Source organism: Janthinobacterium sp. 1L-D-8-B-C4, assembly GCF_057291295.1.
In genome coordinates, this window is sequence record NZ_JBXAVX010000009.1 from 1 (window position 1) to 57,671 (window position 57,671).

41 protein-coding genes (1 of these 41 running past the window's edge) are annotated in these 57,671 nt (G+C 65.0%); 35 read left to right on the forward strand and 6 right to left on the reverse strand.

The genetic code is table 11. From position 1 onward, the window contains the following. Positions 1-9 precede the first annotated feature (9 nt). Positions 10-14,643 (forward strand): beta strand repeat-containing protein, encoded by a 14,634-nt coding sequence (locus AC0Z42_RS16420; RefSeq protein ID WP_485469268.1) that lies wholly within the window; start codon positions 10-12, stop codon positions 14,641-14,643. Between the two features lie 124 nt (positions 14,644-14,767). Here AC0Z42_RS16420 and AC0Z42_RS16425 read toward each other — a convergent pair whose 3' ends face one another. Together AC0Z42_RS16425 and AC0Z42_RS16430 are read right to left on the reverse strand one after the other, a co-directional pair. Further along, on the reverse strand, positions 14,768-15,406 hold the full coding sequence (locus tag AC0Z42_RS16425; RefSeq protein ID WP_485469269.1) for an NAD(P)H-dependent oxidoreductase: 639 nt from the start codon (positions 15,404-15,406) through the stop codon (positions 14,768-14,770). 106 nt (positions 15,407-15,512) lie between these two features. Next, positions 15,513-16,514 carry an aldo/keto reductase gene (locus AC0Z42_RS16430; RefSeq protein WP_485469270.1) on the reverse strand — a complete coding sequence of 334 codons (1,002 nt, stop codon included), beginning with the start codon at positions 16,512-16,514 and terminating at the stop codon, positions 15,513-15,515. Positions 16,515-16,615: 101 nt separating this feature from the next. On the opposite strand from AC0Z42_RS16430, the gene AC0Z42_RS16435 reads away from it, so the two are divergent. Next, positions 16,616-17,506 carry a LysR family transcriptional regulator gene (locus AC0Z42_RS16435; protein ID WP_485469271.1) on the forward strand — a complete coding sequence of 297 codons (891 nt, stop codon included), beginning with the start codon at positions 16,616-16,618 and terminating at the stop codon, positions 17,504-17,506. On the opposite strand, the gene AC0Z42_RS16440 is transcribed toward AC0Z42_RS16435, so the two are convergent. Next, positions 17,507-18,592 carry an ATP-binding protein gene (locus AC0Z42_RS16440; protein ID WP_485469272.1) on the reverse strand — a complete coding sequence of 362 codons (1,086 nt, stop codon included), beginning with the start codon at positions 18,590-18,592 and terminating at the stop codon, positions 17,507-17,509. Next, positions 18,592-19,311, reverse strand: a complete 720-nt coding sequence (locus AC0Z42_RS16445) for a response regulator (RefSeq protein WP_485469273.1) — start codon at positions 19,309-19,311, stop codon at positions 18,592-18,594. The genes AC0Z42_RS16440 and AC0Z42_RS16445 overlap by 1 nt, the downstream gene beginning before the upstream one ends. A gap of 133 nt (positions 19,312-19,444) precedes the next feature. Here AC0Z42_RS16445 and AC0Z42_RS16450 point away from each other — a divergent pair, with 133 nt between their 5' ends. The 32 genes from AC0Z42_RS16450 (at position 19,445) to AC0Z42_RS16605 (ending at position 56,373) form a co-directional block, all read left to right on the forward strand. Beyond that, positions 19,445-20,605: an efflux RND transporter periplasmic adaptor subunit gene (locus tag AC0Z42_RS16450; RefSeq protein WP_485469274.1), complete on the forward strand. Its 1,161-nt coding sequence runs from the start codon at positions 19,445-19,447 to the stop codon at positions 20,603-20,605. A 25-nt stretch (positions 20,606-20,630) separates the two neighbouring features. Next, positions 20,631-23,762 carry a multidrug efflux RND transporter permease subunit gene (locus AC0Z42_RS16455; protein ID WP_485469275.1) on the forward strand — a complete coding sequence of 1,044 codons (3,132 nt, stop codon included), beginning with the start codon at positions 20,631-20,633 and terminating at the stop codon, positions 23,760-23,762. Then, positions 23,759-25,135 carry an efflux transporter outer membrane subunit gene (locus AC0Z42_RS16460; protein ID WP_485469276.1) on the forward strand — a complete coding sequence of 459 codons (1,377 nt, stop codon included), beginning with the start codon at positions 23,759-23,761 and terminating at the stop codon, positions 25,133-25,135. Before AC0Z42_RS16455 ends, AC0Z42_RS16460 begins: the two co-directional genes overlap by 4 nt. Positions 25,136-25,162: 27 nt before the next feature. Then, complete coding sequence (locus AC0Z42_RS16465; protein WP_485469277.1) at positions 25,163-25,936, forward strand: transporter substrate-binding domain-containing protein; 774 nt, start codon at positions 25,163-25,165, stop codon at positions 25,934-25,936. A gap of 98 nt (positions 25,937-26,034) precedes the next feature. Then, entirely contained in the window at positions 26,035-27,609 is a 1,575-nt protein-coding gene (locus AC0Z42_RS16470) for a flavin monoamine oxidase family protein (RefSeq protein ID WP_485469278.1), read from the forward strand. A 9-nt stretch (positions 27,610-27,618) separates the two neighbouring features. Next, positions 27,619-28,128, forward strand: coding sequence for a RidA family protein (locus AC0Z42_RS16475; protein WP_485469279.1), 510 nt, complete (start codon positions 27,619-27,621; stop codon positions 28,126-28,128). Between the two features lie 17 nt (positions 28,129-28,145). Further along, entirely contained in the window at positions 28,146-30,527 is a 2,382-nt protein-coding gene (locus AC0Z42_RS16480; RefSeq protein ID WP_485469280.1) for a TonB-dependent receptor plug domain-containing protein, read from the forward strand. Positions 30,528-30,587: 60 nt separating this feature from the next. Further along, positions 30,588-31,505 carry a LysR family transcriptional regulator gene (locus AC0Z42_RS16485; protein WP_485469281.1) on the forward strand — a complete coding sequence of 306 codons (918 nt, stop codon included), beginning with the start codon at positions 30,588-30,590 and terminating at the stop codon, positions 31,503-31,505. Between the two features lie 248 nt (positions 31,506-31,753). Next, complete coding sequence (locus AC0Z42_RS16490; protein WP_485469282.1) at positions 31,754-32,584, forward strand: ABC transporter permease; 831 nt, start codon at positions 31,754-31,756, stop codon at positions 32,582-32,584. Positions 32,585-32,586: 2 nt separating this feature from the next. Beyond that, positions 32,587-33,435, forward strand: coding sequence for an ABC transporter ATP-binding protein (locus tag AC0Z42_RS16495; RefSeq protein ID WP_485469283.1), 849 nt, complete (start codon positions 32,587-32,589; stop codon positions 33,433-33,435). A gap of 2 nt (positions 33,436-33,437) precedes the next feature. Then, positions 33,438-34,655 (forward strand): acyl-CoA dehydrogenase family protein, encoded by a 1,218-nt coding sequence (locus AC0Z42_RS16500; RefSeq protein ID WP_485469284.1) that lies wholly within the window; start codon positions 33,438-33,440, stop codon positions 34,653-34,655. Further along, complete coding sequence (locus AC0Z42_RS16505) at positions 34,652-35,758, forward strand: LLM class flavin-dependent oxidoreductase (RefSeq protein WP_485469285.1); 1,107 nt, start codon at positions 34,652-34,654, stop codon at positions 35,756-35,758. The genes AC0Z42_RS16500 and AC0Z42_RS16505 overlap by 4 nt, the downstream gene beginning before the upstream one ends. 13 nt (positions 35,759-35,771) lie before the next feature. Beyond that, positions 35,772-36,716, forward strand: coding sequence for a D-isomer specific 2-hydroxyacid dehydrogenase family protein (locus tag AC0Z42_RS16510; RefSeq protein ID WP_485469286.1), 945 nt, complete (start codon positions 35,772-35,774; stop codon positions 36,714-36,716). Positions 36,717-36,785: 69 nt separating this feature from the next. Next, positions 36,786-37,607 carry a class II aldolase/adducin family protein gene (locus AC0Z42_RS16515; RefSeq protein WP_485469479.1) on the forward strand — a complete coding sequence of 274 codons (822 nt, stop codon included), beginning with the start codon at positions 36,786-36,788 and terminating at the stop codon, positions 37,605-37,607. 14 nt (positions 37,608-37,621) lie between these two features. Beyond that, positions 37,622-38,419, forward strand: coding sequence for an energy transducer TonB (locus AC0Z42_RS16520; protein WP_485469287.1), 798 nt, complete (start codon positions 37,622-37,624; stop codon positions 38,417-38,419). A gap of 21 nt (positions 38,420-38,440) precedes the next feature. After that, a complete protein-coding gene (gene tolQ / locus AC0Z42_RS16525; RefSeq protein WP_485469288.1) occupies positions 38,441-39,223 on the forward strand; it encodes a protein TolQ in 783 nt (260 codons plus the stop codon). A 1-nt stretch (position 39,224) separates the two neighbouring features. Continuing rightward, on the forward strand, positions 39,225-39,650 hold the full coding sequence (gene tolR, locus AC0Z42_RS16530) for a protein TolR (protein WP_485469289.1): 426 nt from the start codon (positions 39,225-39,227) through the stop codon (positions 39,648-39,650). Positions 39,651-39,659: 9 nt separating this feature from the next. Further along, the gene (locus tag AC0Z42_RS16535) at positions 39,660-40,643 is read left to right on the forward strand and encodes an ABC transporter substrate-binding protein (RefSeq protein WP_485469290.1); all 984 of its coding nucleotides are present in this window, start codon (positions 39,660-39,662) and stop codon (positions 40,641-40,643) included. An 87-nt stretch (positions 40,644-40,730) separates the two neighbouring features. After that, positions 40,731-43,232, forward strand: coding sequence for a TonB-dependent receptor plug domain-containing protein (locus AC0Z42_RS16540; RefSeq protein WP_485469291.1), 2,502 nt, complete (start codon positions 40,731-40,733; stop codon positions 43,230-43,232). Next, positions 43,222-44,202, forward strand: a complete 981-nt coding sequence (locus tag AC0Z42_RS16545; protein WP_485469292.1) for an ABC transporter substrate-binding protein — start codon at positions 43,222-43,224, stop codon at positions 44,200-44,202. The genes AC0Z42_RS16540 and AC0Z42_RS16545 overlap by 11 nt, the downstream gene beginning before the upstream one ends. 20 nt (positions 44,203-44,222) lie before the next feature. Next, positions 44,223-45,551 carry an LLM class flavin-dependent oxidoreductase gene (locus AC0Z42_RS16550; RefSeq protein ID WP_485469293.1) on the forward strand — a complete coding sequence of 443 codons (1,329 nt, stop codon included), beginning with the start codon at positions 44,223-44,225 and terminating at the stop codon, positions 45,549-45,551. A 28-nt stretch (positions 45,552-45,579) separates the two neighbouring features. After that, complete coding sequence (locus AC0Z42_RS16555) at positions 45,580-46,143, forward strand: cysteine dioxygenase family protein (RefSeq protein WP_485469294.1); 564 nt, start codon at positions 45,580-45,582, stop codon at positions 46,141-46,143. Between the two features lie 20 nt (positions 46,144-46,163). Then, on the forward strand, positions 46,164-47,780 hold the full coding sequence (locus AC0Z42_RS16560) for a rhodanese-related sulfurtransferase (RefSeq protein ID WP_485469295.1): 1,617 nt from the start codon (positions 46,164-46,166) through the stop codon (positions 47,778-47,780). Positions 47,781-47,864: 84 nt separating this feature from the next. After that, positions 47,865-48,263 carry a hypothetical protein gene (locus tag AC0Z42_RS16565; protein WP_485469296.1) on the forward strand — a complete coding sequence of 133 codons (399 nt, stop codon included), beginning with the start codon at positions 47,865-47,867 and terminating at the stop codon, positions 48,261-48,263. Positions 48,264-48,385: 122 nt separating this feature from the next. Next, the gene (locus AC0Z42_RS16570; protein ID WP_485469297.1) at positions 48,386-50,023 is read left to right on the forward strand and encodes a DUF4394 domain-containing protein; all 1,638 of its coding nucleotides are present in this window, start codon (positions 48,386-48,388) and stop codon (positions 50,021-50,023) included. A 116-nt stretch (positions 50,024-50,139) separates the two neighbouring features. Then, positions 50,140-50,433, forward strand: a complete 294-nt coding sequence (locus AC0Z42_RS16575) for an ArsR/SmtB family transcription factor (protein WP_485469298.1) — start codon at positions 50,140-50,142, stop codon at positions 50,431-50,433. Then, complete coding sequence (locus AC0Z42_RS16580) at positions 50,427-51,707, forward strand: arsenic transporter (protein ID WP_485469299.1); 1,281 nt, start codon at positions 50,427-50,429, stop codon at positions 51,705-51,707. Before AC0Z42_RS16575 ends, AC0Z42_RS16580 begins: the two co-directional genes overlap by 7 nt. A 10-nt stretch (positions 51,708-51,717) precedes the next feature. Continuing rightward, positions 51,718-52,125, forward strand: a complete 408-nt coding sequence (gene arsC / locus AC0Z42_RS16585) for an arsenate reductase (glutaredoxin) (protein WP_485469300.1) — start codon at positions 51,718-51,720, stop codon at positions 52,123-52,125. Continuing rightward, entirely contained in the window at positions 52,118-52,813 is a 696-nt protein-coding gene (gene arsH / locus AC0Z42_RS16590; RefSeq protein ID WP_485469301.1) for an arsenical resistance protein ArsH, read from the forward strand. The genes arsC and arsH overlap by 8 nt, the downstream gene beginning before the upstream one ends. A 52-nt stretch (positions 52,814-52,865) precedes the next feature. Continuing rightward, positions 52,866-53,495 (forward strand): NAD(P)H-binding protein, encoded by a 630-nt coding sequence (locus AC0Z42_RS16595; RefSeq protein ID WP_485469302.1) that lies wholly within the window; start codon positions 52,866-52,868, stop codon positions 53,493-53,495. Positions 53,496-53,508: 13 nt separating this feature from the next. Continuing rightward, positions 53,509-54,078, forward strand: coding sequence for a flavin reductase family protein (locus AC0Z42_RS16600; RefSeq protein WP_485469303.1), 570 nt, complete (start codon positions 53,509-53,511; stop codon positions 54,076-54,078). 87 nt (positions 54,079-54,165) lie between these two features. Next, a complete protein-coding gene (locus AC0Z42_RS16605) occupies positions 54,166-56,373 on the forward strand; it encodes an OsmC domain/YcaO domain-containing protein (protein WP_485469304.1) in 2,208 nt (735 codons plus the stop codon). 30 nt (positions 56,374-56,403) lie between these two features. Here AC0Z42_RS16605 and AC0Z42_RS16610 read toward each other — a convergent pair whose 3' ends face one another. Together AC0Z42_RS16610 and AC0Z42_RS16615 are read right to left on the reverse strand one after the other, a co-directional pair. After that, positions 56,404-56,730, reverse strand: a complete 327-nt coding sequence (locus tag AC0Z42_RS16610; RefSeq protein ID WP_485469305.1) for a DUF3885 domain-containing protein — start codon at positions 56,728-56,730, stop codon at positions 56,404-56,406. A 97-nt stretch (positions 56,731-56,827) separates the two neighbouring features. Beyond that, a complete protein-coding gene (locus tag AC0Z42_RS16615) occupies positions 56,828-57,202 on the reverse strand; it encodes a hypothetical protein (RefSeq protein WP_485469306.1) in 375 nt (124 codons plus the stop codon). A 150-nt stretch (positions 57,203-57,352) separates the two neighbouring features. On the opposite strand from AC0Z42_RS16615, the gene AC0Z42_RS16620 reads away from it, so the two are divergent. Next, a protein-coding gene (locus AC0Z42_RS16620) for a hypothetical protein (RefSeq protein WP_485469307.1) crosses the window boundary here: on the forward strand, positions 57,353-57,671 show its 5' portion. 335 nt of this gene lie beyond the right edge of the window; 319 of the gene's 654 nt are visible here — the first part of the coding sequence; its start codon is at positions 57,353-57,355; its stop codon lies off the right edge, out of view.

The window sequence follows — 57,671 nt, forward strand, 5'->3', positions numbered from 1 at the left end:
GCGGCGCTGATGCTGGGCTACGGCAGTCTTGCGCTGGCCGGGCCCACCGGCGGCACGGTGGTGGCGGGGCAGGCCAATATCGGTGGCGCGCCGGGTGCGACGGTGATCAACCAGGGCAGCCAGAATGCGGTGATCAACTGGGCCCAGTTTAATATCAACAAGGGTGAATCGGTACAGTTCGTGCAACCCAACAGCAATGCGGTGGCGCTGAACCGGGTGCTGGGCAATGACGGCACGACGATTTTGGGCAACCTGTCAGCCAACGGCAAAGTCTTTATCGTCAACCCGAACGGCATCCTGTTCGGCCAGGGCGCTTCGGTCAACACGGCCGGTCTGGTGGCCTCCACGCTCGATATCAACAACGCCGACTTCATGTCGGGCAACTATAAATTTGCCGGCAACGGCACGGGCAGGGTGCTGAACCAGGGTGCGCTCAGCGCGCCGGGCGGCTATGTGGCCTTGCTGGGCGCCAATGTATCGAACGAGGGCACGATCAATGCACGCCTGGGTTCGGTGGCCCTGGCGGCCGGCCAGGCGATTACCCTGGACGTGGCCGGCGACGGCTTGCTGAATGTGGCTGTGGACCGTGGCGTGGTGGGCGCGCTGGTGCAAAATGGCGGCCTGATCCAGGCCGATGGCGGCCATGTGGTGTTGACGGCGCAGGCCGCCGGCAACCTCCTGAAAACCGTGGTCAACAATACCGGCGTGATCGAGGCGCATACGATCGACACGCGCGGCGGCACCATCAAATTGCTGGGCGACATGCAAAGCGGCACCGTCAACGCGGCCGGCACGCTGGATGCCAGCGCACCAAGCGGCGGCAACGGCGGCTTTGTCGAGACCTCGGCCGCGCATGTGAAACTCGATGACGCGCTGAAGGTCACGACCGCATCGAGCATCGGCCTGACCGGCACCTGGCTGATCGACCCGACCGACTACACCATCGCGGCGACCGGCGGCGACCAGACCGGCGCGTATTTTACCGATGCGCTCAAGAGCAACAGTGTCCATATTCAGAGCGTCTCGGGCGGCAGCGGCACGCTGGGCAATATCAACGTCAACGACACGATTTCATGGTCGGCCAACCAGCTGAAGATGACGGCGCAAAACAATATCAACGTCAACAAGCCGCTGCGCGGCTCCGGCACGGCCAGCCTGGCGCTGGAATACGGCCAGCAGGCGGTCGCGTCGGGCAACAACGCCACTTACAATGTCAAGGCCGAGATCGACCTGCCATCGGGGCTGAACTTCAGCACCAAGCTGGGCAGCGACGGCACGGCGACGGCCTACACGGTCATCAACAGCCTGGGCGCGGCCACCAGCACCAGCGGCACCGATTTGCAAGGCCTGAAAAATGCGCTGAGCGGCAACTTTGTGCTGGGCGCGAATATCGACGCCAGCGTCACGGCGAACACGGCGGTCTGGGGCGCCAACGGCTTCACGCCGATCGGCACCACCGGCACGGCATTCTCCGGCCAGTTCGACGGCCTCGGCCATGTCATTAATGGCTTGAGCATCGGCAGCACCACCGGCGGCACCGGGGTGGGCTTGTTCGGCGTGATCAATTCCACAGCCCAGGTGCGCAATATCGGCATCGTCGCGCCGACGATCACGTTCAGTGCAGCGAGCTATGGTAACGTGGGGGCGCTGGTCGGCTACAATAACGCTGGCACCATCAATAACGCCTATGTCAGCGGCGGTACGCTGACCAGCCCGGGCAGCGTGCGGATGGGCGGCCTGGTCGGGCTGAACGACGGCACCATCAGCAACAGCTACAACAGCGCCGCACTGCTGGTGACGACCAATAGCGGCAGTTTTCTAGGCGGCCTGGTCGGTCAAACAACCAGCAACAGCAAGATTAGCAACAGCTATAACAGCGGCACGGTGGCCGCGAATAAATTCACCGCCGGCGGCCTCGTCGGCAACAATCTTGGCAGCATCACCGACAGTTTCAACACCGGCGCCGTGACCGCCGGCTTGGGCGCAGGCGGCATCACCGCCACCAATGGTAGCGCCACCGACGCCGGCTTGATCACCAACAGCTACAATACCGGCGCCATCGTCGGCATCGGGCAAGTCGGCGGCGTAGTCGGCTACAACCTCTTGATGGGACAAGTCAACAATAGTTACTCGACCGGATCGGTGACGGCTGGAGCGACGGGCGGCAGCAATCCCAGATACGGTGGCCTGGTCGGCGATAGCCGGGGCATCATCGCCAACAGTTATGCCACCGGCGCGGTCACCGGCACGGGCGCGACAGGCGGCGTGGTGGGTAGGACTCCCGAAGGCGGCACGATCACCAATGTTTATTCTTCCGGCGTGGTGAGCTTGATCAGCGGCGGCACCGGTGCCACGGGTGGCGTGGTCGGCACTCTGGGTGGCACCAGCTCGATCAATGGTGGCTATTACAATGCGACGGTGAACCCGTCGATATCGGCCCTCGGCGTCAACAGCACCACTGGAACCCTCGCCGCGCTCAGCGCCCTGACAGCGACACAAATGCAAACCGCGTCGAACTTCGGCACGTTCAATTTCACGACCACGACTGGTCTGACCGGCAATAATTGGGTCATGGTCAATACTGACGGCACACTTAACGGCGCAGGCAACGCGACAGGCGCCACCGGGCCGATGCTGTCGTCCGAGTACAGCAGCACGGTCAAATCGTCGCATCAATTGCAATTGATGGCGATGAACCTGGCCGGCAATTACACGCTGGGCCGCGACATCAACGCGGCGACGACAGGCCTGTCGACCGACGCCTGGAATGGCGGCACCTTCGTGCCGGTCGGCGCCAGCGCCGGCGCCATGTTCACCGGCACCTTCGACGGCGCCGGCCATGTCGTGTCAGGCCTGGTCGTCAATCGTCCCGGCGCCAATAACGCCGGCCTGTTCGGCGTGACGTCGGACACCGCGATCGTGCGCAATGTCGGCCTCGAAGGCGGCAGCGTCACCGGCGCGAATAGCTCGGGCGCATTGGTCGGCCTCAACCTGGGCCTGGTCGACGGCAGTTACAGCACCGTCAGCGTGACCGGCGGCAGTCAGGTCGGCGGCCTGGTCGGCTTGAACGGCATCAACGGCGGCGTCCCCGGCATCGTCAGCAACAGCTACGCCAGCGGCGCCGTCAGCGGCACCGGCATCATCGGTGGCCTGGTCGGCTCGAATAGCGGCACGCTGACCAATAACTATGCCAGCGGCGCCGTCAGCGGCGGCACCACCCAGGGCGGCTTGGTCGGCAACGGTGGCGGCACCGCCACCGGCAATTTCTGGGACACTGCCACCAGCGGCCTGGCGACCAGCGCGGCCGGCACCGGCTTGACCACTGCGCAAATGAAGTTGCTGTCGACCTACAGCGGCGCAGCGTGGGATCTGGCCGGCGCGTGGATCGTCTACGACACCAACACTTACCCGTTGCTGCGCGCGTTCATGACGCCGCTCCAATTGACTTTCGCGGCGGGCGCGACCAAGACCTATGACGGCACCGCCAACTTTGCGGCGCCAAGCTTCACGTATTCGAACCCGAGCGCCTCGCTGTTCGGTTCGCTGAACTATGGCGCGGCGGGTAGCGCCGTCAACGCCGGCACCTACGCCATCACGGCCGGCGGCCTGTATTCCGGCCAGCACGGTTACGCGATCAACGCCAATGCCGTGAACCTGGTCATCAACAAGCTGGCCGCGACCCTGACCGGCGCGTCGGTCGCCAGCCGCGCCTATGACGGCACCACGGCCGCCACGCTGATCGGCGGCACGGTCAGCGGCTTGCTGGCGCAAGACGCCGGCAACGTCGCGTTCGTGACGGGCACGTTCGCCAGCAAGAATGCCGGCACCGGTATCGGCGTCACGCCGATCGGCAGCGGCAGCGCCGGAGGCAACTATACCGTCGCGGTGGGGGGGCTGACCGGCGATATCACGCCGAAAGCGCTGACCTTGTCCGGCCTGGCCGCCACTACCCGGCAATATGACGGCGGTATAGGCGCCACCCTGACCGGCGGCACCTTGAGTGGTCTGATCGGCAGCGAAACCTTGGGCCTGGGCACGTCGATCGGCGTATTCGCCGACAAGAACGCCGGCGCCGGCAAGGCGGTGACGGTGACGGCCGGTGCGCTCGCCGATGGCAGCGGCCTGGCCAGCAACTATACGGTCACCGCGCCGACCGGCGTCACCGGCACCATCACGGCCAAGACCTTGAGCTGGGTTAACCTGGCGTTGGATCCCAGCAAAGAGTACGATGGCAACACGACGGGCTCCATCAACAAGGGCAGCATCACCGGCCTGGTTAGCGGCGAAGCGTTGAAAACAGGCTCTACCGCCACGTATGCCGACAAGAACGCCGGCAATAGCAAGGTAGTCACCGTCCACACCACCCTGGGCAATGGCAGCGGCGGCCTGGCGTCCAACTACACGCTCGCCGATGCTTCCCTGACGTCCAGCATCACGCCAAAAGCGTTGACGGTGACCGGTGCCGTGGCTGGCAACAAGGTCTACGACGGCACGCTGGCGGCAAGCATTACCGGTGGCACCCTGAGCGGCATGATCGGCAGCGAAACGGTGGGCCTGGGCGCGCTGTCCGGCGCGTTCGGCGACAAGAACGCCGGCACCGGCAAGGCCGTGACGGTCGGCGGCGGCACCTTGTCGGACGGCACCAACGGCGGCCTGGCCAGCAACTACACGGTCGCCAGCGTGACGGGCCTGTCCGCCAACATCACCCAAAAAGCATTGACGGTCAGCGGCGTGGCTGTCGCCAGCAAGGCCTACGACGGCGACACTGCCGCGACCGTTTCCGGCGGCACCCTGAACGGCCTGGTCAGCGGCGAAACGCTGGTCTTGTCCGGCCAGACGGGCGTGTTCGCCGACAAGAACGCCGGCGCGGCCAAGGCCGTGACGGTGTCCGGCGCGACGCTGGCCGACGGCAGCGGCCTGGCCAGCAATTACACGGTCAGCAACACGACCGGCGCCACCGGCACCATCACGCAAAAAGCGCTGACGGTCAGCGGCGTGACGGCCAGCGACAAAGTCTACGATGGCGGCACGGCGGCCACCTTGAGCGGCGGCGCCCTGGCCGGCATGGTCGGCACGGAAACGCTGGGCTTGTCCGGCCTGAGCGGCGTGTTCGGCGACAAGAACGCCGGCGCCGCCAAGGCGGTGACGGTGACCGGCGGCGCGCTGTCGGACGGCAGCAACGGCGGCCTGGCCAGCAACTATACGGTCGGCGCGGTGACCGGCTTGACGGCCAGCATCACGCAAAAAGCGCTGACGCTGAGCGGCCTGGCCGCCAGCGCCAAGGCGTATGACGGCAATAACAATGCCACCTTGATCGGCGGCACCTTGAGCGGCATGGTCGGCGGCGAAACGGTCAGCGTGTCCGGCCAGACCGGCACGTTCAGCGACAAGAACGCCGCGACCGGCAAGGTCGTGACCGTCACCGGCACGACGCTGGTCGACGGCAGCGGCCTGGCCAGCAATTATTCGCTGGCCAATCCGACCGGCGTGACCGGCGATATCACCAAAAAAGCGCTGACGATCAGTGGCATCACGGCCACCAACCGGGCCTACACCGGCGGTACCGCGGTCGGCCTGGGCGGTACCGTGATTCTGGACGGACTGGTCGGTGCGGAAGGCGTCGGCGTCGGCGGCATGGTCGGTGTCTTTGCCGACAAGAACGTCGGCACCGGCAAGGCCGTCACCATCACCGGCGCGGTCATGACCGTCGGCAGCAACGGCGGCCAGGCCAGCAACTACACGATCAGCAACCCGACCGGCGTGACGGCCAATATCACCAAGGCGACCATTTCCGCGGTGACCAGTATCGTGGTCGACAGCAAGGCTTACGACGGCGGCCTGAACGCCACCGTCAACGCGGCCGGCGCCACCTTCGGCGGCATCAAGAGCGGCGACAGCCTGACGGTCAGCGCGACGACGGCCACCTACGCCGACAAGAACGTCGGCACCGGCAAGACGGTGACGATCAGCGGCATCGGGCTCGGCGGCACCGACGCCGGCAACTACAATCTGACGACGACCACCGGCAGCAGTACCGGCGCCATCACGCCGAAAGCGTTGACGATCGTTGGCATGTCAGCCGTCAGCAAGGTTTATGACGGCAACACCAAAGCCAGCGTGTCGGGCGGCTCGATCGATGGCCTGGTCGGTTCGGAAACGCTGGGCGTGACCGGTTTGACCGTCACTTTCGACGACAAGAACGCCGGCACGGCCAAGTCCGTCACGGCGACCGGCACGACCTTGGTCAATGGCGGCAACGGCGGCCTGGCCAGCAACTACACAATGGCCAACCCGACCGGTTTCACGGCTAACATCACGCCGAAAGCGCTGACGGTGACGGGCATGACGGCCGGCACCAAAGTCTATGACGGCACGACGGCGGCAAACCTGTCCGGCGGCAGCCTCAGCGGCGTAATCAGCGGCGAGACGCTGGTGTTGTCGGGCGGCAGCGGCGTCTTTGTCGACAAGAACGCCGGCGTCGCCAAGAGCGTCACGGTGTCCGGCGTCAGCCTGGCCGACGGCACCGGACTGGCCAGCAATTATTCGGTGAACAATCCGACCAGCGTGAAGGGCACGATCACGCAAAAAGCGCTGACGGTGTCGGGCACCCTGGCGGCGTCCGATAAAGTCTATGACGGTTTGACGACCGCCAGCCTGTCGGGCGGCACACTGAGCGGCTTCGTCGGCACGGAAACGGTCGACCTGGCGGGCCTGTCGGGCACGTTCAGCGACAAGAATGCCGGCAGCGGAAAAACCGTGACGGTCAGCGGCGGCACGCTGGCCAACGGCAGCAACGGTGGCCTGGCCGGCAATTATTCGGTCAGCGCCAGCGGCAGCGCGACAGCCAGTATCACGCAAAAAGCGTTGACGGTGACCGGCGCCACGGCGGCCGACCGGGTCTATGACGGCACGCTGAAGGCGAGCGTCAGCGGCGGCACCTTGAGCGGCATGGTAGGCACGGAAACGCTCGGCCTGTCCGGCTTGTCCGGCGCCTTTGTTGATAAAAACGTCGGCACTGCCAAGACCGTGACAGTCAGCGGCGCGGCATTGGCTGACGGCACGAATGGCGGCCTGGCCGGCAATTACAGCGTCGCCAACCCGAGTGGCTTGACGGCCGCCATCAGCCGCGCCACCATCAGCAGCATTTCCAACATCGTGGCCGACAGCAAGACTTATGACGGCAATACCAAGGCCACCGTCAGCGCCACCGGCGCGACGTTCAACGGCATGGTTGCCGGCGACAGCCTGGCGGTCAGCGCGACGAGCGCCACGTTCGCCGACAAGAATGCCGGTAATGGCAAGACGGTGGCGGCAACCGGCATCGCATTGGCCGGCACCGACGCGGCCAACTACAACCTGACGCTGACGACGGCCAGCGGCACCGGCAACATCACGCAAAAGGCGTTGACGATCGTCGGCATGTCGGCGGTCAACAAGGTTTATGACGGCAACACCAAGGCCAGCGTGTCGGGTGGCTCGATCAGCGGCCTGGTCGGCTCGGAAACGCTGGGCGTGACCGGTTTGACGGTCACTTTTGACGACAAGAACGCCGGCACGGCCAAGTCCGTGACGGCGACCGGCACGACGCTGGTCAACGGCGGCAATGGCGGCCTGGCCAGCAATTATTCGATGGCCAACCCGACCGGTTTCACAGCCAATATCACGCCGAAAGCGTTGACGGTGTCTGGCATGACGGCCGGCACCAAAGTCTATGACGGCACCACGGCCGCGACCCTGCTTGGGGGCAGCCTGAGCGGCGTAATCAGCGGCGAAACGCTGGTGTTGTCTGGCGGCAGCGGCGTGTTCGCCGACAAGAACGCCGGCAACGGCAAGGCCGTGACGGTCAGTGGCGTCAGCATTGCCGACGGTACTGGCCTGGCCAGCAATTACAGCGTGACCAATCCGGCCAATGTGACCGGTTCCATTACGCAAAAAGCGCTGACGGTATCGGGCACGCTGCTGGCGTCGGACAAAACCTATGACGGCAATACCACCGCCAGCATCTCGGGCGGAACACTGAGTGGCTTTGTCGGCACGGAAACGGTTGACCTGTCCGGCCTGTCCGGGACGTTCTCGGACAAGAACGCCGCTAGCGGCAAGACCGTCACGGTCAGCGGCGGCGCCCTGGCCAACGGCACCAATGGCGGCTTGGCCAGCAATTATTCGGTCAGCGTCGGCGGTAGCACGACCGCCAGCATCACTCAAAAAGCTTTGAGCGTGACGGGCGTGGCGGCCGCCAACAAAATCTATGACAGCACCACCAAGGCCACCGTCACCGGTGGCGCCTTGAGCGGCCTGGTCGGTGGCGAAACCCTGGGCCTGTCCGGCCTGTCGGGCGTGTTCGCCGACAAGAACGCCGGCACCGGCAAAAGCGTGACTGTCAGCGGCGCGACGCTGGCCGACGGCACTGGCCTGGCCAGCAACTATACGGTCAGCAACCCGACCACCGTGACGGCCAATATCAACCAGGCCACCATCAATACGGTCAGCAATATCGTGGCCGAAAGCAAAGTGTACGACGCCAACACCAAGGCGACCGTCACCAACGCCGGCGCCACCTTTGGCGGCCTGTTCAATGGCGACGCCTTGAGCGTCAGCGCCACCTCGGCAACGTTTGCCGACAAGAACGCCGGCAGCGGCAAGACCGTCACTGCCAGTGGCCTCACCCTGGGCGGCACGGACGCCGGCAACTACAACCTGACGGCGGTAAGCGGCACCGGCACCGGCACCATCACGCCGAAGGCGCTGACGATCGTCGGCATGTCTGCCGTCAACAAGGTGTATGACGGCAACACCAAGGCCAGCGTGACGGGTGGTTCGATCAGCGGCCTGGTCGGCTCGGAAACCCTGGGCGTGACGGGCTTGAGCGTCACCTTCGATGACAAGAACGCCGGTACCGGCAAGGCCGTGACGGCGACCGGCACCACCCTTGTCAACGGCGGCAATGGCGGCCTGGCCAGCAATTACTCGATGGCCAACCCGACCGGTTTCACGGCCAATATCACGCCGAAAGCGTTGACGGTGTCTGGCATGACGGCCGGCAACAAGGTGTATGACGGCAACACGAGCGCGACCCTGGCCGGCGGCGCCTTGAGTGGCCTGGTAACGGGTGAGACGCTGGTGGTCTCGGGCGGCACGGGCGTGTTTGCCGACAAGAATGCCGGCAATGGCAAGGCGGTGACGGTCAGTGGCGTCGGCCTGCTTGACGGCACCGGCCTGGCCAGCAATTACACGGTCAGCAATCCGACCGGTGTGACGGGTTCCATCACGCAAAAAGCGTTGAGCGTCATTGGAGCGGTGGCGCTTGATAAAACCTATGACGGCACGCAGGGCGCCACCATCACTGGCGGCACCTTGAGTGGCCTGGTGGGCACGGAAACGGTCAGTCTGGCAAGCCTGGCCGGTGCCTTTGCGGACAAGAATGCCGGCAGCGGCAAGGCCGTCAGCGTTACCGGCGGCACCTTGTCCAACGGCAGCAACGGCGGCCTGGCCAGCAATTACTCGGTTGGCCCGGTCATTGGCCTTGCGGCCAGCATCGCGCAAAAAGCATTGAGCGTCACCGGTGTGACGGCCGGCAACAAGGTCTATGACAGCACCACCAAGGCAACCGTCAGCAGTGGCGCCCTGGACGGCCTGGTCGCTGGGGAAACCCTGAGCCTGTCAGGCCTGTCGGGTGCCTTCGGCGACAAGAACGCCGGCACCGGCAAAGCCGTCATTGTCAGCGGTGCGCAGATCAGCGATGGCACCGGCCTGGCCAGCAACTACACGGTCAGCGATCCGATCGGTGTCAAAGCCGATATCGCCAAGGCGAACATCACGGGCGTGACCGGCCTTGCGGCTGGCACCAGAGTGTACGACGCCACCACCACGGCCACCGTCAGCAACGCCGGCGCCACATTTGCCGGCATGTTCAATGGCGACGCCTTGAATGTTAGCGCCACCTCGGCCAACTTCGTCGACAAGAACGCCGGCAGCGGCAAGGTTGTCAACGCCAGCGGCCTCACCCTGGGTGGCACGGATGCGGGCAACTACAACCTGACGGCCACCACGGGCACCGGCACGGGTACCATTACTCAGGCGCAGATCACCGGCGTGACGGGGATCATCGCTGGCAGCAAGACCTATGACGCCACCACCACTGCCACGGTCAACAATGTCGGCGCCACGTTTGCTGGCGTGTTCAATGGCGACAGCTTGAGCGTCAGCGCCACCTCGGCAACGTTTGCCGACAAGAATGCCGGCAGCGGCAAGACCGTCAATGCCAGCGGCCTCACCCTGGGCGGCACGGACGCGGGCAACTACAACCTGACGGCCACCACCGGCACCGGCACGGGTACCATTACCCAGGCGCTGATTGCCAGCGTCAGCGGCATCACGGCCGCCGGCAAGACCTATGACGGCACCGATACGGCCACCCTGAACGCAGGTGCCACCTTCAACGGCGTGCTGGGTAGTGACAGCCTGTCATTTACGGCTACCAAGGCCGCATTCAGCGACAAGAACGCCGGTACCGGTAAAACAGTCAACGTCAGCGGCATTGCGCTGGGCGGTGTGGATGCGGGCAATTACACCCTGGCCAGCAACACCGGCACCGGCACCGGCGATATCGCCAAGGCCAATATCACGGGCGTGACCGGCTTTGTGGCTGGCACCAAGGTCTACGACACGACCATCAAGGCCGCCGTCAACGGTGCTGGCGCGACGTTTGCCGGCATGGTCAATGGTGACGTGCTGAGCGTGAGCGCCACTGACGCGGCTTTCACTGACAAGAATGCCGGCAACGGCAAGACCGTCAACGCCAGCGGCCTCACCCTGGGTGGCACGGATGCGGGCAACTACAGCCTGACGGCCACCACCGGCACCGGCACGGGCGCCATCACCCAGGCACAGATCACCGGCGTCACCGGCATCGCCGCTGGCAGCAAGACGTATGACGCGACGACCGCTGCCACGGTCAACAATGCCGGCGCCACGTTAGCCGGCCTGTTCAATGGCGACAGCTTGAGCGTCAGCGCCACCTCGGCCTCCTTCAATGACAAGAATGCCGGCAGCGGCAAGACCGTCAATGCCAGCGGCCTCACCCTGGGCGGCACGGACGCAGGCAACTACAACCTGACGGCCACCACCGGCACTGGCACGGGTACCATTACCCAGGCGCAAATTGCCAGCGTCACTGCCATCACGGCCGCCGGCAAGACCTATGACGGTACCGATACGGCCACCCTGAACGCAGGTGCCACCTTCAACGGCGTGCTGGGTAGTGACAGCCTGTCATTTACGGCCACCAAGGCGGCGTTCAGCGACAAGAACGCCGGCACCGGCAAAGCGGTCAACGTCAGCGGCATTGCGCTGGGCGGTGCGGATGCGGGCAATTACACCCTGGCCAGCAACACCGGCACCGGCACCGGCGATATCGCCAAGGCCAATATCACGGGCGTGACCGGCTTTGTGGCTGGCACCAAGGTCTACGACACGACCACCAAGGCCGCCGTCAACGGTGCTGGCGCGACGTTTGCCGGCATGGTCAATGGTGACGTGCTGAGCGTGAGCGCCACTGACGCGGCTTTCACTGACAAGAATGCCGGCAGTGGCAAGACTGTCAATGCCAGCGGCCTCTCCCTGGGCGGCACGGACGCGGACAACTACAACCTGACGGCCACCACCGGCAGCGGCACGGGTACCATTACCCAGGCGCAAATTGCCAGCGTCACTGGCATCACGGCCGCAGGCAAGACCTATGACGGCACCGATACCGCCACCTTGAACGCCGGTGCCACCTTCAATGGCGTGCTGGGCAGTGACAGCCTGTCGTTTACGGCCAGCAAGGCGGCGTTCAGCGACAAGAACGCCGGCACTGGCAAGACGGTGAACGTGGAAGGCATCGCGCTGGGCGGCTTTGACGCGGGCAACTATGTGCTGGCCGATGCGAAGTCCAGCGGCACGGGCACCATCACGCCGAAAGCGCTGACGATCAGCGGCCAGGTTACAGGCAATAAAGTCTATGACGGCAATACCGCGGCGCAATTGTCCGCTGGCGTGCTCAATGGCCTGGTGGGATCGGAAAGCCTGGCCATCGGTGGCCAGGTCGCCAGCTTCAGTGGCAAGGATGCCGGCACGGCCAAAACCGTGACGGTGACCGGCACCACCCTGGTCGATACCAGCACCGGCCTGGCCAGCAACTATACGGTCAGCAACCCGACCGGCTTGAGCGCCAGCATCACGCCGAAAGCCCTGACGGTGGCCGGCCAGCTGGCTGGTAATAAAGTCTACGACGGCAATACAGCCGCCAGCCTGTCCGGTGGCGCCCTGAGCGGCCTGGTGGCCGGTGAAACCCTGGGCTTCGGCGGCCAGAGCGCCTTGTTCGGGGACAAGAACGCAGCCAATGGCAAGACTGTGACAGTGACCGGCACGACCCTGGTCGACACCGCCAGCGGCCTGGCCAGCAACTATACGGTCAGCGACCCGACCGGCCTGACGGCCAGCATTACGGCCAAGGCTTTGACGGTCACCGGCCAGCTGGCGGGCAATAAAGTCTATGACGGCAATACGCAAGCGAGCTTGTCCGGTGGCGCCCTGAGTGGCCTGGTGGCCGGTGAAACCCTGGGCTTAGCCGGCCAGACGGCAGTGTTCAGCGACAAGAACGCGGCCAATGGCAAAACCGTGACGGTCAGCGGCACAACCTTGCTCGATACCGCCAGCGGGCTGGCCAGCAACTATACGGTCAGCAATCCGACAGGCTTGACGGCCAGTATCACGGCCAAGGCTTTGACGGTTACGGGCCAGTTGGCCGGCAGTAAAGTTTATGACGGCAATACGCAAGCGAGCTTGTCCGGCGGCGCCCTGAGTGGCCTGGTGGCCGGTGAAACCTTGGGCTTAGCCGGCCAGACTGCAGTGTTCAGCGACAAGAACGCGGCCAATGGCAAGACCGTCACGGTAACTGGCACGACTTTGCTCGATACCGCCAGCGGCCTGGCCAGCAACTATACTGTCAGCAACCCGACCGGCCTGACGGCCAGCATTACGGCCAAAGCCTTGACGGTGACCGGCCAACTGGCCGGCAATAAAGTCTATGACGGCAATACGCAAGCGAGCCTGTCCGGCGGCGCCCTGAGCGGCCTGGTGGCCGGTGAAACCCTGGGCTTTGGCGGCCAGACGGCAGTGTTCAGCGACAAGAACGCGGCCAATGGTAAAACCTTGACAGTCAGCGGCACGACCTTGGTCGACACCAGCACCGGCCTGGCCAGCAACTATACGATCAGCAACCCGACCGGCCTGACGGCCAGCATTACGGCCAAGGCCCTGACGGTGACCGGTCAGTTGGCCGGTAATAAAGTCTATGACGGCAATACTGCGGCGCAGTTGTCCGGTGGCAGCTTGAGCGGCCTGGTCGCTGGTGAAACCCTCAGTATTGGCGGCCAGAGCGCGGCGTTTGCCGACAAGAACGCCGGCACTGCCAAGGCCGTCACCGTGACGGGCACGACCTTGGTCGATACCGCCAGCGGCCTGGCCCGCAACTACACTGTCAGCAACCCGACTGGCTTGACGGCCAGCATCACGCCGAAAGCCCTGACGGTGGCCGGCCAGCTGGCGGGCAATAAAGTTTACGACGGCAATACGGCGGCGCAGTTGTCCGGCGGCGTGCTGGCGGGCCTGGTGGCGGGCGAAAGCCTGGGCCTGGCTGGCCAGGTGGCGACATTTGCCGACAAGAACGCGGCCAGCGCCAAGGCGGTGACGGTCACCGGCACCACCCTGGTCGATACCAGCACCGGCCTGGCCCGCAACTATACGGTCAGCAATCCGACCGGCTTGACGGCCAGCATCACGCCAGCCAGCTTGCTGGTGCGCGCCACCGGTGCCGCGTCGCGCGTGTACGACACGACGACCAACGCCAGCGTGACCCTGAGCGATAACCGTATCGCAGGCGACGTGCTGACCATCAGCAACAGCGGCGCCCGCTTTGCCGACAAGAACGCTGGCGCCAACAAGACGGTAACGGTGAACGGCATTGCGCTTGGCGGTGCGGATGCGGGCAACTACACGGTCAACGCCACGGCGACCACCAGCGCAAGCATCACGCAGGCGGCGTTGGGCGTGAAGGTGGATAACGCCGAGAAAGACCAGGGCAATATCAACCCTGCCTTCACGGCCAGCTACACGGGCTTGCTGGGTGGCGATACGCTGACGAACGAGGTCAGCGGCAACCTGGCGTTCAGCACGCCGGCCACCACCGGTACGCCATCGGGCAGCTATCTGGTATCGGCGGCCGGCCAGACGTCGACCAACTATGCACTGACGTACACGTCGGGCGTGTTGACGGTCAAGCCGACTGAAGCGCTGCAAAGCGCGGTGGCCAGCGTGCTGGCTGCGGTCAATGTGGCGCCATCGCAGGGCAATATGGTGCAGGCCGAGGTGGTGTCGACGGGCGAGAAGGTGGACAGCAAGGTCGAAGCCGTTGCGGTGGCAAAGGGCGAGCCGGAGCAGGGCACCAGCAGCGGCAACGATACCAGCGTCGTCAACACGCCGGCAGTGCAGCTCGCGGGTACCGTTACCACCAACGTCTTGCCTGGCTTGCGCCTGAATGTGGTCGATAGTGGTTTGCGCTTGCCGTCCGAGGCTGGCAATACCAGCATCGAAAGCCAGTAAGCGAAGTTGTTGGCTGAACTGCCGCGTCGTGCAAAAGGGCGCGGCAGTTTGAAGAAACAGGCATGAAAAAAAGCGGAGGCTGCCTTGGGGCAACCTCCGCTTTTTGCATTATGCTACAAGAAACTTACGCCAGTTCGGTGACGAACTCTTCTTGCGGACGGCGAACTTTTTCCAGGTTCTGCAGCCAGTCGCCTTCGCCGGCGCGGTAGCCCAGCGGCAAGATCACTACCGAGCGCAGGCCGTGCGCGGTCAAGCCCAGGATTTCATCGACCTTGGCCGGATCAAAGCCTTCCATCGGCACCGAATCGACTTTTTCCTGCGCCGCGGCGATCAGGGCCGTGCCGACGCCGATATACGCCTGGCGCGCCGCGTGCTGATAGTTGGTTTCGGCATCGCGCTGCGGATAGGTGTTCAGGATCTGCTGGCGGTACGCTTCCCAGCCTTCGTTCTTGAAGCCGCGCACGGTGTTGACCAGGTCAAACATATGGTTGATGCGTTCCACCGTGTAATTGTCCCAGGCCGCAAATACCAGCAGGTGCGAGCAATCGGTCACTTGGCCCTGGTTCCAGGCGTGCGGCTTGATCTGCGCGCGCAGTTCAGGATTGGTCACGACAAACACTTCGTACGGCTGCAGGCCGCTGGAACTGGCCGTCAGGCGCACGGCTTCCACGATGCGGTCGACTTTTTCTTGCGGTACCGCTTTCGACGGATCCATCTTTTTGGTGGCGTAACGCCATTGCAAGTCTTGCAGCAAATCGGACATGGAAATCTTTCTTTTGTGAATAGTTAAGGACAGAAATGATAGCGGATTCAGCGATTTCAAGTGCGGCGCGCGCTGAAATCGCCAGTGCCGGCGCCGTGACTGCTGGTTACAGGCCTACCATGTCCAGTTCCTGCTGCGGATAGCGCGCGCCGTGCACCGCCGCCGGCGGTATCGCCGCCGTAATCGCCGCCAGCTCGGACGGCGCCAGCACGATGCTGGCGGCGGCAATGTTTTCTTCCAGGTGCGCCAGGCTGCGCGCGCCGGGAATCGGCACGATGGACTCGTCCTGCACCAGCAGCCATGCCAGCGCCAGCTGCGCCGCCGTGATCCCGCGCGCCGCCGCCAGTCCTTGCAATGTCGTCACCAGGTGCCGGTTGGCCGCCATTGCCGCTGGCTGGAAACGTGGCAGGCTGTGGCGGTAGTCTTCCGGCGCCAGCGCCGCGCTGGAGGTAAGTTTGCCGGTGAGAAAACCCCGTCCTAGCGGACTGTAGGGCACGAAGCCTATCCCCAGCGCGCGGCAGGTTGGCAGCACCTCGGCTTCCACCTCGCGGCTCCACAGCGAATATTCGGACTGGACCGCCGCGATCGGGTGGACGGCGTGGGCGCGGCGCAAGGTGGCGGCCGACACTTCAGACAGCCCCAGGTGGCGTACCTTGCCGGCCCGCACCAGCTCGGCCATGGCGCCAACCACGTCCTCGATCGGCACGGCAGGATCGACGCGGTGCTGGTACAGCAGGTCGATGCACTCGATGCCCAGCCGTGACAGCGACGCTTCGACCGCCTGGACGATATGTTCCGGACGGCTGTCGACACCGGCCATGCGCGCCACACCCTGGCCCTCGGGCAAGATCCTGAAGCCGAACTTGGTGGCAATTGCGACCTTGCCACGCAGCTCGCGCAGCGCGCGTCCCACCAGCGCCTCATTGATATAGGGGCCGTAGACCTCGGCCGTGTCGATCATGGTCACGCCCAGTTCGACCGCGCGGTGCAGCACGCGCAATGACGTGGCGTCGTCGGCGCCGCCGTAGGCAAAGCTCATGCCCATGCAGCCCAGGCCGATGGGGGCGACGCGCAAGTCGCTGCCGCCCAGTTGTCGATATTGTTCCATTGCAGTCCTCGGTGATGTATCGAGTGCCCAGTATGGCGTGACGTACTGCATTCGATAAGATAGGCTATCCTGCATGGATTACTGAATCACCGTCATCAATCATGACCGACCTGAATGTCCTGACCTCTTTTGCCGCCGTCGCCCGCCTGCGCAGCTTTCGCCAGGCGGCGCTCGAGCGCGGCGTATCGGCTTCCGCCCTGAGCCATGCGCTGCGTGCCCTGGAGGAACGCCTGGGTGTGCGCCTGCTGCACCGTACCACGCGCAGCGTGACGCCGACCCAGGCGGGCCAGCAACTATTGGCGCGCCTCGCGCCGGCCCTGCGCGACATCGACGATGCCTTGCTGGAACTGAGCAGCTTGCAGGATGTACCGACGGGCAAGCTGCGCCTGAACGTGCCGCGGCCTGCGGCGCGCCTGCTGCTGGGCCCGATGCTGGCGCACTTTGCCGCGCGCTATCCGCGGGTGCAGGTAGAACTGGTGACCGACGACGGCCTGATCGATATCGTGCGCGACGGTTTTGACGCCGGCATCCGCTTCGGCGAGACCGTGGCGGCCGACATGATCGCCGTGCCGGTGGGGGCGCCGCAGCCTTTCGTGGTGGTGGCCGCGCCAGCCTACCTGGCGGCGCATGGCGTGCCACAGGCGCCGCGCGAGCTGCTGGCGCACGCCTGCATAGGGCGGCGTTTTCCCAGCGGGCGCCAGTATGCGTGGGAGTTCGCGCAAGGTGTCAGCGTCGCAGTATCCGGCTCGCTGGTGTTCGACGACGATGAGCTGATGCTGGGCGCCGCGCGCGATGGGGCCGGGCTGGCCTATGTGTACGAAGCCGATGCGCGCGCCGATATCGCGGGCGGGCGCCTGGTGTGCGTGCTGGAAGGCTGGCATGCGCTCGCGCCGCGCTACTTCCTGTACTACTCGAGCCGCAAGCAGATGCCGGCCGCGCTGCGCAGTTTTATCGAGATGCTGCGCGCCGATGGCGGCGTGGCGCCGGCTTGATCAGGCCGCGGATGGCGGCGCGCCATGCTCGACCGGCCACTTGACGGTCAGGACGGCGCCGCCGGCCGCGCCGCGCCCGCAGGTGGCGCTGCCGCCGTGGGCGCGCGCGATGGCCTCGACCACGGCCAGGCCCAGGCCGCTGCCACCGTGCTGGTCGGACCTGGCAGCGTCGCCGCGGCGGAAGGCCTCGAACACGTGCGGCGCCAGTTCGTCGGGGATGCCCGGCCCCGCGTCTTCGAGCTGCAGCAGGTATAGACCGTCCTCCACGCGCGTACTCAGCAACAGCTGGCCCGCATGCGCATAGCGGCGCGCGTTCTCGAGCAGGGCCAGCACGACCTGGCGCATGCGTGCCGCATCGCAGCGCACCGGATGGCCAGACAAGTCCAGGCGCAAGGCAAAGCCGGCCGCCGCCAGCTGCGGGCCCAGCAGCCGGGCGACTTCCTCGATTTCCAGCACCAGGTCGGTCCACGTCAGGCGCAACTGCATGTGGCCACTGTCGGCCAGGCTCAGGGTACGCAAGTCTTCGATCAGCCGGCCCAGGCCCTCGACCTGCGACAGCAGGGCGGGAAACTCCACCTCTTCGGGCTTGAACACGCCGTCGACCACGCCCTGCAGGGTGCCGCGCAGGATGGTGACGGGCGTGCGCAATTCATGCGCGATGGCCGCGTTCCAGGTCTGGCTTTCGCGCGCGCCGCGTTCCAGCCGTTCAGCCATGCTGTTGAAGTCGTCGACCAGCAGCGCCGTCTCGCCCAGGCTGCGGTCGCCCGCCACGGCGCGCACGGCCAGGTCACCATGGGCCACGCGGCGCACGCTGTCCATCACAGAATTGATGGGCGTGAGGATGCGCGCGGCCAGCTTGACGGCGAAGAACAGCGCCAGCAGCAGGCCGAAAATGGTGATGGCCAGTATCCACAGCCATTCCGCCGTGGTCGGCGACAAATCGTCGGGCTCGGACAGCATGGCCGGATCGATCTTGAAGGCGATGGCGAAAAATATCCACGAGCCTATCCAGCTCAGCCCGATGCTGCACACCATCAGCACCGACATCGACAGCACGATCTGCCGGTTCAGTCCTGTCAGCCGCATCACGCTTCGCCTTCGAGCCGGTAGCCCACGCCGCGCAGGCTGACCGGCATATTGGCCATGCCCGCTTCTTCCAGCTTCTTGCGCAGCTTGCTGACATGGCTGTCCACCGTGCGCTCAAGGGTATTGCCCTCGGGCAGGCACGCTTCCAGCAGTTCGAGCCGGCTGCACACGCGGCGCGGCGTGCGCGCCAGGTGGGCCAGCAGGCGAAACTCGGTCAGCGTCAAATTGAGCGCAGTCACCACGCCGGCTTGCGCCACGCTGGCGGCATAGCTTTCGTGGTCGATCTCGATTGGACCACAGCGCAGCCGCGCCGGTACCGCCTCGGCCGGGCGCGCGCGCGAACGGCGCAGCACGGCCGCGACCCTTGCCACCACTTCGGCCGGGTTGAACGGTTTCACAATATAGTCGTCGGCGCCCACGCGCAGGGCCGCCAGCTTGTCGGCGTCCTGGTCGCGCGCGGTGAGCATGATGACGGGGGTGTCGCCGCGGCGGCGCACCTGCGCCAGCACCTCCCAGCCATCCTGCAGCGGCATCTGCACGTCGAGCAGCAGCAGGTCGGGCGCCAGCGCCAGATGCTGCGCCAGCGCCTGGCGGCCATCAAGCGCGAACGCCGTGCGGTAGCCGTCGCGCTCCAGGTAGCCGGCCAGGATGCGGGCGATCTGCGGCTCGTCTTCGGCGATCAATACAAGCGGGGAAAAGGTGTCTGGCAAACGGTTCATGCGCGCAGTCTAGCACCGTTCATGGTCTCCATCGAATCTCCACATTTCCTCGACGGTGGTTCCACACAGGCTCTTTATGCTGCTGATATCAGTCGACCGGACCGCCGGTCGGGATACGCCACAGAGAAAGACCATGCATCCGAACCGCCTCCTGAAAACCCATATCGCCACCATGGCCGCCTTGCTTGGCCTGGCCGCCTGTTCGCCACCCCAGCCAGCGCCACCGGCCGCGCCGCCGCCGCCGGTCACGGTGCTCAAGCTGCAGGCCGCGCCGCTGGTGCTCAGCGACGAATTGCCCGGCCGCGTGGCCGCCTTCCGCACCGCCGATATCCGTCCGCAGGTGGGCGGCATCGTGCTGCGCCGCCTGTTCGAGCAGGGCGCCGACGTGAAAGCGGGGCAGAAGCTGTTCCAGCTGAACGCGGCGCCGTTCCAGGCCGAAGCCGATGCCGCCGCCGCCGCGCTGCAAAGCGCGCAGGCCACCGCCAACCGCGCCGGCGTGCAGGCCGAGCGCCTGAAGCCCTTGATGGAGGCCGACGCCATCAGCCGGCAGGCCTATGACGATGCGGTGGCCCAGCGCGAGCAGGCGATTGCCAGCGTGGCGCAGGCGCGCGCGGCCCTGGCGCGGCGCCGCCTCGACCTGGCGTTCGCCAGCATCGACGCGCCGATCGCCGGGCGTATCGGTTCCGAACTGGTGACCGAAGGCGCGCTGGTGGGCATGGCCGACACGGCGCCGATGGCGCGCATCGAGCAGATCGACAAGGTGTATGTGGACGTGCGCCAGCCTGCGGCCAGGCTGGCGGCCCTGCAGGCCGCCGGCGCCAGTGGCGTTGACAAGCTGCCGGTCACCATTCTCGGTGCCGACGGCAAGGCCTACGCGCAGACGGGCCGCATTGTGTACTCGGGCACCAGCATCGACGCCGGCACCGGCGACGCCATTATCCGCGTGCTGGTCGACAATCCGCAGCGCGCGCTGTTGCCTGGCATGTTCGTGCGGGCCCGCCTCGCGCGCGCCCGGGAGGCCCGTGGCCTGCTGGTGCCGCAGCAGGCCGTGCTGCGCGCCGGCGACGGCCAGGCCCAGGCCTGGGTGCTGGACCAGGCCAACAAGGCCAGCCTGCGCCCGCTCGAAGTGGGCGACGTCATCGACCATCAGTATGTGGTCAGCAAAGGCCTGAAGGCCGGCGAAACGGTGGTGGTCGAAGGCCAGGAACGGCTGCAGGCAGGCAGCGCCGCCACGCCGAAGACCTGGCGGCCAGCTGCCGTGCAAGCGAGCGCCGATGCCGCGTCCACTCATTGAACCGCGCTACCTGAAAGTGTCAAACATGCCCCAATTTTTTATCGACCGCCCGGTGTTTGCCTGGGTGGTGGCGATCTTTATCGTCCTGTTCGGACTGATCGCCATCCCGCAATTGCCGATTGCGCGCTTTCCCTCGGTGGCGCCACCGAGCGTCAGCATTACCGCCAGCTACCCCGGCGCCACGCCGCAGACCATGAACGATTCGGTCGTCAGCCTGATCGAGCGCGAGCTGTCGGGCGTGAAAAACCTGCTGTACTTCGAGTCGTCGTCCGACACCTCGGGTTCGGCCTCGATCAGCGTTACCTTCAAGCCGGGCACCAATCCGGAACTGGCGCAGGTCGACGTGCAGAACCGGTTAAAGGCGATCGAGCCGCGCCTGCCGCAGGCGGTGCGCCAGAATGGCCTGGGCGTGGAGTCGGCCTCGTCGAGCTTCCTGATGATCGTCAGCCTGAATGCCCCGAAAGGTGGCTACGACGAAGTGGCGCTGGGCGACTACCTGGCGCGCAATGTGACCGAAGAGCTGCGCCGCATCCCCGGCGTGGGCAAGGTGCAGCTGTTCGGCACCGAGCGCGCCATGCGCATCTGGGTCGATCCGGCCAAGCTGGTTTCCTACAACCTGGCCATGGGCGACATCACGGCCGCCGTGACACAGCAGAACGCGCAGATCGCGCCGGGCCGTCTCGGCGACGCGCCGGCCGTCAAGGGCCAGCGCGTGACCATTCCTCTGACCGTGCAGGGCCAGTTGCAAACGCCGCAGGAGTTCGCCGCCATCGTGCTGCGCGCCAACCGCGATGGCGCCAAAGTGACCATTGGCGACGTGGCGCGGGTGGAACTGGGCGCGCAAAGCAGCAACTTCAGCATCCGTGAAAATGGCCATGGCGCCTCGGGCGCCGCCGTCAGCCTGTCGCCGGGCGCCAATGCCGTGCAGACGGCCAGCGCGATTCGCGCGCGCATGGCCGAGCTGGCGCCGGCCATGCCGGCCGGGATGCAGTACTCGGTGCCGTTCGACACCGCGCCGTTCGTGAAAATCTCGATCGAAAAAGTGGTCATGACGCTGATCGAGGCGATGGTGCTGGTGTTCCTGGTGATGTATCTGTTCCTGCAAAAGATACGTTACACCCTGATACCGGCCATCGTCGCGCCGATCGCCTTGCTCGGCACGTTTACCGTGATGCTGCTGGCCGGTTACTCCGTCAATGTGCTGACCATGTTCGGCATGGTGCTGGCGATCGGCATTATCGTCGACGACGCGATCGTGGTGGTCGAAGCGGTCGAGCGCCTGATGGCCACCGAAGGCCTGTCGCCGAAAGAGGCGACCTCGAAAGCCATGCGCGAGATAACCGGCGCGGTGGTCGGCATCACGCTGGTGCTGACGGCCGTGTTCATTCCGATGGCGCTGGCCAGCGGCTCGGTGGGCGCCATCTACCGCCAGTTCACGCTGGCGATGGCGGTGTCGATTTTGTTCTCGGCCTTCCTGGCGTTGAGCCTGACGCCCGCCCTGTGCGCCACCATGCTCAAACCCATCGGCCCCCACGACCATGAAAAGAAGGGCTTTTTCCGCTGGTTCGACCGCCAGTTCGAGCGCATGACGGCGCGCTATGAACAGGGCGTGGTGGTGATGGTGAAACGTGCGGGACGCTCCATGCTGGTCTACGGCGGCGTGGTCGCGGTACTGGCGTTTGCCTTCCTGCGCCTGCCGTCGGCTTTTCTGCCGGAAGAAGACCAGGGCTACTTCATCACGTCGATGCAGCTGCCGTCGGACGCCACCATGGAACGCACCCTCGATGTCGTAAAGCAGTTCGAGCGCCATGTGGCCGGCCGGCCCGGGATTGAAAACAACCAGTCGGTGCTGGGTTTCAGCTTTTCGGGCGCGGGGCCGAATGCGGCGCTGGCCTTTACCATGCTGAAAGACTGGAAAGAGCGCGACGGCGCCACGGCGCAGGAAGAAGTGCTGCAGGCGCAAATGGCCATGGCCAGCGCGCGCGAGGGCATGATCATGAGCCTGATGCCGCCCGCCATCGATGAACTGGGCAACTCCTCGGGCTTTTCCATGCGCCTGCAGGACCGCGCCAACCAGGGCACTGCCGCCTTGCAGGCGGCGCAGAACCAGTTGCTGGGACTGGCCGCGCAGAGTACCAAAGTGGCCGGCGTCTATCCGGACGGCCTGCCGCCGGGCGCCAGCGTGCGCCTGGAAATCGACCGCGCCAAGGCCGAAGCGTTGGGCGTGTCGTTTGGCGCCGTCAGCGACATGCTGACGGCGGCCATGGGCTCGAGTTACGTCAACGATTTTCCGAACGCGGGCCGCATGCAGCAGGTGATCGTGCAGGCCGACGCGCCGGCGCGCATGCAGCTGAACGACGTACTGGGCCTGCGCATCCGCAACAGCGCCGGCGGCATGGTGGCCCTGGGTCAATTGGTGCATCCGGTGTGGAGCGAAACGCAGCTGCAACTGGTGCGCTTCCAGGGCTACCCGGCGGTGCGCATCTCGGGCAGCGCCGCGCCTGGCGTATCGAGCGGCGACGCCATGCTGGAAATGGAGCGGCTGGTGAAGCAGCTGCCACCGGGCTTTGCGCTGGCCTGGACCGGACAGTCGCTGCAGGAGAAAGAGTCGGCCTCGCAGGCGCCGATGCTGATGGCGCTGTCGATGCTGGTGGTGTTCCTGGTGCTGTCGGCCCTGTATGAAAGCTGGGCCATCCCGCTGTCGGTGATGCTGGTGGTGCCGCTGGGCCTGCTGGGCGCGGTGCTGGCCGTGACGATCCGCGGCATGCCGAACGATGTGTTCTTCAAGGTCGGGATGATCACCATTATCGGCCTGTCGGCCAAGAACGCGATTCTGATCGTGGAATTTGCGCGCCAGTTGCAGGCGCAGGGCAAGGGCCTGGTGGAAGCCACCGTGGAAGCGGCGCGCCTGCGCCTGCGCCCGATTTTGATGACCTCGCTGGCGTTCGCCCTGGGCGTGGTACCCCTGATGCTGGCCAGCGGCGCCAGCGCCGAGACCCAGCATGCGATCGGGACGGGCGTATTTGGCGGCATGATCACCGCCACCGTGCTGGCCGTATTCTTCGTGCCGGTATTTTTTGTCGTCGTGCTGAGCGCGGTCGACAGGCTAGGGCAGCACTGGCGCAAAAACAAATCGCATGTGCAAGGAGAATCATGATGCGTAGCTGTTTCGTTTTACCGATGGCCGTGATGGCGGCCGCCTTGTCGGCCTGTTCCCTGACGCCGCCACTGGCCAGGCCGGCGCTGCCGGTACCGGCGGCATATGATGCCAATGCAGTCGCCGGCCAGGGTAATGCGGCCGATCTGGGCTGGCGCCAGATGCTGCTCGACCAGCGTTTGCAGCGGCTGGTGGAACTGGCGTTGCTGAACAACCGCGACCTGCGCGTGGCGGCGCTGAACGTGGACGCCGTGCGCGCCCAATACCAGATACAGGACGGCGCGCGCTATCCCGCCATCGGTGCCAATGCCGGCGGCGTGCGCCAGCGCGTGACAAACACGATGCAAACCCAGTTCACGGCGGGCATGGCCATGAGCGCTTTCGAGATCGACCTGTTTGGCCGCCTGCGCTCGTTGTCCGACGCCGCCTTTGCACGCTACCTGGCAACCGAGCAGGGCCGGCGCGCCGCGCAACTGGCCTTGACGGCGGCTGTTGCCGACGCCTATCTGGAAGAGCGGCTGGCGATCGAGCAGCTGGCACTGACGCAAGCGACCCTGCACGACTGGCGCCAGGCACTGAGCATTACTCAGCGCCTGCATGCGGCGCAGCAGGGCAGTGGTCTCGATGTGGCGCAAGCCGAAGGGCAGGCGGCGACGGCGGAAGCGGATTTGCAGGCGCGTGAGCGTGCACGCCAGCTGGCGCGCAACAATCTGGAACTGCTGCTGGGCGGCCCTGTGCCGGGCGATCTGCCAGCCGGGCGCGCGCTCGACGCCCAGCCGGTGCTGACACAGCTGCCGCCAGGCCTGCCGTCCGACCTGCTGGCGCGCCGGCCCGATATCCTGCAAGCGGAACAGGCGCTGGTGGCGGCGAATGCGGAAATCGGCGCCGCGCGCGCCGCCTTCTTTCCACGCCTGTCGCTGACGGCGCAGCTGGGCCTGGCCAGCCCTGAAGTGGGTGACCTGTTTCGCTCAAGCGCGCGCAGCTGGTCGTTCGCGCCGCAGATCACGCAGCCGCTGTTCCAGGGCGGCCAGCTGCGCGCCGAGCTGCGCCTGTCGCAGATCCGCACCGAGGTGGCGGTGGTGCAGTACGAGCAGGCGATACAGGGCGCGTTTCGCGAAGTGCGCGATGGCCTGGCCGGCAGCCAGACCTATGCGCAGCAGATCGCGGCGCAGCAGCGCGTGGCGGCCAGCGCCGAACAGCGGCGGCAACTGTCGCAACTGCGCTACGGTGCTGGCCAGGACAGCCGCCTGGAGCTGCTTGATGCGCAACGGCAATCATATGCTTCACAGCAAACTTTGCTAGACTTGCGGCGTGACCAGTTCAAATCCGCCGTCGCCCTGTACAAGGCGCTGGGAGGCGGGCTGGAAGAGTAATCGCTTGCCGCTGACCGGGGGGGGCCCATGGCTGCCAGGTTGTTTGTGCGTGTGATCTTGCTGAGCATGTGCCTGTGTTGTGCGCAGGCCTGGGCCCAGCCAGCGGATACCGCGCCGCTGCGCGTGGTGGGTTTTCCTTATCCTCCTTTCATGGCGCTTGACGAACGCGGCAAGCCGGCCGGCCCGATGGTCGAGCTGGTGAGCGAGGCGTTCCGGCGCATGGGCCAGAGCGCCAGCATCGAACTGCTGCCGCTGGCGCGCGCTTTGCTGCAAGTGGAAACGGGCGACGCGGCCGCCATGTTTACCGTCAAGAAAACCCCCGAGCGCGAAGCGAAATACCTGTTTTCCAGCGAGCCGGTGCTGTTCCAGGACTATGTGATTTTCGTTGCCAGCGACTCCACGCTGGCCTTTCGCGGCGACCTCAATGCGCTGTCCATGTCGTCCATCGGCGTGGTGGGCGGCACCTCCTACGGCGCCATTTTCGACGCCGCCGCCCGCCAGGGCACGTTCAAGAAGCTGGAACTCACCGGCAGCCACGAAGCGAACTTCAGGAAACTGCTGGCAGGCCGCATGGACGCGGTGGTGTGCAGCCGCGCCGTCGGCGTGGAAATCCTCAGGCAACTGCAGGCGACGCGGCGCGTGAAAATCAGCGGCCCGCCGATCGAGACCACGCACAGCCATGTCATGTTCAACAAGGGTGTCGCCACGCCGCAGCTGGTGGCGCGGTTTGACCAAGCCGTGCGCGCCATGCGGCGCGAAGGGCTGCTGGGCGCATATCCCAGGTTGAAAAATCATGATTAAATTTCATACTTAGTTATAGAAAACAATTAGTTTGAACATAATCATTGCCGCCATAAGATGGGTTGACCGAAGTTCAACCATCCTTGTGCGGAGTGATAATGAGTGTGACGCGTCGTCATTTTTTGATGCAACTGGCCGCCACCAGCGGCTATACGGCTGCCCATGCGGCCATGACTACCCTGGGCCTGGGGGCAGTGGGCCTGACGGCGGCAGCCGCCGCGCCCGTGCTGCCGGCGCCCGGTTCCGGCAAGGGCTTGCGCGTGCTGGTGCTGGGCGCCGGCATCGCCGGGCTGGTGTCGGCCTGGGAGCTGCGCAAGGCCGGCTACCAGGTGCAGATCGTCGAAGCGCGCGAGCGCGTGGGAGGCCGCAACTGGACTATCCGCGACGGCACGCGCATCGATTACACGGACGGCTCCAGCCAGACGGCCCGCTTCGACCGGGGCCAGTATTTCAACGCGGGGCCGGCGCGCCTGCCCAGCCACCATCAGACCATCCTTGGCTACTGCCGCGAGTTCGGCGTGGCGCTGGAAGCGGAAGTCAATACCAGCCGCAGCGCCTATTTTTTGCCTGACGCCGCGAAAAACAAGCCGGCGATTCAGTTGCGGCGCGCCGTCAACGATGCGCGCGGACGCATCTCCGAATTGCTGGCCAAGGCGGCCGATGCTGGTGCGCTGGACCGCGAACTGAGCGCGGCAGACCGCCAGCGCCTGCTGGAATTTTTGAAAGTCTATGGCGACCTGGCGCCGGACTTTGCCTTCAAGGGCAGCGAGCGTTCGGGCTATACCGTGTTTCCCGGCGCGGCCGAGCAGGTGGGCACGCGGCCCGACCCGTTGTCGCTCGACGAACTGCTGGACCCGGACCTGTGGACCTCGCTGATTTTCGATGAACTGCTGATCTTCCAACCGACCATGCTGCAGCCGGTGGGCGGCATGGACCGCATTCCGGCCGCTTTCCAGCAGCGCTTGCAGAAAGAACTGCGCCTCAATACCGAGGTCACGCGCATTCATAATCAGGACGATGGCGTGCAGGTCACTGTGCGCAACCGCGCCAGCGGCAAGGTCGAGACCCTGCGCGCCGACTATGCGATCACCACCTTTCCGCTGCCGGTACTGGCGAAGGTGCCGTCGAATTTTTCACCGAAGGTACAGCAGGCGATCGCCTCGGTCGAGTACGACACGGCCAGCAAGATCGCCTGGCAATCGCCGCGTTTCTGGGAGACCGACAGCCATATCTACGGCGGCATCTCGGTGGTCAAGCATGTGACGTCCTTGATCTGGTATCCGAGCGGCGGCTTCCACCAGCCAACCGGCACCCTGGTCGGCTGCTACAACATCGGCCAGGCGGCGCACGATTTCACGGCCCAGCCGCTGGCGGCGCAGTTCGCCTCCTCGCGCCAGGTGATCGACCGCGTCCATCCGGGGCGCGGCGCGTCGTTGCAGCGCCCCGTCAGCGTGGCCTGGCACAAGGTGCCGTACAGCCTGGGCTCCTGGGTGCACTGGGCCACGCCGGCCGAACCGGCCTATGTGCTGCTGAACCAGCCCGATGGCCGTGTGCATTTCGCCGGCGAATACCTGAGCCAGATCGGCGCCTGGCAAGAGGGCGCCGCCTTGTCCGCCCACCACGCCGTGGCGGCGATCGCCGTCCGCGTTGCCAATTCAACTTCTTCCCACTGAGAGACCAGCATGAAAAAAACCGCCACCACCTTGATCGCCGCCGTTTTGACACTTGCCGCAGGCGCCGCCAGCGCGCAGGACATCAAGCGCACGCCGATTCCCAATTCGAACTTTCCAATCTCGGTCGCCGTCACGGTGCCGGCCACTGCCAGCACCGTGTATTTCAGCGGCGTGCTGCCGGAGGTGGCCAATGCCGCCGCGCCGAAAGGCTCGTTCGAGTCGTTTGGCGACACGCAGACACAAACCCTGTCCGTCTTGCGCAAGCTGCAAGCGGCATTGGCCGCCGAAGGCCTGGGCTTTGCCGACGTGGTGCAGCTGCGCGTGTTCCTGGTGGGTGACCCGAAGCTCGACGGCAAGCTCGATTTCAATGGCTTGAACGCCGCCTATGGCCAGTTTTTCGGCACCGCGCAGCAGCCAGCCAAGCCGGCCCGCACGGCACTGCAGGTGGTTGCCTTGCCGCTGCCGGGCGCGCTGGTCGAAATCGACCTGGTGGCGGCCAAGGCCGCCCGTGCCAACTGAGCGAAAAGACGACAACCATGAACAACGCTCTCCATATATTCAAACCTCGTACCTTGCCGCTGGCCGTCTTCCTGGCGTTTGCCGCCAACACCGCATTTGCCTTTGATGCTTTGGACGCCAATGCTGCCCCCGCGCTAGTCGGTGCCGAAGGCGGCGTGGTAGTCGTCACCGGCACGCGCGACACGCGCCGCTCGGCCGACGAGAGCCTCAGTCCCATCGACGTCATCAGCGCCAAGGACTTGCAGCGCACCGGCCAGACCGACTTGCGCGATGCGCTGGTCAAGCTGCTGCCATCCGTAAACCGCCTGGCGCAAGCGGGTGATGCGGCCAATCTCACCAGCGCGCTGACCTTGCGCGGCCTGAGCCCCAACCATGTGCTGCTCTTGATCAACGGCAAGCGCCGCCACACCTCGGCCAATATCTCGGCGGACCCGGGCGCGCAGCAGGGCGCAACGCCGGTCGATCTGGACCTGATTCCGGTGAGCGCGGTCGACCATATCGAGGTGCTGCGCGACGGTGCGGCCGCGCAGTATGGCTCGGACGCGATTGCCGGCGTGATCAACGTGATCCTGAAATCGTCGGCGCAGGGCGGCAATGTGATTGTCAACAGCGGCCAGTATTACAAAGGCGACGGTTTTAACTTGGGCAGCTCGGCCGATATCGGCCTGCCGCTCGGGGAAGACGGTTTCGTGCACCTGAGCGCTGAAACCAAGCGCCATGACCACAGCGTGCGCAGCGCCCCGGACGAACGCACCGGCACCCTGGTCAACCGTACCCTGGGCGACCCGCAAAGCCGGCGCGAGGCGTTCGGCTTCAATGCCGGCCTGGCGCTCGGCACCACCACCGAACTGTATGCATTCGGCAGCGTGGCGCACCGGGACGGCGAAAGCGTGCAGAACTACCGGCTGCCCAGCCGCTTGCCGCAGCTGTATCCGAACGGTTTCAGCCCGGTCGAGACCAGCAATGAGCAGGATGGCTCGCTGACGGCCGGCGTGCGTGGCGAGCAGCTGGCCGGCTGGCGCTGGGACCTGAGCGGCACCTATGGCGTCGACAACGTCAAGATCGGCATGCGCGACTCGGCCAATACCGACCTGTATGCGGCTACCGGCGCCACCCCGACCAGCTTCCACCTGGCCAGCTACAAGAACACCCAGTGGGGCGTGAACCTCGATGTGGCGCGCCCTTTCGACGTTGGCCTGCCGGCACCCTTGTCGGTGGCGCTGGGTACCGAGTACCGGCGCGAGACCTATGACGTGGGCGCCGGCGACGCGGCGTCGTCGTATGGCAGCGGCGCGCAAGCCCTGCCTGGCCTGTCGGCCATCAGCGCGGGCAAGCACGATCGCAACATCTCCGCTGCCTATGCCGACCTGTCGACCAAGCTCGGTCCTCAGTGGGAAGCCGAGCTGGCGGCGCGCCATGAACGCTACAGCGACGCCGGCAACACCACCAACGCCAAGCTGTCGGCGCGCTACCAGGCCAGCGCACGCTATGCCTTGCGCGGCACGCTCAGCACGGGTTTTCGGGCACCGTCGCTGGCGCAGGCCAACTACACCAGCCTGGCGGTCTCGCCGACCACCGCCGGCGGCCAGCTGGCCGTCAGTTCGGTGGCCGCGCGCAGCCTGGGCGCCAGCGCCCTGAAACCGGAAAAATCGCGCAGCTTCAACCTGGGCCTGGTGGCGCAGCCGTGGGACAAGTTCAACCTGACGGTCGACGCTTACCGCATCGAGATCCGCGACCGCATCATCCAGGGTGGTACCTACACGGGGACGACCGCCATCAATGCCTTGACTGCCGCCGGCATCAGCCTGCCCACGGGCCTGTCCTCGGTCAGCGCCAGCTACTTTGCCAATGGCGTCGACACGCGCACCCAGGGCGTTGACGTGGTGGCCACCTACACCACCAATCTGGGGGCAGGGCGCATCGACTGGGACCTGGGCGCCAACGTCAATACCAGTTCCATCCTGCGCACCGCCACCGATACCAACGGCAGGCCGCTGTTGAACGCCCAGCAGGCCGGCTATCTGACCACCTCGACGCCGAAAAACAAGGTGATTGTCGGTGGCGTGTGGAGCCAGGGGCCGTGGGGCGTGAGCCTGCACGCCACGCGCTATGGCAAGACGGCCACCGAAGCGACCTTTTATTCGGGTCCGAACATCTATTCGACGTCGGTGTTCAACCATATCGAAAATGCGCCGCGCACCCTGACCGACCTCGAAGTGCGCTACGCCGTCAGCAAGCAGCTGCAACTGGCCCTGGGCGCCAACAATCTGTTCGATGTCTATCCGAGCAAGGTGCCGGCCGCCAGCCGCTACCTGGGCGTTTATCAATACGACACGGCCGCCTCGCAGACGGGCTTCAACGGAGGCTACTATTATGTACGCGCTTCATATGCGTTCTAGCCGGCGCCTTGCCGCGCGCGTTAAGATGGCATTTTGCGCTTTTACCGGAACAGCATGCCCATGAAGATAGATGACATCAGCGCCTTTGTCGCCGTCGTGCGCAACCAGTCCGTCAGCGCGGCAGCCGAGGCCCTGCGGCTGACGCAGTCGGCGATCACGCGGCGGGTGCAAAATTTCGAGCAGGACCTGGGCGTGGAGCTGCTCGACCGCAGCGTCAAGCCGCCACGCCCGAACGCCACCGGCAAGCGGGTCTTCGAGCAGTGCAGCAAGGTGCTGCTGGAAGTGGACCGCTTGCGCGACCTGGTGCAGAACGACCAGGCGCCGACCGGCGTGTTTCGCATCGGCGTGATCCAGACCGTGGGCGACATGGTGCTGCTCGATACCCTGCAGCGCCTGAACGCCGCGTTTCCCGGCCTGCACACGGAAGTGGCGTCGGGCTGGGGCGCGCAGTTGCTCGAACGGGTGGCCAATGCCGAGATCGACGCGGCCGTGGCCCTGTTCCCGGCCACCAAGGTGCTGCCCGAAGGGCTGGTGGGGCGCGCGCTGGGCCGGCTGGAACTGGTGGTGGTGGCCAAAAAAGGCAGCATGCCGCGCCGCAGCTACAAGCTGCGCGAGCTGTACGACGTGGGCTGGGTGCTGAACCCGGACGGCTGCGGTTTCCGCGCCGGCCTGGCGCGCACCCTGGCCCAGCAAGGCCTGTCGTTCAAGCTGAACCTGGAGACCTTCGGCACCGATCTGCAACTGGGCCTGGTGGCCAACGGCGCCGGTCTCGGCCTGATGCCGCTGCCGATCCTCGAGCGCAGCCGCCACTTGGCGCAGCTCGACATCATCAACGTCAGTGACTTCAAGCCGCAGCTCGATATCTGGCTGATCCAGGCGCAGTTGCCCGGTCCCGTGCAGCATGCGATCGACTTCGTGGGGCAGGAGGTGGAGCGGGCGTTTGCGGGGGCGGTGGAGAAGAGGGTACGCGCGGTGTAAATATAGCAGGCAGTTGGCATGATCTCAGGCTTGCAGCGGAAATCTGGAGTCAGACCCGTCGGGACTCGGCGTCCCCGTCTGACCCCGGCCTTCCTTTGAGCCGTCGATGAATATCCTGCTGCCACATTATTCTTAAAAATCATATATCAATAGAATAAACAATTAGTTTCGTCATAATCATTTGCTCCCTATACTGAATTTGTCGGCCCTGGATCACGCCAGAGTCCACTTCAGAACAGGGAAGCCAGATGTCAGTTTCTACCTCCGCCAGCAGTCTCCCGCAACAAGAGCCCATTCCGGCCAGCCGCAAGCGTCCTTTCTTTTCCGCTGTCCTTGAACGCGCCATCAGCCCGCTGATTTTGCTCTCCGTGTGGGAAATCGCCGCGCGTACCGGCGTGCTGCCCGAGCGCGTGCTGGCGGCGCCGTCGCAAATCCTGGCCACCATGGGCGAGCTGATTGTCTCCGGCGAAATCGGCAGCAATGTGCTGGTGTCATTGCGCCGCGTGCTGATCGGCCTGGCCGTGTCGCTGTCGCTGGGCACTGCGCTGGCGCTGGTCGCCGGCCTGTCGCGGCGCGGCGAAGTGGCGGTCGATTCGCCGATGCAGATGGCGCGCACCTTGCCGTTCCTGGGCCTGGTGCCACTGTTCATTCTGTGGTTCGGCATCGGCGAATTCACCAAGATCGCGCTGATCGCGTTTGCCACCACCTTCCCGATGTATCTGACGCTGTACAGCGGCATCCGCGGCATCGATTCGAAACTGGTCGAAGCGGCGCGGCTGTTTGGCCTGTCCTACCCACAGCTGATCATCCATGTGATTTTGCCCGGTGCCTTGCCCTCGTTCCTGGTCGGCCTGCGCTATTCGCTGGGCGTCAGCTGGCTGTCCCTGGTGGCCGTCGAGCAGATCAACGCCACGGCCGGCCTGGGCTACCTGATCAATAACGCCCGCGACTTCATGCGTACCGACATCATCGTCGTCTGCCTGCTGGTCTACAGCTTCCTGGGCCTGGCCACCGATTTCCTGGTGCGCGCCATCGAACACCATGCGCTGGCCTGGCGCCCGACTTTTATCAAGGATTGATCATGACAACTCTGGAACTGGACCGTCCCCGCGCCACCGCCGCCGTGCCGCGCGCTGCACATGAGGTGCAGACCACCAGCGCCGCCGTGCGGGCGCGCCAGGTCAGCAAGCGCTTTGGCGCCAACGTCATCCTCGACCAGCTCGACCTCGATATTCGCCCTGGTGAGTTTGTCGCGCTGCTGGGCCGCAGCGGTTCGGGCAAGACCACCTTGCTGCGTGCCCTGGCAGGGCTCGATGTGATCAGCTCCGGCACGCTGGAGGTGCCGTCGGCGCGCGCCGCCGTCTTCCAGGAGCCGCGCCTGATGCCGTGGAAGCGCGCCTGGCGCAATGTCACCCTGGGCCTCGATATCGCCGGGCCGCGTGAACGCGCCAGGCAGGCCTTGCAGGAAGTGGGGCTGGCGCACCGCGAAAATGCCTGGCCAGCCACCTTGTCGGGCGGCGAAGCGCAACGCGTGGCGCTGGCGCGCGCCCTGGTACGCGAACCACAACTGCTGCTGCTCGACGAGCCGTTTGCCGCGCTTGACGCCCTGACCCGCATCCGCATGCACCAGCTGATCCTGGACCTGTGGCGCCAGCACAAGCCGTCGGTGCTGCTCGTTACCCACGACGTCGATGAAGCCGTGCTGCTGGCCGACCGCGTGCTGGTGCTGGACCAGGGCCGCATCGCCGCCGATATCGCCATCACCCAGCCACGGCCGCGCAGTGCGCAGCAGCCGCAGTTCCAGCAGGTGCGTGCCCAGTTGCTCGCCTTGCTGGGGGTGGAACTCGATACGCTGCCGGCGCCGGCGGTCGAAGTCGCAGTCGCAGCGCCTTTGGCCAGTCCTTTCAACTTCAGTAATTTTTCGGTGTAATCATGTCCTCATCCATCCTGCACCTGCGGACTTCCTCAACCCGCTACCAGCATCAGCTGGACAGCCCGCAATTTGCCTCCTTGCTGGCCGAGCTGACGGCCCGATTTGCCGCCGGCGCCGCGCGCCACGACCGCGAGGCCAGTTTTCCGCACGAGAACTTCGAGCGCCTGCACGAACTGGGCTTGCTGGCGCTGACCGTGCCGCGTTCCTTCGGTGGCCTGGGCGCCAACCTAGAACAGACGGCAAGAGTGGTGGCGGCCGTGGCGCGCGGCGAGCCGTCGACGGCGCTGGTGCTGACGATGCAATACCTGCATCACGCATCAAGCAAGCACGCCACGCGCTGGCCGCGCCATCTGCTGGAACGGGTGGCGCGCGACGCGGTGGAAGAGGGCGCCCTGATCAATGCGCTGCGCGTGGAGCCGGATCTCGGCACGCCGGCCCGTGGCGGCCTGCCCGCCACCACGGCGCGCCGCACGCCTGAAGGCTGGCGCATCAGCGGGCGCAAGGTGTATTCGACCGGCGTGCCACGCCTGACCTGGCTGGCGGTGTGGGCGCGCAGCGACGACGAAACGCCACTGGTGGGCAGCTGGCTGGTGCACAAGGACACACCCGGCATCACCATCGTCGAGACCTGGGATCACCTGGGCATGCGCGCTACCGGCAGCCACGACGTGATTTTCGACGACGTGCTGGTGCCGCTGGACCATGCGGTGGACGTGGCGCCGGCAGGCACCGCGCCGGAACTCGACGCCGAGCTGCTGACCTGGATGTCGGTGCTGTTGTCTTCCATCTACGACGCCGTGGCGCGTGCGGCGCGCGACTGGCTGGCGCACTGGCTGCAGGAGAGGGTGCCGGCCAACCTCGGTGCACCGCTATCGAGCTTGCCGCGCTTCCAGGAAGCGCTGGGCCTGATCGACACCTGGCTGTTTTCCAACGCCACCCTGATCGCGTCCGCGGCAGCCGGGCGCATCGCGCCGGCGGACAGCTTCCGCATCAAATACCTGGTCACCAACCAGGCGATACAGGTGGTGGAAAAAGCCATCGAATTGAGCGGCAATCCGGGGCTGTCGAATGCCAACCCCTTGCAGCGCCATTACCGCGACGTGCTGTGCAGCCGCATCCACACGCCGCAGAACGACACCATTCTGATCAACAGCGGCCGCGCCGCGTTTTCCTCGTCCATTCAACCCGTCACCACGACCACAAAGGAAGCAAAATGAGCATCGAATTCATCGGCTTTAGCGCCACCCAGGAAGTGTCCGAAACCGTGCTGGGCACGGGGCCGGTCGTCAACAAGGCGTTTTTGGGCGCCGTCGCCCGCGCCCACGAATACGCGGGGTTTGACCGTGTGCTGGTGGCCCATGGCAGCGGCTCGGTCGACGGCTTCCAGGTCGCCTCGTATATCGCCTCGCAAACGGAAAAACTCGGCATCCTGCTGGCGCACCGCCCCGGTTTCGTGTCGCCGACGCTGGCCGCGCGCCAGCTGGCCACCCTGGACCAGTTCAGCGATGGCCGCCTGGCCGTGCACATCATCAGCGGCGGCGACGACACCGAGCAGCAGCGCGATGGCGATTTTCTCGACCACGACCAGCGCTATGCGCGCAGCGATGAATTCCTCGATGTCGTCAAGCAGACCTGGAGCAGCAGCGGCCCGTTCGACCACGACGGCGCCATCTATAAAGTGAAGGGCCAGAACGCCGGCGTGCGCCCGGTGGCGGGCAATCACCTGCCGATCTATTTTGGCGGCTCGTCCGAAGCGGCGATCGACGTGGCCGGCAAGCATGCGGATGTGTATGCGCTGTGGGGCGAATCGCTGGCGCAGGTCGAGGAAATCATCAGCAAGGTGCGTGCGGCAGCCGCCAGATACGGCCGCGCCGACAAGATCCGTTTCAGCCTGTCGCTGCGCCCGGTGCTGGCCGAAACCGAGGAACAGGCCTGGGCCAAGGCCGACGCCATCCTGGCAAAAGCCACCGCCAAGGTACAGCATAACCCGCATTTCAGCGGCCGCCCGCAGCAGCCCGTCAATGTGGGTTCGCAGCGCCTCCTGGCCACGGCCGCCAACGGCAAGGTGGTCGACGAGCGTCTGTGGACAGGCATCGCCGCGCTGACCAAGGCGGCCGGCAATTCCACTGGCCTGGTCGGCACGCCGGAACAGGTGCGCGATGCGCTGCTCAAGTACTGGGAACTGGGCGTGACCACCTTTTTGATCCGTGGCTTCGATCCGATCCAGGACGCGCTGCAATACGGCCGCGAGCTGATCCCGCTGGTGCGCGCGGCAATCGCCGAGCGCGAAGCGCAAGCCGCCACCCGCCTGGCCGCCTGATTCGGAGACTGACATGACCGCATTGACCATTGCCAGCCAGTTCGACCCCAGGGTCAATGCGCTGCTGGCCGCACAAGCCGGCTTGCCGGTGCTGGACCTGGCGCCCGGTCCCTTGACCGCGCTGCCCGAGGCCGACATCCTGTTCGTGCTGCCTGCACCGAAAGGCCAGAGCCTGTTGACGGCGCCGGCGCCGCAGTTGTGGCCCTCGCGCGTGCGCTGGGTGCAACTGGCCTCGGTCGGCATCGATTACTACCCATCCTGGCTGTTCCAGGGGCCGGTGGTGACGTCGGCGCGCGGCACGGCCTCGGAGGCGATTGCGGAATACGTGCTGGCGGCGATTTTTTCCGCCACCAAGCGCATCCCGGAGATCTGGCTGGGCGACGCCGGCGACTGGCGCAGATTGTCGCTGGGCCTGGTCAAGGGCTCGACCCTGGGCCTGTACGGTTTCGGTTCCATCGGCCAGGCGGTGGCGCAGCGCGCGCTGGCGCTGGGCATCAAGGTGATCGCCCTGCGCCGCTCGGATTCGCCGTTCGAGGTGGACGGCGTGGAAAGGGTGGCCGAACTGGCCACCTTGCTGGCCCGCTCCGACCATCTGGTGCTGGCCGCGCCCTCCACTCCCGCCACCCATCATGTGATTGATGCGGCCGCGCTGGCGCATGCCAGGCCCGGCCTGCACCTGATCAATATCGCGCGTGGCAACCTGATTGATCACGAAGCGCTGCACGCGGCGCTCGACGCCGGGCAGCTGGCGCTGGCGACCCTGGACGTGACGGAGCCGGAACCGCTGCCGCCAGGGCACGCCTTTTACACGCACCCGAAAGTGCGACTGTCGCCACATATCTCGCCCAGCACCGACGCCATCGTGCCGGCCCTGATCGACAAATTTTTGCACAACCTGCGCCATTTCCGCGCTGGCACGCCTTTGAGCGACGTGGTCGACACCGCGCGCGGCTATTGAAACCATACACAAGGACTGACCATGAGCAGCACTGCCCCCCTGTATTCCGCGCCCCTGTCGCGCCCGCACCTGCGCGCCGTGGATGCGCCCGCGCCACGGCCCGCCATCTACGGCGCGCCGCGCGACGCCAACGGCAATATCATCTTTGCCGAACCGCCGCCGCCACCGACCCTGGCCGCCCAGCGCCAGCACCGCAAGGAGCGCCTGGCAGTGTCGTTCCGCCTGTTCGCCCGCTATGGCTACGACATGGGCGGGGCCGGCCATATCACGGCGCGCGACCCGGAGTTTCCCGATCATTTCTGGGTCAATCCGGCCGGTGTGTATTTCGGTCATATCCGTGTGTCCGACCTGATCCTGGTCAGCCACGACGGCAAGGTGGTCGAAGGCGATGGCCTGCTGAACCGCGCCGCCTTTGCGATCCACTCTGAACTGCACAAGGCGCGCCCCGACGTGATCGCCGCCGCCCATTCGCACGGCTTGTACGGCAAGGCGTTTGCCGCCCAGGGCCGGCTGCTCGATCCGCTGACCCAGGACTCCTGCATGTTCTACGAAGACCACGCGATTTTCCAGGACTTCAGCGGCGTGGTGCTGGACACCAGCGAAGGCGAACGCATCGCCGAAACGCTGGGGCCGCGCAAGGCCGTGATCCTGCAAAACCACGGCCTCTTGACGGTGGGTGCCTCGGTGGAATCGGCCGTATGGCGCTATATCGCGTTTGAAAACGCGGCCCAGGCGCAGCTGCTGTCGGAAGCGGCCGGCCCCACCAGGCCGATACCGCATGCGGTGGCGCGCCATACGGCCGGCCAGATCGGCACCGACGCGGGTGGCTGGTTCAGCTTCCAGCCGCTGTGGGACGTGATTACGCGCGAAGAGCCTGATTTGTTCGACTGATTGAGGAGATCTTCATGAACAGCGCTACCTTGACCTTTGCACCACCCGTGCGCGAGCCAGTCGCAGCGACGCCAGTGCTGAGCGTGGCCAGCCTGCCACCGCCGCAATCGGGCACGCCGGCCTGGCGCCGCTACCGTGGCGTGCTGATTTCAGGCCTGCTGCATGGCGGCGTGGCGCTGCTGGCCTGGAACCTGGCCGGTTCGCACCCCGCGCCAAAAGCCGTGGCGACGGTGGTGGAACTGATCCGCGTGGCGCCGCCGAAAGCGATCACGCCACCGCCACCGCCGCCGAAACCGACCGAACCGCAGGCAAAACCGGTGTCGCTGGCGCCGCCAAGGCCGGTAGCAGCCAGTGTGCCGCAGCCAAAAACGGTGGAAGCGCCAGCCGCCAGCGCGGAAACGTATGGCGCGCCGGCGACACCGGCGCCCGCCACGCCGATCGGCCCGGTGACGCCGGCGGTCCCTGCACCGGCACCGGTAGCGACGGCCAAACCGGCGCCGCCGGCGTCGAAAGTAGTCAGCACGGAAGGCATCCCCACCGACTACGTGAACCAGGTGTATGCCCGCATCAACCGCAATACCGACTATCCGCTGGCGGCGAAGCAGCGCCGCCAGCAGGGCAGGGTGGGCTATGTGCTGACGCTGGACCCGCAAGGGGCGCTGCTGAAGGTCGAGATCCAGCCATCCGGCGTGGAAGCGCTGGACGAGGCGGCGAAACAGGCGATCGAACGGGCCGCGCCGTTTCCCAAACTGCCGGACCTGGGCGGCAGCACCTATCTGCTGGCCGGCAATATCGTTTTCAAATTGAATTGAACTGAACCTCTGGAGAATTACATGAACCCGACCACCATTTCCGCCCATTTGTCGCCGCTGGAGCTGTTCCAGCAGGCCGACATTATCGTCAAGGCCATCATCGTGCTGCTGATCGTCGCTTCCCTGGTCAGCTGGGGCGTGATCATCGACAAACTGCTGCGCTTCAAGCGCCTGCAGCGCAGCGCCAGCGCTTTTACCGCCGCGCTGGCCGGCCAGCCCAGCCTGCACCGCCTGGCGCAGCAACTGCGCGAACAAGCACATGATCCGTTCGCCCGTATTTATCAGGCGATTGCCGGTGAGTGGCAGCACAGCCACCGCCTGCACCTGCATGCCGACGCTTCAGGGCGCGACAGCCTGAAGGAGCGCATCAACCGGGTCGGCCAGATCGCCAGCAGTGTTGAAGCCGAGCAGCTGCAAAAGGGCTTGTCGGTGCTGGCCACCGTCGGTTCGGTGGCGCCGTTTGTGGGCCTGTTCGGCACCGTGTGGGGCATCATGAATGCCTTCCAGGGCATCGCCGCCAGCAACAGCACCAGCCTGGCCGTGGTCGCCCCCGGCATTGCCGAAGCGCTGTTCGCCACGGCTCTCGGCCTGGTGGCTGCGATCCCTGCGGTGGTCGCCTACAACCGCGTGGCCGGTGACCTGAACAGCTATACGGGCCGCCTGGCCACGCTTACCGGGCTGGTGGAAGTGCAGCTGTCGCGCCAGCTCGAAGCAGGCGAGACGCAGATCGACAGCGTGGACGCGGCGCCGGCCAAACCGGACCGCGCGCATGCGGTAGCCAATCTGTCGCCGCAGGGAGCCTGAGATGGGCGCCAGATTAAGTAGCGGTGCCACGCACAAGATCGGCCCGGTCAGCGACATCAACGTCACGCCGCTGGTGGACGTGATGCTGGTGCTGCTGATCGTCTTCATGGTAGCCGCGCCGATGATGGCCACCGGCGTGAAAGTCGACCTGCCGACCGCCAATACCAAGCCCCTGGAAGAGCCGAAGCCGCCGATTGTCATCAGCATCGACACGGCCGGCACCGTGTATGTCAATGAAAACGCGGCCAAGGCCGGCCCTGCCGACCTGCTGGCGCTGGTGCAGCAGGAGTCGAAGGGCGACCATGAGCGGCGCATTCATTTACGCGCAGACCAGGCGCTTTCCTACGGCAAGGTGGTGGGCACCATGGGCGTCTTGAACGATGCCGGCTACGCCCGCATCGCCCTCGTTTCCGAAGCCGCAAAATAAGGATCCACCATGGACAGCACAACACAAACGCGCCGCCGCTTTCTGAAAACATCAAGCCTGGCGCTGCTGGCCGGTGGCATGGGTGCCTGGGGGTCCAGCTGGGCCGCGCCCCAGCTGGCCGGCACCGTGCTGCGCATCGGTACTTATAAAGGCGGCGACAGCTATTACTTTACCGAGGCGGGGGTGGAGAAAACGCCGTACAAGAGCGCGCTGGCCGAATTTGCCGCCGGTAACCTGATCGTCGAAGCGCTGGCTGCCGGTTCGCTCGACTGTGGCGGCATGAGCGAAATCCCGCCCATCTTTGCGGCCGCTTCCGGCGCGCCGATGAAGGTGATTGCCGTGCTGCGCGGCGACGTCAACAACCAGGTGGTGCTGGTGCCGAAAAATTCGGCCATCACCGACGCCTCGCAATTCAAGGGCAAGCGCATCGGCTATGCGCGTTCGACCACCTCGCATTATTTTTTGCTGCAGCTGCTCAAGGAAAAGGGCTTGAGCTTCAAGGATATCGAGCCGGTGGCGCTGGCGCCGCAGGACGGCTTCGCGGCATTCCAGAGCGGCCAGCTCGACGCCTGGGTGATCTTCGGCCTGGTGGTGGAACTGGCGAAGAACCAGGGCGCGCGCGTGCTGCGCACGGCCGATGGCGTCCTGTCGGGCAATTACGTAATCAGCGCATCGACAAAAGCGATTGCTGATCCGCTCAAGCACGCGGCCATCGGCGACTACCTGCAGCGCATCGCCAGGGTCTATCAATGGATTAACGACCACCCCGAGCAATGGGCCGCCAAAAGCGGGCGCATCGCCGGCGTGCCGCCGCAGCTGTTCCTGAACCAGGTCAAACAGCGCAGCCAGCCCTACAAGCTGGTGGCTGTCGACGACGCCGCCATCGCCTCGCAGCAGCAGGTGGCCGATTCTTTTGCGCAGGCGGGCCTGCTGGCCAAACGCATCGACATGGCGCCGCTGTGGGATCGCAGTTTTGCAAAGTATCTAACATAACCCAAATAAATGCTGGGGTCTGACCCGGCGGGTCTGACCCCGGATTCTGGCTGCATCAATACATAATAAACAAACAAGGGAACCCCCATGCTTCACATTTACCAGCCGCTTCGTTTCAAACCCCTGCACCTGGCGCTGTTGGCCTGCGGCGTGGTCACTTCCATGGCGCATGCGCAGAACAGCATCGGCCAGGTGCAGGACGTGGTGGTGACCACCGGCGTGCGCGGCGCACAGCGCACCGTGGCCGACAGTCCGGCGCCGATTGACGTGATCAATGGCGAGCAGTTGCTGCACACGGGCCGCGCCGAACTGAGTGAGGCGCTGGCGCGCTTGCTGCCGTCGTTTAACTTCGGCACCAACCAGGCCGGCGTCAATTCGGTGGTGCGCCCGGTCAGCAACCGCGGCATGGGCCCGGCCTATACGCTGGTGCTGGTCAATGGCAAGCGGCGCCACAATGCAGCGCTGCTGACCAATGGCGGCGGCGACACCAGCGGCGTCAATCCGATCGACCTCGATACCATTCCGCTGTCGGCCATCGACCATATCGAGGTGCTCAAGGACAGCGCCGCCGCGCAATACGGCTCGGACGCGGTGGCCGGCGTGGTCAATGTGATTTTGAAAACGGGCGACCATGGCGGTTCCCTGGGCGCCACCGCCGGGCGCCTGAAGGAAGGGCAGGGCGACCGCAACAACTACAAGCTCGAAGCCGACGCCGGCTTCAAGCTGGGCCAGGACGGTTTTGTCCATATCGCCGCCAATGCGCGCCAGCGCGGCCAGTCGTGGAACAACTTCAAGTCGACCAACCTGGTCAACTATTCACCGGCCAGCAATCCGAAAAACGCCACCTGGGACCGCGAAGGGGCGCGCAATGGCGACCCCGGCATCGAAGCCTATAACGTCGCCTTCAACGCCGAACTGCCGTATGGATCGACCGGTACCACCTTCTATGCGTTCGGCACGGCCGGCACGCGCAATACCATCGCCGGCAATAACTTCCGGCGCGCCAATGGCCTGGCGACCTTGGGCCAGCTATTCCCGGACGGGTATTTTGCGCAAAACAACATGAGCGCCTACGACTACCAACTGAACGCCGGTGCGCGCGGCAAGACGGCCGGCTGGAACTGGGACCTGAGCACGGGCTACGGCAAGAACCGCGCGCGCCAGTACAGCAACCTGACCAGCAATCCTTCGCTGGGACCCACCTCGCCGACCAGTTTCGACAAGCTGGCCGTCTACCAGTTCGAGCAGTGGACCACCAATGAAGATTTTACGCGTGCTTTTGACATCGGCTGGGGCAAACCCTTGCAATGGTCGCTGGGCGCCGAGCAGCGCCTGGAACGCTTTACCACCTATGCAGGCGACCCGCTGGGCTACATCAACGGCGGCTATATCTTCCGGCCCGGCGACCAGGAAGGCAACCCCAACGTTGGCAAACCGGCGGCCGTCGGCGCGCAGGCGGGCGTGGCCTTGTCGCCGGCGGACGCCACCCGCATCACGCGCACGGTGCTGGCGCTGTACAACGATATCGGTTTCTACCCGACGCCGGACTGGTTTGTCGACGTGGCCGTGCGCGGCGAGCACTATAACGACAGCGCCGGCAATACCCTCAGCGGCAAGCTCAATTCGCGCTACGACATCACGCCGCGCCTGGCCGTGCGCGGCACCATCGGCACCGGTTTTCGCGCGCCGGCGCTGACACAGCTTGGCTACGCGCAGACCGACAACCGCACCAATATCAATCCAGTCACCGGTGAAGTGGCGCCCAGCCTGTCCAAGCTGCTGCGCAACGACTCGACCCTGGCGCGCCAGCTGGGGGCGAAAGACCTCGATCCTGAAAAGTCGACCAATGTCGGCCTGGGCGTGGTCTTCAAGGCCAGCGACAACGCCAATATCACGCTCGACGCCTACCAGATCCGCATCACCGACCGCATCGTGCGCACCGGCTACATGTTCGGCCCGGCGTTTGCTCCGCTGCTGCGTGCGTCCGGCCTGACCGGCAGCGAATGGGTGCAGTATTTTGCCAATGGCGTCGACACGCGCACGCGCGGCGCCGACCTGGTGGCCGATGTCACGTCCGACTACGGCGCGGCCGGCGTGGTGCGCTGGGGCGCGGCGCTGAACTGGAACCGCACGGCGCTTCTGAAGGTCAAGGCGACACCCACGGAAATCACGGCGCTGGGCGCCAATCCGGGCGGCACGCAGGTGTGGTTCGGCTATGCGGCCAGCGGCGGCACAGGCGACCTGACAGCGGCGCCACGCACCAAGTTGATTCTGTCGGCGCGCTGGTTCGTGGGTGACTTCGACGTCAACCTGCAAACCACGCGCTACGACAAATCGACCTGGCAAACCACCGCCAACCGCGCCCAGGATTACCATTTTGGCGCCAAATGGCTGACCGATCTCGATGTCACTTACGCGCTGGGCAAGCACACCAAGCTGGTGCTGGGCGCGGCCAATCTGTTCAATGTGTTCCCCGACAAGAACGGCCCCGGCGACGCCAATACCGGTTCCTCGGGCTTTGTCTACGGCCCGTCGCCTTTTGCGCCGACCGGCGCCTACTACTATGCAAAGGCTTCCTATGACTTTTGATCCCTGGCGCCGCCGCCTGCTGGGCGCCTTGCCGGCTGCCGCCCTGCTGGCCGCCTGCGGCGAAAAAGTGCTGGCGCCGTCCTCCAGCGACCTGTCGAAGGTGACCCTGGTGCTGGGCGACCAGGTCAACCTGCTGCGCTCGAAGGCGGAAGCGGCCGGCGTGCTGGACGGCGCGCCGTACAAGATCGAATGGGCCAGCTTCCAGGGCGCCGCACCGCTGTTTGAAGCTGTCGTGTCGGGCGATGTCGATACCGCCATGGCGGCCGATACGCCGGCGCTGGCCGCAGCGGCCGGTGGCGCGCGCGTGAAAGTGGTGGCGGCCAGCGTGTCGTCGCCCAAGGCGGTGGCGATCCTGGTGCCGCCCAATTCGCCGATCTTGTCGGTGGCGGATTTGAAGGGACGTTCGGTGATCGTCTCGTCGGCGCGCGGCAGCGTGGCCCATTACCTGCTGTTTGGTGCGCTGCGCGAAGCGGGGTTGTCGATCGACGACGTGAAGACCGGCTTCATGCTGCCCGGCGACGCGGCGGTGGCGTTTTCCAGCGGCCAGATCGAGGCCTGGGCCACTTTCGGCACCTACCAGGCCAGCGCCGAGCTGCGCGGCGCGCGCGTGCTGCGCGATGGTGTCGGCATCAATTCGGGCATCGGCGTGATTGCCGCCTCGGACGCGGCGCTGGCTGATGCAGGCAAGCGCGCCGCGCTGGCCGATGTGCTGCAGCGCCTGGCACGCTCGAATGTATGGGCCAACGAGCATCCGGCGCAGTATGCGCGCGTGTTCGAGCGCATCACCAGGCTGCCGCCCGACGTGGTGAAACTGGTGGTAGGGCGCGACCGCCCGCAGCTGCGCGCGCCGGACCAGCAGATCGTCACGCAATTGCAGCAGGTCGCCGACGCCTTTTATGCGGCCAAGTTGTTTCCGCGCAGGGTCGACGCGCAGCAGCTGGTCGACGCCAGCCTGTTTCATCCCGTTTGAATCATTCCAAGGAGCCTTCCATGAGCACAGCACAATTGAAACTCGGGTTTATTTTGCACGGCGTCGGCCCCGGCTGGGGCGACTGGCGCCATGCGGACGCGCATCCGGGCGCCAGCACCGATATCGACTTTTACATTCGCCAGGCCAAATTGGCCGAAAAGGGCAAGTTCGACTTCCTGTTTGTCGCCGACAGCGTGCATATCACGGAAAAATCGAGTCCTCATTACCTGAACCGTTTCGAGCCGCTGACGATCCTGTCGGCGCTGGCCACCCTCACCAACAACATTGGCCTGGTCGGCACCCTGACGGTCAGCTACAGCGAACCCTATACGGTGGCGCGCCAGTTCGCCTCGTTAGACCACCTGAGCCACGGCCGCGCAGGCTGGAACGTGGTCACCTCCTGGCTGTCGGGCAGCGCCGAAAACTACGGCAAGCCGCAGCATCCGCCACATGAGGTGCGCTACCGCATCGCTGCCGAACACCTGCAAACGGTGCAGGGTCTGTGGGACTCGTGGGAAGACGATGCGCTGACCCACGACAAAGCCAGCGGCGAGTTTTTCGATGCCTCGAAGCTGCATGCCCTGAACCATCATGGCGAATTTTTCCAGGTGCGCGGCCCGCTCAATATCAGCCGCTCGCAGCAGGGCCAGCCGGTGATCTTCCAGGCTGGCGCCTCGGAAGAAGGGCGCAATTTCTCGGCGCGCCATGCCGAAGCTTTTTTTACGGAAGGCTCGACGTTTGAATCGTCGCTGGCGTATTACACGGACATCAAGGCGCGCGCCACCGCCTTTGGCCGCCCGGCGGCGCAGCTGGCCGTGCTGCCTGCGCTGCGCGCCATCGTCGGCGCCACCGAAGAAGATGCGCAGCGTTTGTACCAGGAAGCCGTGGCCCTGGTGCGCATCGAAGACGCCCTGGTGGCACTGGCGCGCTCGTTCAACGAGCACGATCTGACGCAGTATGCGCTTGACGCGCCGTTCCCCGATATCGCCCACCATGGCGCGCAAAGCAACCGCAGCGCCTCCGAGCGCATCATCCGCACGGCAAAGGAAGAAAACCTGACCCTGCGCCAGGCGGCACTGCGCCAGGCCAGCCCTCGCCAGGAATTCGTCGGCACCGGCGTGCAGGTGGCCGACGCCATCGAACGCTGGTTCAAGGGCGGAGCGGCCGACGGTTTCATCCTGTTCGAGTCCTTGCCGTACCAGCTCGACGCCTTTGTCGACCATGTGGTGCCGGTGCTTCAGCAGCGTGGCCTGCTGCGCCGCGAGTACACTCACACTACCTTGCGCGGCAACCTGGGCTTGCCGGTGCCGGAAAACCGCAATACGGCCGCGCGCCGCCAGGCAGCGTAAGCCGCTACCATCGCCTCAGGAGACGATCATGACGACACATACCGCATTGCCTGCGCCGCTGCGCCAGCTGGTCACCGGCTTTGAAACCCTGCTGGCGCAAGACGCGCCCGAGCCGCTGGTGGTGGAGCAGGGCGGCGCGCTGCTGCGCACCTTGCTGGCCACCGACGACTGGCTGCCCGATGACGCTGCCCGGCCCGATCCGCAGTATTACCGCCAGTACCTGCTGTACCGCGATCCGCAGGCGCGTTTTTCGGTGGTCAGCTTTGTATGGGGGCCGGGCCAGTCCACGCCGATCCACGACCATACTGTATGGGGCCTGATCGGCCTGTTGCGCGGCGCGGAGATTTCGCAGGACTTTCGCCGCAGGGCCGATGGCGTGCTGGAAAAGGCCGGCCCTCCGCAGCGCCTGGAAACGGGCCAGGTGACGGCGGTTTCGCCGGCCATCGGCGATATCCACCAGGTGGCCAACGCCCATGACGACCGGGTGTCGATCGGCATCCATGTCTATGGCGCCGATATCGGCGCGGTCGACCGCTCCGTATTTACGCCGGAAGGCGTCGTCAAACCTTTTCGTTCAGGCTACGCCAACTAACTACATTGATTGTCCAGACCATGACCCAGAATCCTGCAACAAACAATCTGCTTGTTTTTCCCCGCCGCAGCTACCAGCAGGTGCGCGCCGAACTGCTGGCCGGGCGCGAGATCGCGCTGCTCGACGTGCGCGAGGAAGACCCGCACGCCCAGGCCCATCCGCTGTTTGCCGCCAATTTTCCGCTGGGCCGCATCGAGCTCGACGCCTGGACCAGGCTGCCGCGCCGCGACGTGCCCGTGGTGCTGATCGACGGCGGCGAAGGGCTGGACCAGGCGGCGGCGGAGCGCCTGCGTACCCTGGGTTATACGGATGTGTCGCTGTTCGACGGCGGCATGGACGGCTGGCGCGCGGCCGGCGGCGAGTTGTTCCGCGACGTCAATGTGCCCAGCAAGGCTTTCGGCGAACTGGTCGAGGCAGAAGCGCATACGCCGTCCCTCGGCGCCGAAGAACTGCAGGCGCTGATCGATGCCAAGGCCAATATCGTGATCCTCGACGCGCGCCGCTATGACGAATACCACACCATGAGCATCCCCGGCAGCACCAGCGTGCCGGGCGCCGAGCTGGCACTGCGCGCGCTGGCGATTGCGCCCGACCCGGCCACCACGATTGTCGTCAATTGCGCCGGGCGCACGCGCAGCATTATCGGCACACAGTCGCTGCGCAATGCGGGCGTGCCGAACCCGGTCGCCGCGCTGCGCAACGGCACCATCGGCTGGACCCTGGCTGGCCAGCAGTTGCAGCACGGCCAGACGCGCGTGTATCCCGAGGACGTGACGCACGGCCAGCAGGAAGCCGCGCGGGCGCTGGCCAATCGCGCCGGCGTGCAGCGCGTCGATGCGGCTGGCCTGGCAGCTTTTCAGGCCGATCCCGGGCGCACCACCTATTACCTCGATGTGCGCAGCCCGGCCGAATTCGCGCTGGGCAGCCTGGCCGGCTTTCGCAGCGCGCCCGGCGGCCAGCTGGTGCAGGAAACCGAGCAGTTCGGCCCGGTGCGCGGCGCGCGCTTCGTGCTGGCCGACGACGACGGCGTGCGCGCCAACATGACGGCGTCATGGCTGCGCCAGATGAACCATGAAGTGCATGTGCTCGATGGCTTGCAAGGCGCCGATTTCAGTGCAGCCGAGGCCTGGAGCGCGCCGTTGCCGCCGCAGCCGGTGGTCGATGAAGTAAGCGCTGCACAGCTGGCGCAATGGCTGGCCGAGGAGCCCGTGCATACGGTGGTGCTGGACTTTACCAGTGGCGTCAACTACAACCGGCGCCATATTGCCGGCGCCTGGTTTGCGCTGCGCTCGGACCTGCGCGCGGCGCTGGGCAAGCTGCCGGCCGGCACGCGCCGCTATGTGCTCACTTGCGGCAGCAGCCTGCTGGCCCGCTACGCCAGCGCCGACCTGCGCGAAATCACGGGCGAGCCCGTCTTCGTGCTGGCAGGCGGCACGGCAGCGTGGGCCGCACAGGGCCTGCCGCTGGAAACCGGGCCGACCCGCCTGGCCTCGCCGCTGATCGACCGCTACCGCCGGCCGTATGAAGGCACCGACAACCAGCACGAGCAGATGCAGGCATATCTCGACTGGGAGTTCGGCCTGGTGGCGCAGCTGGGGCGCGACGGCACGCATGGCTTCAGGGTGCTGCACGATTAACTGTTTTTTTCCTGCACTGCGTCGCCATATCGGGCGCGCCGTGCTGGCCTGATCGGCTAGCATGGCGGCAAGGGGGATGGAACGATGAAGCTGAAATCCATGGTGAGGGTGACGACTGTGCTGGCGGCCTTGCTGGCGGCGCACGGCGCTTTTGCAACCAGGCCTTGCCCGCCGGAGTTTGCCGAGTGCGGACCGAATCCGTTTTATTCGCTGGTTGCCGGCATGTCGCAGGTGTGCGCCGCGCGCGATCCTGCGCGCGCCGCGCTGTACCAGTCCATATTGGCCAAGGTCGTGGCCCAGTATCCGCAGGCCTATGCGCAGCTCGATGCCGATCCTGGCTTTCGAAAGGAGCTGGCGGAGGTGGTGCAGGAGCTGGGCGCCATGAACGCGGAAAAAATCCAGAAGGAGTGCGGCGGCTTCCTGGCCGATGGCCAGGCGCCCGCGATTCATTCACCCACTGGTTCCGCTCCGGGGTCGAGGTGAACCAGGAAATTTTTTTTGCATGGTCTGCATCCAAAACCGCATCCGGTGGGTAGTGGAAGGGTGCGCTCCCTGTTTTCGCAGGCGGGTGGCACCCTTACAACATACCTACAGGAGCCACGACCATGCCCCAACTGCCGTTTGCCAAGCTGCTGCTTGTTTCCTCGATTGCGCTGTCCCTCGCCGCTTGCGGCGGCAGCAACAACGACAATGACGACGTTGTCGTGCCGCCACCGCCGCCGGTGCTGACGGCGGGCGATACCTTCGTGCTCACCGCCAGCAACAAGCTGATCTCGTTCGACCGCGCATCGCCTGGCGCGGTGCGCACCACGGCTGCCATCACGGGCCTGCAGTCGGGCGAAAACCTGCTGGGTATCGATTTCCGGCCGGCCGACGGTCAGTTGTATGCCGTCAGCAGCACGGGGCGCATCTATGTGATCAACGGCGGCACGGGCACGGCGACCCTGAAGTCGACCCTGGCGGCCGATGCCGCCGACACCACGGCGCCGTTCACGGCGCTGGCCGGCACCGCTTTCGGCGTCGACTTCAACCCGGTCGCCGACCGCCTGCGCATCGTCAGCAATACGGGCCAGAGCCTGCGTATCAATGTCGACACGGGCGCCACCACCACCGATGGCAATATCAACGGCGGCGCGGCCAATACCGCCATCACGGCGGCCGCCTATACCAACAGCTTTGCCGGCACGGCCAGCACCACGCTGTTCGTGATCGACGCGGCAAACAGCACCCTGTACACGCAAAATCCACCGAACAACGGTACCCTGGCAAGCCCCGTGCCGCTGGGCGTCACCGCCACCGCCGTGACCGGGTTCGATATCGATGCGCGCAGCAATACCGGCTACGCCATCATGACGGTGGGCGGCGTGCGCAATCTGTATTCGGTCAACCTGTCGGCCACTACGGCGCCGGCCACGTTTGTCGTGCCGGTGGCCGGCGGCGAAGAGCTGCGCGGCATCGCCCTCAGGACGCCGGCCGCGCCGGTCGCTTACGGCTTGACAGACGACAGTCGCATCGTCACCTTCAAGACTGCCACGCCGAACACGCTCGATGCCAATGTGGCGGTGACCGGCCTGGCTGCGGGTGAGCGTTTGCTGGGCTTTGACGTACGGCCCAAGGATGGCCTGCTGTACGGTATTTCGTCGAACGCGCGCATCGTCACCATCGACCCGGCCACCGGCGTGGCGAGCGTCAAAGCGACCCTGGCGGCCGATGCCGCCGACACTACCGCGCCGTACACGGCGATCGCCGGCACCGCGTTTGGCGTCGACTTCAACCCCGTGGCCGACCGCCTGCGCGTGATCGGCAACACGGGCCAGAGCCTGCGCATCAATGTTGATACGGGTGCCACCACCACCGACGGCGCCATCAACCGCGCCGGCGCGCTGCCGGTCATTACGGCCGCCGCCTATACCAACAGCATTGCCGGCGCCACCACCACCGCCTTGTACGATATCGATACGGCCAGCGCCAGCCTGGCGCTGCAAAATCCGCCGAACGACGGCACCCTGGTCAATCTGGGCCTGCTGGGCGTGCTGCCGGCCGGCGACGTCGGCTTCGATATCGCCGGCGGCGCCAATGGCCTGGCATTGGCCGCGCTGCGCACCACGCCGACCGGCCCGAGCTCGCTGTACCGCATCGACCTGGCGACGGGCGCGGCGGTGCTGAGCGGCGCCAGCGCAGCCGTTTCGCAGATAGGCAGCGGGCAGGTGGGCCTGACCGACCTGGCGATCGCCATCAAGTAAGGCCGACTATGGTGTAACAACTCGGCCCGGCCAGCTTGCTCCCGCAAGCCGGCCGGGCTTTACATTGCTTCTATATTTCGACTATTATTGAAACATCGAATCAATTATCAACTCTTATGCAAACCCAACACGCACTGGCCGCCCTGGCGGCGCTGGCCCAGGAATCGCGGCTGGCCATTTTCCGCCTGCTGGTACAAACCGGCCCGGACGGCATGGCCGCCAGCAAGATCGCCGAACACCTGGGCATCGCGCCGTCGTCGCTGTCGTTCCACCTGAAAGAACTGTCGCACGCGCAGCTGGTCACGGCGCGCCAGGAAGGGCGCTTCATCATTTATGCCGCTCAAATGGACAGCATGAACGCGCTGATCGGCTTTTTGACCGAAAACTGTTGCGGCGGCGCGCCATGCTGACCTCCTTTGCCATCTTTGCCGCGACCCTGGTGCTGGTGATCTGGCAGCCGCGCGGCCTGGGCATCGGCTGGAGCGCGCTGCTGGGCGCGGCCTTGGCGCTGGCCACCGGCGTGATCGCGCCGTCCGACATTCCTGCCGTCTGGCAGATTGTGTGGAACGCCACCGGCGCTTTTGTGGCCGTCATCATCATCAGCCTGCTGCTCGACCAGGCCGGGTTTTTCGAGTGGGCCGCGCTGCACGTGGCGCGTTGGGGCGGCGGCAGCGGGCGCCGGCTGTTCGTGCTGCTGGTGCTGCTGGGCGCGGTGGTGGCGGCCATCTTCGCCAATGACGGCGCGGCGCTGATCCTGACGCCTATCGTGATCGCCATGCTGCGCGAACTGAAGTTTTCCGCCAGGGCCATGCTGGCCTACGTGATGGCGGCCGGCTTTATCGCCGACACGGCCAGCCTGCCGTTGGTGGTGTCGAACCTGGTCAATATCGTTTCGGCCGACTATTTCCATATCGGTTTTTCCCGCTATGCGTCCGTGATGGCGCCGGTCAACGTGGTCGCCGTACTTGCCAGCCTGCTGGTGCTGCTGGCCTTTTTTCGCCACGATATCCCGCGCGACTACAACCTGGCGCAGCTGGGCCGGCCGGCTGATGCCATCCGCGACGGCGCCACCTTCAAGGCGGGCTGGCTGGTGCTGGCGCTGCTGCTGGCCGGCTTTTTCTGGCTCGAGCCGGCCGGCGTGCCGATCAGCGCCGTCGCCGCGGCGGGCGCCGGCGTGCTGTTGCTGGTGGCCGGGCGCGGATCGGTGATTTCCACCCGCGCCGTGCTGCGCGGCGCGCCGTGGCAGATCGTGATTTTCTCGCTCGGCATGTACATGGTGGTGTACGGCTTGCGCAATGCCGGCCTGACCGGCTACCTGACGGGCATGCTCGACCATTTCGCGCAATACGGCGTGTGGGGCGCGGCCATGGGCACCGGCGTGCTGACGGCGCTGCTGTCGTCGGTGATGAACAATCTGCCGACGGTGCTGGTGGGCGCGCTGGCGATCGAACCCACCGCCGCCCACGGCGCCGTGCGCGAGGCGATGATCTACGCGAACGTGATCGGCAGCGACCTGGGGCCGAAGATCACGCCGATCGGCAGCCTGGCCACCTTGCTGTGGTTGCATGTGCTGGAGCAGAAGAACATCCATATCTCCTGGGGCTATTACTTCCGTGTCGGCATCGTGCTGACGGCGCCGGTATTGCTCCTCACCCTCGCGGCGCTGGCGCTGCGGCTCAGTTGAAAGGCCTTGCATGGACATCACGATTTACCACAACTCCGCCTGCGGCACCTCGCGCAACACGCTGGCGCTGATACGCAATACCGGCATCGAGCCGCAGGTCATCGACTACCTGCAACACCCGCCATCGCGCGAGGTGCTGGCCGGCCTGATCGCGCGCGCCGGCCTGACGGTGCGCGACGCGCTGCGCCAGAAAGGCACGCTTTACCTGGAGCTGGGCCTTGACAACTCGTCGCTGGACGATGCGGCGCTGCTGGACGCCATGCTGGCCCATCCCATCCTGATCAACCGGCCATTTGTCGTCACGCCGCTGGGCGTGCGCCTTTGCCGGCCGTCGGAAGTGGTGCTCGATATTTTGCCGCTGCCGCAACTGGCGCCGTTTATCAAGGAAGATGGACAGCGCGTGGTGCAGCATGACTGACAGCGCCAGCCTGCCCAACCTCAGTGCGCTTCACGTCGATACGCCGACGATTGAAAAACTCTCGCCAGCGGCGATGACGCACGCGCCGCGCATCCTGCTGCTGTACGGCTCCCTGCGCGAACGCTCGTTCAGCCGCTTGCTGGTGCTGGAAGCCGAGCGCCTGCTGCGCCATTTCGGCGCCGAGACGCGCGTGTTCGACCCGCACGGCCTGCCGATGGTCGACAGCGTCGGCGCCGACCATCCGAAGGTACAGGAATTGCGCGAACTGTCGCTGTGGTCGGAAGGGCAGGTGTGGTGCAGCCCCGAACGCCATGGCGCGGTGACGGGCGTGTTCAAGTCGCAGATCGACTGGCTGCCGCTGGAACTGGGCAGCGTGCGCCCGACCCAGGGCCGCACCCTGGCCGTGATGCAGGTCTCGGGCGGCTCGCAATCGTTCAATGCCGTCAATGGCCTGCGCGTGTTGGGTCGCTGGATGCGCATGGTGACGATACCGAACCAGTCGTCGGTGGCCAAGGCCTGGCAGGAATTTGGCAAGGATGACCGCATGAAGCCGTCGGCCTATTACGACCGCCTGGTCGACGTGATGGAGGAATTGTATAAATTCACCCTGATCGTGCGCGAGCGCAGCGACTATCTCACCAGCCGCTATAGCGAACGCAAGGCGGCACACGAGGATTTTCCGTTGTAGCCGACCGGCCCCATGTTGTATCGTGTGGCATCGAATATGAAGAGAGATCGTCATGAAATTGCTACTGGCAGGCGCCACCGGCCTGGTGGGGCGGCATGTGCTGCGCCTGGCGCTGGCGGATGCGCGCGTGACAACCGTGGTGGCGCTGGCGCGCAAGCCCTTGCCGGCGCACCCGAAACTGATCGCGCCGTTTGTCGATTTTGATGCGCTGGCGCCTGACGCGACCTGGTGGCGCGCTGACGCCGTTATCTGCACGCTGGGCACGACGATGAAGGTGGCCGGCTCGCAGGCCGCTTTTCGTCGCGTCGATTTTGACTACCCGCTGGCCGTGGCGCGCCTGGCGCGCGCTGCCGGCACGTCAGCGTATGTGCTCAATTCGGCGACCGGCGCCAACGCCTCTTCGCGCTTTTTCTATAATCGGGTCAAGGGCGAGCTGGAACATGCATTGGGCACGCTGGGTTTCACTTCGCTCACGCATGTGCGCCCCGGCCTGATCGGCGGCGAGCGCGATACCGTGCGCGCCGGTGAAGCGTTGATGGCCGTCGTCTTGCGCGTGCTGGCGCCGGTGCTGCCCGCGCGCTGGCGCATCAACCCGGCAGAGCGCATCGCGCAGGCGCTGCTGGACGCGGCGCTGCTGGCTACGCCCGGGGTGCGCGTCATCACCTCCGACCATTTGACTTAAAAACAGGAAAACCATGCAAAGCCATCTCAAGGAAGTCCCGCTGGAAAAAGCCTACCGCCTCATCAACCACGGCCCGGCCGTGCTGGTCTCGGCCCGCCATGATGGCGTCGACGACGTGATGGCCGCGTCGTGGGCCTGCGCCCTCGATTTTGCACCGCCCAAGCTGACGGTGGTGCTAGACAAGGCCACCCGCACGCGCGCGCTGGTCGAAAGCAGCGGCATCTTCTTGATCCAGGTGCCGACTGCGGCGCAGTTGCAGCTCACGCATGTCGTCGGCACGCACAGCCTGGCCGGCATGCCCGACAAGCTGGCGCGCGCCGGCGTGGAACTGTTCGATATCGACGGCCATGATCAGCCGTTCGTGGCAGGGTGCTCGGCCTGGCTGGCCTGCAAGCTGGTGCCGGAGCCGCACAACCAGGCTACCTACGATCTGTTTATCGGCGAGGTGGTAGGTGCCTGGGCCGACACGCGCGTGTTTCGCGACGGGCACTGGCATTTCCAGGATGCCGAGCCAGGCTGGCGCAGCCTGCACTATATCGCCGGAGGCCAGTTTTATGCGATCGGCGAGTCGCTGACGGTGTAAGCGCGTAAAAGTCAACGATCTATGCGGTATTCCAGAAAGAAAGGATAATAGCGCCTAACTCTTTCAAGCAAAATATTGGATTACCTCATGGAAATTAAAGTCAACTTTCTCGACAAGCTGCGTCTCGAAGCCAAGTTCGATGATTTCACGGTCATCGCCGACCAGCCGATCCGCTACAAGGGCGATGGCTCGGCGCCTGGCCCGTTCGATTATTTTCTCGCTTCGTCGGCCTTGTGCGCAGCTTATTTCGTGAAGTTGTATTGCGATACACGCAATATTCCGACTGAAAATATCCGCCTGTCGCAAAACAATATCGTCGATCCGGAAAACCGCTACCAGCAGATCTTCAAGATCCAGGTCGAGCTGCCGGCCGACATCTCGGCCAAGGACCGCCAGGGCATCTTGCGTTCGATCGACCGCTGCACGGTCAAGAAAGTGGTGCAGACCGGACCCGAATTCGTGATCGAGGAAGTGGAAAACCTGGACGCGGACGCCCAAGGCCTGCTGATGCTGAACGCAGACGCGCAGGCAAGCACCTATATCGCCGGCAAGGACCTGCCGCTCGAGCAGACCATTGCCAATATGTCGGCTATCCTGGCCGGCCTGGGCATGAAGATCGAGATCGCCTCGTGGCGCAATATCGTGCCCAATGTTTGGTCGCTGCATATCCGCGACGCCCATTCGCCGATGTGTTTCACCAACGGCAAGGGCGCCACCAAGGAAAGCGCGCTGGCGTCGGCCCTCGGCGAATTCATCGAACGCATGAATTTCAATCATTTTTATGGCGGCGCTTACTGGGGCGAGGAGATCGCCAACGCGCCATTCGTCCATTATCCTGACGAGCGCTGGTTCAAGGCCGGCCGCAACGACAAGCTGCCGAAAGAGATCCTCGACAAGTACAGCCTCGCCATCTACAACCCCGATGGCGAATTGCGCGCCTCGCACCTGGTCGACACCAATTCCGGCAATGCCGAACGCGGCATCTGCTCTCTGCCATACGTGCGCCAGTCCGATGGCAAGGTGGTGTATTTCCCGTCCAACCTGATTGAAAACCTGTACGTGAGCAATGGCATGAGCGCCGGCAATACGCTGGCCGAGGCGCAGGTGCAATGCCTGTCCGAGATTTTCGAGCGCGCCGTCAAGCGTGAAATCCTCGAAGGCGAAATGGCCTTGCCCGACGTGCCGCAAGAGGTGCTGGCAAAATACCCGGGCATCGTGGCCGGCATCAAAGGCCTGGAAGAGCAGGGCTTTCCGGTGCTGGTCAAGGATGCGTCGCTCGGTGGCCAGTATCCGGTGATGTGCGTGACCCTGATGAACCCGCGCACCGGCGGCGTGTTTGCCTCGTTTGGCGCGCACCCGAGCCTGGAAGTGGCGCTGGAACGCAGCCTGACGGAATTGCTGCAGGGCCGCAGCTTCGAAGGCCTGAACGACCTGCCACGGCCGACCTTTGCCAGCAACGCCGTGACCGAGCCGAACAACTTCGTCGAGCACTTCATCGATTCGAGCGGCATCGTTTCGTGGCGCTTCTTCAGCGCCAGGGCGGATGTCGAGTTTGTCGAATGGGATTTTTCCGGCCACGGCGAAAACTCGAACGCGCAGGAAGCGGCCACCCTGTTCGGCATCCTGGCCGAGATGGGCAAGGAAGCCTATATGGCGGTCTACGACAACCTGGGCGCCGCCGCCTGCCGCATTCTGGTGCCAGGCTACTCGGAAGTGTATCCGGTGGAAGACCTGGTCTGGGACAACACCAACAAGGCGCTGCTGTTCCGCGAAGACGTACTGAACCTGCACCGCCTCGACGATGACAGCCTGGAAGCGCTGCTGGACCGCCTGGAAAACAGCGAGTTAGATGAATACGGCGACATCGCCACCCTGATCGGCGTCGAATTCGATGAAAACACGGTCTGGGGCCAGCTGACGACGCTGGAATTGAAGCTGCTGATCCAGCTGGCGCTGCAACATTTTGACGAAGCGCAGGAACTGGTCGAAGCCTTCCTGCAATACAACGACAACACCGTCGAGCGCCGCCTGTTCTACCAGGCATTGAACGTGGTGCTGGAAGTGGAGCTGGACGACGAGCTGGAACTGGACGACTACCTGGTCAATTTCCGCCGCATGTTCGGCGACGCCCGCATGGACGCGGTGCTCGGTTCCATGGACGGCAGCGTGCGCTTCCATGGCCTGACGCCGACCAGCATGAAACTCGAAGGCCTGGACCGCCACCAGCGCCTGATCGACAGCTTCAAGAAATTGCATGTGGCGCGGGGCAAGGCTGCAGCTTCCGGGCAAGCCTGACCTGCCATCCATGATGCCGGGGGAATTGGACTATAAAGGTCCGAAGCTCTCGTGCATTGCCACGATGTCGTGATCGTGGAGCAAGTCGTGGTGCCGCTGGTACAAGCCGGCCAAGGCAGGCTTGTTCAAACCGAAGAGGGACGCTGGAGCATAGGCCATCAAGTGGACAAGAATGCGTTCCTCTCCGGCAAAAACGTCATCGCAAACGATGGTTGCCTTGCGCAGCGCTGACAAGGCCATGTCCAGCGGACTGCCTCCCTCCGACAACTCGAAGCGCAGCCCACCGGGAAAGCGATAGAACAGGGCATGTCGATAGGTGTTTCCAACAATTTCCTGGGTTTTTATTTTGTAGCTCATGCGATTTTCTGAAAAGGGGGACTGTGCAGACGGCTACCAGCAAGCAGTATCTGCCGCCGCAGGATCAAAATCATCGCCCATTACCTGCAACACAAGCTCATGGCTTGATGACGGCGCGAACAAAGGTGCGCAGGCAAATGCAGTCGCCTGCCGATGCCGCAACGAGACAGGTGTCCACGCTATCGGACAGTTCTTGAAGCGCTTGTAAAGGTCCAGCTATCCAGTGATCCGTGATTTCCGGACTCGACCATGTTCCGATTTGAAGATAATAATAAGGCCCCAGGTGCTCGTGTTCCGACAGGGCCGCATGGTTCGGGTGCGCTGCATAGTCGCGCAAAGCGCTGGCGAATTTCTGCAGTCCGGCCCTGGAGCCTTGCAGCCGCCATTCCTTGATGTCGTCATTCCGCTCGTAGAAAAAGCCCAGTTCAAGCCATTCCCGCTGAGTCATTTGATTGATCTCATTACTCGACATATCACTCCCCATGCATCTATGTTCACATGCCAGTCAGGACCGGTGGCCAAAAGCCGATTTTAAAAATTTCATTGCTGTTCAATCTGCTGATATTATTATCACAGTCAAATTCTGATGCTCCTGCGATGGTAGCGTCTTCCAGGTTGAATAATGAAATATGCCGCTTTTTTTATTGTCATTGCTGTGCACGGGCTAATTGTATTTTATTTTTCAAGCCGCAAGGAAGAATTACCTGGCAGTGGCGATCGCGTTTATTTTTCCGCCGTATTGATGCTGCCGAAAAATAAGAAAGAAATCGCCGCGCCACCAAATGAGTCAAGTGAACGGGTCGATGTCATGCGTTTTCCCGCTCAAAGAATATTTATTCCAGATCATGAAATTTTTTTGATTGATCGTGCCGACAGCTTGATCGCTGTACCGGAAGCAGGAAGAAAGGCCCAGGCAATGGCCAATGACACCCCGGTACCGG

Coding starts and splice junctions, on each gene's coding strand:
- AC0Z42_RS16565 (WP_485469296.1), top strand. CDS start 47,865: ATGAAGCTGAAATCCATGGTGAGGGTGACGACTGTGCTGGCGGCCTTG.
- AC0Z42_RS16505 (WP_485469285.1), top strand. CDS start 34,652: ATGAGCATCGAATTCATCGGCTTTAGCGCCACCCAGGAAGTGTCCGAA.
- AC0Z42_RS16475 (WP_485469279.1), top strand. CDS start 27,619: ATGAAAAAAACCGCCACCACCTTGATCGCCGCCGTTTTGACACTTGCC.
- AC0Z42_RS16440 (WP_485469272.1), bottom strand. CDS start 18,592: ATGCGGCTGACAGGACTGAACCGGCAGATCGTGCTGTCGATGTCGGTG.
- AC0Z42_RS16490 (WP_485469282.1), top strand. CDS start 31,754: ATGTCAGTTTCTACCTCCGCCAGCAGTCTCCCGCAACAAGAGCCCATT.
- AC0Z42_RS16555 (WP_485469294.1), top strand. CDS start 45,580: ATGACGACACATACCGCATTGCCTGCGCCGCTGCGCCAGCTGGTCACC.
- AC0Z42_RS16520 (WP_485469287.1), top strand. CDS start 37,622: ATGAACAGCGCTACCTTGACCTTTGCACCACCCGTGCGCGAGCCAGTC.
- AC0Z42_RS16425 (WP_485469269.1), bottom strand. CDS start 15,406: ATGTCCGATTTGCTGCAAGACTTGCAATGGCGTTACGCCACCAAAAAG.
- AC0Z42_RS16580 (WP_485469299.1), top strand. CDS start 50,427: ATGCTGACCTCCTTTGCCATCTTTGCCGCGACCCTGGTGCTGGTGATC.
- AC0Z42_RS16435 (WP_485469271.1), top strand. CDS start 16,616: ATGACCGACCTGAATGTCCTGACCTCTTTTGCCGCCGTCGCCCGCCTG.
- AC0Z42_RS16470 (WP_485469278.1), top strand. CDS start 26,035: ATGAGTGTGACGCGTCGTCATTTTTTGATGCAACTGGCCGCCACCAGC.
- AC0Z42_RS16455 (WP_485469275.1), top strand. CDS start 20,631: ATGCCCCAATTTTTTATCGACCGCCCGGTGTTTGCCTGGGTGGTGGCG.
- AC0Z42_RS16575 (WP_485469298.1), top strand. CDS start 50,140: ATGCAAACCCAACACGCACTGGCCGCCCTGGCGGCGCTGGCCCAGGAA.
- tolR (WP_485469289.1), top strand. CDS start 39,225: ATGGGCGCCAGATTAAGTAGCGGTGCCACGCACAAGATCGGCCCGGTC.
- AC0Z42_RS16460 (WP_485469276.1), top strand. CDS start 23,759: ATGATGCGTAGCTGTTTCGTTTTACCGATGGCCGTGATGGCGGCCGCC.
- AC0Z42_RS16450 (WP_485469274.1), top strand. CDS start 19,445: ATGCATCCGAACCGCCTCCTGAAAACCCATATCGCCACCATGGCCGCC.
- AC0Z42_RS16560 (WP_485469295.1), top strand. CDS start 46,164: ATGACCCAGAATCCTGCAACAAACAATCTGCTTGTTTTTCCCCGCCGC.
- AC0Z42_RS16550 (WP_485469293.1), top strand. CDS start 44,223: ATGAGCACAGCACAATTGAAACTCGGGTTTATTTTGCACGGCGTCGGC.
- AC0Z42_RS16600 (WP_485469303.1), top strand. CDS start 53,509: ATGCAAAGCCATCTCAAGGAAGTCCCGCTGGAAAAAGCCTACCGCCTC.
- AC0Z42_RS16535 (WP_485469290.1), top strand. CDS start 39,660: ATGGACAGCACAACACAAACGCGCCGCCGCTTTCTGAAAACATCAAGC.
- AC0Z42_RS16495 (WP_485469283.1), top strand. CDS start 32,587: ATGACAACTCTGGAACTGGACCGTCCCCGCGCCACCGCCGCCGTGCCG.
- AC0Z42_RS16595 (WP_485469302.1), top strand. CDS start 52,866: ATGAAATTGCTACTGGCAGGCGCCACCGGCCTGGTGGGGCGGCATGTG.
- AC0Z42_RS16610 (WP_485469305.1), bottom strand. CDS start 56,730: ATGAGCTACAAAATAAAAACCCAGGAAATTGTTGGAAACACCTATCGA.
- AC0Z42_RS16545 (WP_485469292.1), top strand. CDS start 43,222: ATGACTTTTGATCCCTGGCGCCGCCGCCTGCTGGGCGCCTTGCCGGCT.
- AC0Z42_RS16445 (WP_485469273.1), bottom strand. CDS start 19,311: ATGAACCGTTTGCCAGACACCTTTTCCCCGCTTGTATTGATCGCCGAA.
- AC0Z42_RS16465 (WP_485469277.1), top strand. CDS start 25,163: ATGGCTGCCAGGTTGTTTGTGCGTGTGATCTTGCTGAGCATGTGCCTG.
- tolQ (WP_485469288.1), top strand. CDS start 38,441: ATGAACCCGACCACCATTTCCGCCCATTTGTCGCCGCTGGAGCTGTTC.
- AC0Z42_RS16605 (WP_485469304.1), top strand. CDS start 54,166: ATGGAAATTAAAGTCAACTTTCTCGACAAGCTGCGTCTCGAAGCCAAG.
- AC0Z42_RS16615 (WP_485469306.1), bottom strand. CDS start 57,202: ATGTCGAGTAATGAGATCAATCAAATGACTCAGCGGGAATGGCTTGAA.
- AC0Z42_RS16540 (WP_485469291.1), top strand. CDS start 40,731: ATGCTTCACATTTACCAGCCGCTTCGTTTCAAACCCCTGCACCTGGCG.
- AC0Z42_RS16480 (WP_485469280.1), top strand. CDS start 28,146: ATGAACAACGCTCTCCATATATTCAAACCTCGTACCTTGCCGCTGGCC.
- AC0Z42_RS16510 (WP_485469286.1), top strand. CDS start 35,772: ATGACCGCATTGACCATTGCCAGCCAGTTCGACCCCAGGGTCAATGCG.
- AC0Z42_RS16570 (WP_485469297.1), top strand. CDS start 48,386: ATGCCCCAACTGCCGTTTGCCAAGCTGCTGCTTGTTTCCTCGATTGCG.
- AC0Z42_RS16500 (WP_485469284.1), top strand. CDS start 33,438: ATGTCCTCATCCATCCTGCACCTGCGGACTTCCTCAACCCGCTACCAG.
- AC0Z42_RS16485 (WP_485469281.1), top strand. CDS start 30,588: ATGAAGATAGATGACATCAGCGCCTTTGTCGCCGTCGTGCGCAACCAG.
- arsH (WP_485469301.1), top strand. CDS start 52,118: ATGACTGACAGCGCCAGCCTGCCCAACCTCAGTGCGCTTCACGTCGAT.
- arsC (WP_485469300.1), top strand. CDS start 51,718: ATGGACATCACGATTTACCACAACTCCGCCTGCGGCACCTCGCGCAAC.
- AC0Z42_RS16430 (WP_485469270.1), bottom strand. CDS start 16,514: ATGGAACAATATCGACAACTGGGCGGCAGCGACTTGCGCGTCGCCCCC.
- AC0Z42_RS16420 (WP_485469268.1), top strand. CDS start 10: ATGCTGGGCTACGGCAGTCTTGCGCTGGCCGGGCCCACCGGCGGCACG.